Raw genomic sequence first — 53,914 nt, forward strand, 5'->3', positions numbered from 1 at the left:
AAGAGTCAGGAGCCGAGGTTCTTCGCAATCTTCGCGAGAACCTCAGACTGTGGAGGCTCAGGCTCCTTCGGCTTCGCCTTCTCCCTCAGCCTCTCCGTTTCCGTCTTCACAAGCTTATCCTCGGTCCTGGCCTCCTGGCGGGAGGTCCTTTTCTCAGCCTTATGGTCCTTCACTTCACCAGGTCCTCTCGCCTTCGCCTCCTTAGCGGCCTTCCTGTACATCCACGTCAGCATGAGAAGGCTTCCCGCTCCAATGACCAGGCCGAACTTCCCGCTCACCTGGAGGCTCTGACCCTCAACCTTCTCCATGTACCAGAGGCCAGCGTTAAAGCTCGGACGGCCGATGTCCCACCAGATGGAAAAGTCAATGTCCGCGCCAATCTCCTTCGCCTTCTTCTCCAGCATCTTCACGTAATAGTTCGCGAATATGGTTAAGCTGTGGTCCTTCTCCTGGAACTCGTCCAAGCGAGCGTTGAACTCCTCCTCGCTCATCAGGCCACCTGTCTCACTCACGCCGAGGTCCTCTTCCTCGGCCTCAACCAGCTCATCAATCTCCTCAAGGTCCTTCTCCACGTCCTCGACCAGGGAAGTGATGTCCTTCTCGTCGAGCTCGACCAGTCTCGCCTCAACCTGCTCTTCGCTCATCACTCAACCTCCTTGAAGCTCAGCGTCAAGCGAACCTTCTTCTCCTTCCCCAGCTCCAGAACCAGTGCGTTCTTCTCCTCGATGTGCTTCACCTTCGCCTTGCCGAGGAGTTTCAGTAGAACCCCCTGAAGGTCCTCGCCATTCTTTACCTCGCCAACTTCCAACCCAGTCTCGCGGACTGCTTCAACCAGGTCCTCAACCCAGCCGAAAATCTTTGAAAGTTTGAGCTGAGTGGCCGGGTTCATCATGGCCATCGCCATCTTCGCCTTCTCCATCTTGCCTCACCCCCTCAGGTTGCTCTCAATCTTTCCCAGAACAGGAGACCGCTTTCGCTCCTCGTAGGCCTTGACAGGCTCCTCCTTCCCCGTCAAGCGCTTGACTTGGCGGAACATCTCATCGAACCAGCCAACCTTGTACAGGTAGTAGATGATGACCACTCCCAAAATGAGGCTCCACGCCTTCCAGCTCAGCCTCGGCCTCGGAATACTGATTCCCCGTTTCACCCTTTCACCCTTCACCGTCTCTCCCGGTTTTTCACCCTGGTGAGCACGGGGGACTTTAGGGGATTCCTCGCGCTTCACCTCCTTCTCGCGATTTTCAACCGGCTTCACCCTCTCACTCTCCCCGCTCTTCACCTCGCTTCCGCGTTCCTCAACCTCTGCAGTGACCTCCTTGGCCTGTTCCTCTTCCTTCTTCTCGCTCCTCTTGCCTAAAATCCGCTCGCGCTCCTCCTCCGGTAGTTTTAGAAACTCCTCGTAAGGAACAACCCGCTTAGAACGGCAGACCGAACACTGAGGCTTCTTCGCGCGGCTCCAGAACTTGTTTCCACAACGCAGGCAGACATACAACCTTCTCCCGCTCGCATCTTCCACAAGTCTCACCACCCTTCATCTGATTTGAAGGTGAACTCCGGGGAAAACTCCCCCAGATTCCCCTATTTGCACCCTTGTATTTAAGCAGTGAACCAGAAATGTGCAGAATTCGGGAGAAATCTCCCGATAATTTTCAAAGCCATCTCACGAGCTCACCCTCCACTTGGAGGTAGTTCAATCTCTCACCCTTCTCAAGGAACTTTCTGATTTCGTCCTCGCTCAGGCCTTTCTCTTCCAAGGTCCTGAAAACAAGCTCAAGCGGAACGACATCACGATTTCTCGTCAGCTTCTCCATTACTCTCACGAACAGCTCGAACCTCTCGCGCTCCCTCGACGGGACACCAACCTCAAGAATGCTCGCGTCAATCTCCCCGGTTTCCGGGTCATAGGCGACATATTCCAAGCTCTCCCAAATTAACCTCACGGCTTCCTCAACGTCAATCTTCTCGACTTTCTCAGCCAGGCGAAGCTTTGCATGAGCATAAGCCAACCTCACAATAGCGTCCATTACACGCCTGCTAACTGGCGCTCCACTCTGCTTTGTCTTTCTCCTAATCTTCTTGAACTCCTCCACCATCAACCGGCCGACTTCATCGTCAATCTCAGGGAACACATTGAACCTCGCGTAAGCAAAGAGTTTCTTCAAAAGCTCAGGCTCTATGACCCTCTCGGGAGGCTTCCGGTTCTTCCTTCTCTTCACCTCACTGAGGATACTCCATCCAATCTCTTCGTCTTTCTCCTTCTCTGGCTCATCGAAGAACGCAAAGATAAGGTCAAATCTCGTCAGGACTGGAAACGGAACGTCCAGCTGGTCGATGAGTAACTGCCTCCTGTCAATTCTTCCCGCCTTCGGGTTGGCCGTGCCAATGATTGTGGCGGTGGCCCTTAGCTTCATATTGGAAATCCCCGCCTTGGCCGGCGCAACAAACCCGTGCTCCATGCACGTCTTCAACGCGTTGATATCCTCCCTCTTCAAACTGCTGAACTCATCGACCAGGACAATACCATCACTCCCAAGGACCAGCAGGCCACCCTTGACCGTGAACTTTCCAGTCAGCTCATCCTTCTCAAAGCTCGCAGTTAGGCCAGCGCGCGAGGACCCGCCACCCTCCGCCGTGAGGACCTTCGGAGCAATGTTCTCAAGGTCAAGAGCAAGCCTCGACTTACCAACGCCAGGGTCTCCCGCGAGGAGGACATGAATCGTCGTCCTCTTATCCCACAGACCCTCGGCCGAGACCACCGCCAATGCAAGAGCCTTCTTGACAGACTCGTAACCCTTAATCCAGGGAGCGATAGACCTCGCGACGGCGTCAGGTAAGTCATCCCCGTAGAGGTCCTTCAGCTGGAGGACCTTCTTCACGTCCTTCTTGCTAAGCTCTACCTGGAATCCTCTGTTCAACTGCTCAACATGAATCACCTCGAGCACGTAATCAGACTCGGCCACGCTCTTCCTCAGCGTCTCTCGTACCCGCAGAATGCCGTAGAGAACTACCTTATCTCCAACGTCCACAGCTCCAGCACCAGAGCCGAGAATGTACGCGCTCAGCTCCTTTGGGTTCTCGCCAACGTGAAGGCTCTCTGGTGCGTCCCTCACCACGAAATGCTGAATCTCCACCTTCCTTGACTTCTTCACGTCAAAATCCCAAGCTCTCTTAGCACCACAGGAAGGACACTTTGACGGCGGTGTAGCGGGTTCCCGCGTCGGCCTGTTGAACAGACCAAGCTCATAACCGCACTTGGTACAGACGTACGTTGCCACCTCAAAGAACGGGACAACCTTCGAGGCGGAGGTAATGTATCCCTCCACCGCCACGAACTTACCCACAAGGTCCGGTCTCATGTCCCTCGGCCTGAACACCCGCGGGAAGTTCCCGACCTTGACCCGGACCTCAACAGGCTCGAACTCATCATCGAACAGCTCAGGCTCAAGCCGGGCAATCTCCTCGTAAACCTCCTCTTGGAGCTCCCTAACCGCGTTCTCGAAAGCACCGAGCACAAACTCAGGCTCGTCGAAAAGAGCCTTCGCCAGCCTTGGGTCGTACCTGACCAGGTCAAGGTAGTCCACGTAAAAGTCCTTCCCGCCTTCCCTCACCAGGTCCCTGACCCTGTCAAGGTAAACCTCCTCACCGTCCCGCTTGAAGTTCCTGAGGAAATCCTTGGCGCTGTTGGTGTAGTCCAGTAAATCCTCGGCCTCCTGCTCATAGCCGAGGAGTTCAAGGATTTTCGCCTTGACGAACTTCACCACCGAATCCTTCAGCCTGAAAGCAGGCTCACCGTTCACCTCGCCAGTGGCGTCGAAAAGGACGGCCTGAAGGCTCTTGGCCGTGTTCCCGTTGCCGAAGAAATCAGACTTGACCCGGTAAACCATGTTCTTGGTAAAACCCACCTCCTCCCTGAGCTTCTGCAATATGATGTTTAGAGGAGTCAGCTCATGGCCTTCATCCCTTGCTTCCATGACGATGAGAACCACGTTAGAGTGAACAGGTCTTGGTAAGCCGTAGGTCTCCTTGATGACATTTAGTAGTCTCTCAAATTTCTCGTTACCAAGCTCTTTTTTGGCTGAACGGTATTTGAACGGTTTGAACAAGCTTTGTTCAAACTGCTCCTCTTCAGATTCTCCAAGAACACTCGTGTTCAAACCGTTCAAATCACTTTGAACAGCTCTATAATTCTCAAGCACTACCTTGTAAGCATTGAGCAGGTCCCTGGTGATTGATGTCGGCAGGAAGCCGTACTGTCCCCTTATCCATATCCTCAGCATGGGACTTAGAACAGCCGGGTCGAGGTGTTCAAGGCCTTCCTCGTCCATCTGCTTGAGGAGGTCATCTATCTCCTCGATGAGCTTGTCCTTAAGCCTGTCGCTGGCCTGTCTCACCTTCTCTGCCTCGCTCATGTCCTCACCCCCGTGAGCCAGTAGGCTATTGTGGTCGGGTCGGGTTCGACTGGTTTGACCTCTGCTGGCTTAACGGGATTTATTGACTGGTTTTCAGAAGAACGGTAGGCGAACGTCCCGAACATTTGATGTTCGTCTTTATTACCAGTCATCTCCTCACGAACGCTGTGTTCGTCTGTGTTCGTAGAATTCCGAACAGCTCTTAACCTGTCAAATACCTCTATCCCTGTGGCGCTGATGTGGTAGCCTGGCACGTATTTGGCCTTGTCAAAGAGGTTGTCGAAGTGCTTGGCGCGTATAACTGCAAGGACTCCCAGGGCCACGTGGTGAGGGTATCTCGTGCTCAGGTAGTTGTAGAGTTCGCGGGTTATCTCTGCCTTGTCCCTGATACCGAGGTGGATAAGTGTAGTGTAAAGGTCCTCCCAGTCCTGTTCCTTAAGGCCGTATTTTTGGAGAAGGTCTATTATCTGTTCGACATGGGTCTCGCTCATTTTAACCACCTCCGTCTCGCGAGAGGAAGAAAAGGGGAGAATCATCTCAATACCTCCTCAACAGTTCTCTGAGGAAGCGGTTCACCATCTGGCCGTGATTGTAAGGCCGGGCCTTTTCCAGTGGAAGCAGAACTACCGTTCTCCCGTCGGTCAGCTGGCGCCTCTGCGCGAGGCCTCTCTCGACCTTCCAGACGAGCCACTTCGTCTTGGTCTTGATGACGTAGTAAACGGGCACGCCGATGTAGTTGCCGAGGTCCTCGAGGAAGGTGTACTGTGGCTCGTCGAACATTGCGTAGCCGTCATCGTCCCTGACTTGGTACCTATTCTTGACCTCGAGGAAGGCCTTCGGCATGCCGAGCTTGAAGTCATAGAGGACGAGGTCGATGTCGAAGAGGCCGACGCGGGTGATGTTGTACTTCTTCCTTGCCTCCTCGAGGAGGTCTGAGAATTCTTCGTGTGCATCAAACCCGTGGAGCTGGTTCATTATTGCGTGGATTGTCTGGCGTCTCATTCTCCTCAGGGCGCGGTTGTCAGTGATGAGGTTCCTCCTGTCGCCTTCGGTCATGCTATCACCACCGCTTTGGGAAAGCTCTCGCGGGTGAGCCTGAGCGCGTCGGCCGGCACGTGGAGGACCAGCTTGATTTTCTCATCTTCCATCTCGATGTTGGAGACCTTGACGGGAACGAGGGTCCTCAGTTCTTCGACCTTCTCAAGAGCCTCGCGGAATTCTTTGAGCTGGCTGAGTTCAAACCAGGCGATTAGAAGGGGCATGGCTTTCACCCCACCACCTGGTCAAGGGTTATTTGCTTGGTTGGCTTCGGCTGGGGGTTCCACTCCTTGACAGGCTTTCCGAGGAGTTCTCTCAGGTACTCAATCTCCTCGCGCCAGAACTCTCTTCCCTCAGGTGGAAGCTTCTCGAGGGCCTTGAGAATGTCCTTGGCGGAGATTGGGAAGCCGTAGTTCTTCCGGGTTGGGTGCTCACCGGTGAGGAACTGAACAAGCTCCTCAAAGGTTTCAAACTTCTGGGTCTTTCCGGAGTTGGTGTAGCCTGAGAAGAGCCTCTCAACGTCTCTCGCAGAGTAGCCGGGCCTGCGCTTGTATTTTCTTATCACCCAGTAGGAGTTCCCCTTGTGAGAATACATTCCGAGTTCGGTCGCGAGAATCCAGACCTCATTTATTCTCTCCATCACAACACCCTCCCAATCTTTTTCACGGTAAATCTCGCAAAAGGAAAGCTCTGGTGAACCATGAAGCGGGCCATTTCCTCGGCCTTTTCTCGCGTCTTGGCAAAAAGGGTAAATTCAAGAGGCTCCTCGCCGGGTTGGGTTATCCTCACGCGCCAAGCCTTCATGACTGGAGGACGGCCACGCCTGCTCATGCTCTCACCACCTTGTGTTTGTGTGTCAACTTCTTATGCACTGAACCAGAATTCTCCAGAATTCGGGAGAATTCTTCAGAAGGCACCAGGGTTGCTTCCTCGTCGAGGACAAAGTCCACCCTCTTGAGGCGCTCCAGAGCGCTCCTCCGCGGAAGCCTCCGAAGCTCATAGATGGAAACCACACGCATCTCACACCACCTCAAAGCGAACACCCTTTACAACAACCTCAAGCTCCAGAACAAGCCGAACCCTCTCACCCTGCCTCAGAACAAGCTTAACCGAAGGCTCGCTGACTTCCTCCCCGTCATCTGGCTCCTCGTTTTCTTCGTCCTCTTCGTCGTCATAGTAGCCATGAGCCTCAAGCCACTCCTCGATGATATAGTCAAAACGCTCGGCGTACTCCCTAGCCTTTAGTTCGCTCTCTAGAACCTCAATTACCTTCCCGTAAACTTTAGGCCTGAGCCTCAATTTATCTCCATCAAACTCGCAAAGTTGCTGAACAACTTTGAACCCGATGTTTTCTGCAGTACTCTGAGCGTAGCCGTACTTTTCCATCAGGTATGACTTCACACCTTCCCAGTAGCTCCAGTTGTTGTCCCGCTGGACGAAGAACAGAATAATCCGCGCTCCAGGGATAGTGTATGACTCTTTGATACGTTGAAGGATATCCCTCGGCCTATAGTACGGTACATGGCGTGTTAGCTCTCTGAAAACCAAAGTTCTCAAGGCCTTGAATCTTATGTCGTCTACATCCGGAAATTCGCTCCAATCCTTCCATCTCATGGCAGAGTCACCAATGTCGAATTGTCAGAAAATTCTAATAATTCTTTCTCTCCGAAATTAGTATATATGACAATTAACAAGAAATTCTAATTGTCAAAAAGTTCGAATTTTGAATACTTTTTTAAAAGTGTGTTAAATAGAATATATTGGTGATTCCGATGGCTCAGAGAGGTAGAAAAGGTGGAATTAAGTTAGGTCCTGGCCAGTTTGTAACTCGTGTTGGTTCGAAATACATGGTAGTGATTCCAAAGGAGGTTAGGGACGAGCTAGATATTAACGTGGGGGACACAGTAATTATAACCGTCAAGAAGGCTCGGGTTGAGGTTGTACCAGTGGAGTGAGAGAAGAAATGCATCGTGTTTGATGTTGGACTCTTCTGGTTTCTGCCGTTTTCTCCCGTTTTCTGGTTCAGTGTTTTTAGGTGATGAAGTGCTATTTTCTCTGGTGAGGCTTTGTGGACGTGAGCGAGAAGCGTCGGTTGATTCTCCAGGGTTGTGAGAAGTGGAAAGGCCATTGGGTGAGGGTTTACCTCACTAATGGAGCTGACTTTCGCGTGAAGGCTGAGGAGCTCAAGGAGATGGTTGAGAAGAATCAGCTTAACCTCAACCTTGTGAAGGAGGTTGAGGTTGATGATAACTACCAGAAGTTCAAGCCGATGCCGGGGAGTGAAATCCCAAAGAGGTACCTGCCTTTGTCCGGTGATTCGGGTTCTTCTTCAGATGCGGGTAAGGACAAGAAGAGCTGGGAGGTCTTCCTTGGAGTTCTCGCTGTTCTGATAGTGCTTGGTTTTCTCTTGAGGAGGTGAGAGTGTGAGCAGGGAGGCCGATGGTGCAGTGATTGGTTTCTTGGCGGGTCTGGCCGTGGCGATGGGTGGTGCGATTAAGGACGCGCCTTATGAGGGGTTCAAGGAGAAGACGTTCTGGAGGTCGCCGTTGATTGGTGCTTTCTGGGGTTCGGTGCTGGCGAGGAAGTATGGCCTGAAGCCTGTTCCTCTGTTCCTGTCCACGATTGGGTTGGAGCGCGCGACTGTTGAGGTTTACAAGCTGTACCGTGCGATGGTGAAGAAAGACTACATTCCGGGGAAGTTCATTCACGGCGAGTGGGGAGTCCCGGTAAAATGAAGAAGGAGAGGGTTGGGGTTGTGCCGGTGGAGTGAGGGTTAGCAGTCCTGAGTTTCTTTGCAATTATTTTGTATTTTCGTCAGGTTTATAGCGTTAGGTCCATGAATTTATCTTGATGACAGGGGGTTCTGCAGTTCAGAGTAGTGGAAGATGGGGATATCCGGAAGACCCACGGGAGTGGTTTAAACAGTTAGTTGGTGCTCTTCCTGCTACTGAATTACTTGAGGAGTCAGAGATTCTTGTTGTGGACATTAACTTAATTAAAGGGATTCTTAACGAGCTTCAGCAGGAACTTGAGAAAATGTCCCTAGATGAGCTATTGGATAAGTTCTTGAGTGTGGTTCCTGATATTGCGAGCGAGGAAAGTTACAATGAGGCTATCAAAAAGCTTGAGAAGGTGTACAAAGAGATGTTTCCTGTAGAGTTCGGAATGTTGGAAAAGTTCAGGGAACACTCCACGCTTGAAGATAAAAAGAGGGTTTGGGAGGAGATTTACAGGCCTACTGCTGTTAATCTTGCAGAGGGATTTGCCAGTGAGTCCGCTAGGTTGTGGGATTATGCGTTTAGTAAAGAGGATATTTCTGATGATGAGCTTGAGGAACTGGATTTAATTAACCGTTGGCTGTTTTTGCTCACTAAAGTTTTTGCGATTTCATCTCGGCTTGAGGATATGGAGAAATCAGTTGAGTTATCAAGGTTCGGCATAGTCTTGTACCTCAGGGGTCTTAAGATACTTTACGAGACGCCTGGTATTTCCATAGGCACAGCTAAGCAGATGTTGAGACAGGATTTTGAACTTATAATTAGGAAAATCCTTGAGAGTGGCTATGACTTCCAGAAGGCTGATGACTACTTGCTATCTGAGGTCTTGGAAGAGTAGATAGGGGGACATCCCAGTGAATCAGGGGGAGGTCTGGATTGCTAAGGTGCCTTACTCGGATGTCTCTGATAGCATTGATTCAATTGCCGATGCATTGACTCACACCAATAAAAAGAAGTCTCGGAAGAGATATGTGTTAGTCCTGGGGGATATCCGGCCAGTATTAGTTATTAGCCGAGATGAGTACCACAAAGCTAGTTCTCACTCATCTATTATTGCTTGTCCAATAACAAGCAATCTCCAGCGAGTAATAAAGATGTATCGCACGCTTAAGTCTGCGGGGTTCAGTGGGGTAACCCCTGGCCTTCTAAGAATAACAGGAAGTGAACGAATCCAAGCAGGGTTAGACCGTGATTCTGCTATTGTAATACTCAAGGTGACAACGCTTAATGTAAATCAGCTAGAAAACAAAATTGGGGAACTCCCCGACACTAAAGTTTCAAGTGTTGTTAAGATTGTCAAAGAGTTCTTTTAGGAAGTTTTCTTGTCATCTGCCGTTCCTGGTCGAGGCAGCAGCTGCCGAGCTCGCGCGGGTCCTGCACAAAAAGAAGGCACGAGAAGGCCGTTTTAGTGCTCAAAAATGAGCGTTACGGCAGGCGTCGAGTTGTGGCCGTTCAATGGAAAAGGCTTTTAGCCTAAAAATTTATAAACATCATTGGGTGTTTTCGTCATGGTAAAATCGGGTGGTGTGTACGTACACTCCCAAGCGACCGGAGAGGAGCAGGCCGGAGCGCGGAAGCGGAGGCGTCCGAGGCGCCTTTCCCCGCGTCTGTACATTACGCTACCGCCAGAAATCTATCGGAAGGCCAAGGAGCGCTGGGATAACGTGAGCCGAATCATCGCAAGCCTGCTTGAGGTGGCTTTGGCTGAGGATTTAACGGTCGAGGAGGTCGTGACGGCCGTAACGCTCCTTAGGAGTGGCGCTTTGGTGGTGAATTCGCCTTCGAGCGCGGGGGTTGCCGAGCCTGGTCAAAGGCGGTGGACTCAAGATCCACTCCCGCAGGGGTTCCGGGGTTCAAATCCCCGCCCCCGCACCAGAAACTTTTCTGGCGAAAAGTTTCATCAAAGTTGGTAGCTTCTTCTGGAATACTATATTTCGGGTGATTTTCTTTTCAGTTGGTCGTTCTGAGTGTGAGAACTTTTCAAATTGCTCCTTGCTTATGGGTTTAACCTTTAAATCGACGCCCGATGGGCGTCAAAGGAAAATAAACCCTTTGAAAGGGCTGTTTTGGTTGGTTCTCTCTTGTAAGGCTCGATTTTCCCAATAAAATCCCCCCTTCCCTTGAGCCCTTGAGCGAGGAGCTACTAACTTTTGGTGAAGCTTTTTTCAAAAGCTTCCTTCACAAGCGCTGGCGGAAGATGACGTGCCTTTTTTGGAAGTGCAAGTTTTAGAGGGGGTTTCTTTTTGACCTGCTCTTTGTGACATGTTTCTCTCTTTGAAAGCGCCCGAAGGGCGCTAATGAAGGAAACACGCTTAAAACAGGCGAGTTTAAGAGCAACCCCACCCGAAAATAAACTGTTTAAAACGCATGCCTAATTTTGATGAAACTTTTCACCAGAAAAGTTTCTCCGCCAGCGCAAGTAAGGGCTGAATGGTGGGGCCGCCGGGATTTGAACCCGGGTCACGGGCTCCCAAAGCCCGCAGGATGGGCCAAGCTACCCTACGGCCCCCTGCGGTAGGTGCATCACGGGTTGCCTTATTAAATTTTTCGTCGCTGAACTGGAATGATGATTCCACGTCAACAACGCCAAAAGGAATGAGAGAGCTTCGCATTCCAAAAAGGAGTCACGAACTCTGATAAAACTTTGCAACAGCCTCGGGGATGGGCTGGCGAAAAGAGCGCCCTTCTCACCAAAGGGCAAAAAACAGTCGTGCACTTACCGAGTGCAAGTTTAGAGGGGGTTTAACACCAAAACAAGGCTTTTCAAGCAGTTCCAACTTTGTTATTGGCGTCCGAAGGACGCCGTTTAAAGAGCGGAACACTCACCAAAGAGCAAGTAGATAAAACCCGCTCAGAAATAAACACTTCAAAAAAGCACCTAATCTTCCGCCAGCGCTTGCGCAAGCAAGGGCTGTAATGGTGGGCCCGGGGGGCTTTGAACCCCCGACCACGCGGTTATGAGCCGCGCGCTCTGACCAGGCTGAGCTACGGGCCCACTGATGGCGCCGCCGCCCGGATTCGAACCGGGGACCGCCGGATTAACAGTCCGGCGCTCTACCGACTAAGCTACGGCGGCTCGACCCAATGTAGGGGATACAGGGGACGTTTATAAATTTTGCGGTTGGAAAGGGGAAAAGGTTTATAACTCTCAAAGGAGTCCCCTAAAGCGAGCCTGCCCCGGTAGCCTAGCCTGGCGGGGCGGCGGACTTGTAATCCGCCGGTCGCGGGTTCAAATCCCGCCCGGGGCTCCATTCATTTCTCGAGCAGAGCCTCAACGAGTGCAACAATCTGCCTGTGGACACCATCAACGTCCTCGAGGGCGTTGACGATTTTAATCTCAGGAAAGCGCTCCGCGAGCTTGAGGTAGTTTTCGCGAACCTTCTTCTGGAGCTCCACTATCTTGTCAAACTCGGTCTTTATGCTCCTCGTTCTTATGCGCTTCATACTCTCCTTGACGGGAAGGTCGAGAAGCAGAACGAGGTCGGGCCTTATTGCAAAGCGGTTGAGGTCTATCAGCCACTCAAGGTCAAGTCCCCTCGCCCACTGATAGGCGAGCGACGAGTAAAAGTAGCGGTCCGAAATCACGACCTTTCCCGATTCAAGCGCGGGTTTTATGAGCTTGTCAACGTGCTCGGCCCTGTCCGCCGCGAAGAGCAGAGCCTCCGCCTCGTGACTTATTTTAGCCCCGTCAATTATTCCTTCCCTTCCACCGGTCAAGACTAGTTTCCTGATGAGCTTTCCGAACGGCGTGTCCGTGGGTTCCTTTGTTAGAACGACCTCATAGCCCCTCTCCTCAAGCCACAGCTTGAGCAGCTTTGCCTGAGTTGACTTTCCAGCGCCGTCTATGCCCTCAAGCACAATGAATATCCCCAAGCCCGTCACCCCCAAAATGGAAGAACGTGTAAACCCCTCGGCGAGGGGCTTATAAAACTGCCGTTATACGGAGAGCCTCTTCATATAGTCAAAGAGCGACCACATACTCACGAACTCCTTCTGCTCGTCACCCTTGTAGAACTCGACGACACCGTCGGGCCTGAAGCGCATTCCAAAGTCGTAGTCGCCCTTGTTCAACTTGTGAAGGAAGACCTCCTTGGGCTTCGGTGGCAGGTAGCTGGTCATCATGTCGTTCATGAGTTCGACCTCAAAGCCAAAGTGCTCGTTCATCCTCGGGAAGAAGAGCACCGCAGGGGTGTTCATTGCATCAACGAGGGCTTTTCCCTCAAGCTTGAAGTTGTAGTGCTTGAAGACGTCGTGCATAAAGTCGTCAAGGGCGTTGGGGTAGTAGACCGTCGCACCGATATCGTTGGGCTGGGCCTCGATGAAGCTCCTGCTCTCGAGGATGGCGTTTATCTCGTCGACGTCGATCCCACTGACGTAAACCCTAACGCCACCGTAGTAGTAGACGTAGGCCAGCGGAAGGCCCTTCTTGTGGGCAAAGTCCTTGAGCGCTATGAGCGGAATCAGGCGGACGTCCATTATTGTTGAACCGGTGCTGACTATGCCAACAACCATCGCCCTTTTGCCGTAGCGCGAGATGGCCCTTCCATCCCTGCCGACTATTATCGTTCCGTGGGAGACCGTTCCTATGGCCCTTCCAAGGAGGGCAAGCTCCTCGGGATTAAACCTCTGCGAATAATACACTTCCACTTCCACCACCTCAATCTGGGAGTATTATACTCTCCCGACCAATCCTTGACTCGACCCAAATCTTCACGTTCGAGCCTATCTTGCTGAAGTCCTCAATGAGCGTGTTGTCGCCGATGACGCTGCCGGGCTGTATGACGACGCCCTTGCCTATGTGAACGTTTTCTCCTATTATGGCCTCCTTTATCTCGGCACCGTCCTCGATGGTCACGCCTGAAAAGATTACCGAGCGTTCAATTTTAACGTTTCTGCCTATCTCAACGTCATCACCAATGACCGCGAAGCCCCTGATTTCCGGCTTCCGCAGAACGCAGCGCCTGCCAGTGTAGAGCGCCCCACCGTACTCAAGGTTGCCCTTAAGGCTTTCGGTTTTCACCTGCGGCAGGATGAGCCGTCCGAGGAAGACATCTTCCGTCGCCTGAAGGTAGCTCGACGGCCTTCCGACGTCGTTCCAGTACTCCTTGAAGGGGAACCCGTAGAGCGGAAGGTCGTTTTCGAGCATCCTCGGGAAGAGGTCCCTGGAGAAGTCGAAGTTCTTGTTCTTGGGAACGTGGTCGAACGCTTCGGGCTCAAAGACGTAGATACCAGCGTTGACGAGGTTGCTGAAGACCTCCTCCGGCCTGGGCTTTTCCTTGAACTGCTGAATCCTGCCGTCCTCGTCTATTATCGCTATCCCGTACTGCGTCGGGTCGTCAACCTCGGAAAGCGCTATCGTGGCGAGGGCCTTTTTCTTTTTGTGATACTCGTAGAGCGCCCGCAGGTCGAGGTTTGTCAGCACATCGCTTGAAACGACCAGAAAGGTGTCGTCCATGTGCTTGACGACCTTCTTGGTGGCCCCGGCGGTTCCGAGCTTCACGTTGTCCTTGTTGGAGTAGTGAATCTCTATCCCCCACTCGCTCCCGTCGCCGAAGTAGTCGATTATGCGCTCCTTAAGGTAGCCGACAAGAACGTAAACCTCATCGACCCCGGCCTCGATGAGGCTCTGGAGGGCGTACTCCATCAGGGGTCTGTTGAAGAAGGGTATCATTGGCTTGGGCCTGTACACGGTCAGGGGAAGAAGCCTCGTTCCCTTGCCTCCGGCCAAAATCACTGCCTTCATCTTGCACCGCACCGCTTTATTGTATCACTCTCAGTTAAAATACTTTGCGCCCTTCGTCGTTCATTCACATGGATGCGTCCATGAGCCCATTGATGACCATTACTCGGTTTAGTAGTTGACAACTCTGCCCAAAAAATTCGACGTTATATCAGACGATGACCCTTTAATCGCCCAGTTGATGGTCACAACGACGAAGGAACTTTAAATAGGTAAGATGCACACATCCGATGGAGGCGACAAAAATGGACGCCCTTGAAAAGCTTAGGGAACTCCTCCCCGAAGAACAGTTCGAGAAGGTTAAGGCGATAGACAACCCCGAGCTTCACGCTTTTTTGGCGGAGTGGATTGAGTGGCTCGAGCCGAGCAAGGTTTTCGTCTGCACCGACAGCGAAGAGGACGAGCAGTACGTCCGCTGGAAGGCCCTCTACTATGGAGAAGAGAAGATGCTCGAAACGCCGAACCACACCGTCCACTACGACAACTACTACGACCAGGCCAGGGACAAGGCCAACACCAAGCTCCTCGTCCCCGGCGGAAAGGAGATTCCCTTCCTCAACACCAAGGACCGCGACGAGGGTTTGAAGGAGATTAGGGAGCTCATGAAGGGCGTCATGAAAGGCAAGGAACTCTTCATATGCTTCTTCGTTCTCGGGCCCAAGAACTCGATATTCACCATTCCGGCCGTCCAGCTCACCGACTCTGCCTACGTCGCCCACTCCGAGTTCATACTCTACAGAAAGGGCTACGAGGAGTTCAAGCGCCTCGGAAGGAACGCGAAGTTCTTCCGCTTCGTCCACTCGGCAGGAGAGCTCGACGAGAGGAAGACCAGCAAGAATCTGGACAAGAGGAGGATTTACATCGACCTCGTGGATGACACCGTTTACTCCGTCAACACCCAGTACGGTGGCAACACCATCGGTTTGAAGAAGCTCGCCTTCAGGCTCACCATTCAGAAGGCGGTCAAAGAGGGCTGGCTCAGCGAGCACATGTTCCTAATGAGGGTCAACGGCCCGAACGGCAGGAAGACCTACTTCACCGGTGCATATCCAAGCATGTGCGGTAAGACCTCCACCGCCATGATTCCCTGGGAGAACATCGTTGGAGACGACCTTACGTTTATCCTCCCGGTCAACGGCGTCGCCCGCGGTGCCAACGTCGAGAAGGGCGTTTTCGGCATAATCCAGGGCGTCAACCCCGAGGACGACCCGATAATCTGGAAGGTCCTGCACTCACCGGTCGAGATAATCTTCTCGAACGTCCTCGTCAAGGACGGAAAGCCCTACTGGAACGAGATGGGCGTCGAGATTCCGGAGGAGGGAGAGAACCACAGCGGGAAGTGGTGGAAGGGCAAGAAGGATAAAGAAGGCAACGAGATACCGCCGAGTCACAAGAACGCGCGCTTCACGGTTTCTCTCGAGCACTTCCCGAACGTGGATTTGGAAGCCCTTGAGAACCCGTGCGGTGTGGAAGTCGGCGGAATGATTTTCGGCGGCCGCGATAAGGACACCTGGCCCCCGGTGAGGGAAGCCTTTGACTGGAAGCACGGTGTTATAACTATGGGCGCCTCGCTTGAGAGCGAGACGACGGCGGCGACCCTTGGGAAGGAAGGCGTTAGGGCCTTTAACCCGATGGCCATACTCGACTTCATGAGCGTCCCGCTCGGCGAGTACATCGAGAACTACCTGAGGTTCGGCGAGAAGCTGAGGAAAGCGCCGAAGATATTCGCCGTCAACTACTTCCTCCGCGACGAGAACGGCAACTGGCTCAACCACAAGCTCGACAAAGCGGTGTGGCTCAAGTGGATGGAGTTAAGAGTTCACGGCGACGTTGATGCAATCGAGACGCCGATAGGCTACATTCCCAAGTACGAGGACTTGGCAAGGCTCTTCAAGGAGGTTCTCAACAAGGACTACAGCAGGGAAGCCTACGAGAAGCAGTTCACGATAAGGGTTCCAGAACTGCTCGCCAAGATTGAGCGCATAGAGAAAATCTACCGCGAGAAGGTCAAGGAAGTTCCCGAGGAGCTCTTCCGGGTTCTCGAGGAGGAGAGGAAGAGGCTCCTTGAGGCAAGGGAGAAGTACGGCGACTACATAAGCCCGTTCGTTTTGGAGCGGGCATGACAAGCTTTTTATTTGGCCCCATTTTCATATTTTTCCGATGAGGGTTGGGGAGCTCCATGGATACCCGATTTCGGTTGAGGTTTTCCTGAGAGACGGAGAGCTCACCATGATGCCCTCAGTTTACACTCATGAAAGGGGCTGGATGAAGTTCGGGGAGGCCCCGGGAACGGCACTCCTTGAGTGGCTCCTCCTCCTGCCGGTCGGGCATCATGAAGGTAGCTACGTCCCACCGGTTCCGCTGAGATGGAAGTTTCGAACGGCCAGGGACTACGTTTGCATAGCCGGGGCGTGCATGGGCTGGGATAAGCTCCTTAAAGAATCGCTCACCATGGCATACCGGTTCCTCCGGGACTATGCAGGGAAAATAAACCGGCTCCTACTGAAAAGCGGCCATAGACCCATTGACTACCGGGAACTGGGAAACGCGTACAGGATGGCGAGGGAGGTTTACAGGAAGAGATACGGGGAGCCGTGGTTCCTGCTGAGACCGAAGTTTCGGGGCAGGGTACTCGAGTTCTGGATTGACTTTTCAACCCACGATTCCTGCGACCTCGAATATGCGTGGGGCGAGCTCAGGGTCACGGGAATCCCCCTCGGGAGCTGGCACATAGATGTGCAGGAAGGTGCGTGTGTGGACTTCTACGGCTTCGTTCAGGAGCTCCTCGACGTGGCGTGTTCGATTGTTCGGGGACACCGTGAACTCCACGTTTACAACCTTGAAGACGCCCTGGACGAAAATCTGCCCGTGAGAGAGGATTCGCTAATCATTAGAACCTCCCTTTTCTTCCAGTTCCTCGACTTCTACTTCGAGGTGCCGCGGGAGAGGAATGTTGTAAGGATACACCTCGTGAACAATATGGGTGACTGGTTTCCGAGGGCCAAGACGGTTGAGGTGCCCCTGAGCGATTTTATTCGCGACGTTATCGAGCTTGGTAGGTGGTACTTTGAGAACTTCGAGGTCTTCTGGAAGGTTGAGGAGACAATCTCCAAGTCCACAAAGGTGGACTACTACACGACTCTAATGAACGTGTACCTCTCAACACTTGGAACCATGAAGAAGAGGAGGGGAAAGGAGCGCGTTCCGGGCCCCCTCACGAAGAGGTACCGCGCATGGACAATTTGGTGCAGGGACGACGAACTGCCCGTTGAAGTCGGGGGTCGCACTTTCAAGCTCCGGGAACTGACTTCAGAGCCATTCAAGCTGGTGGATGAAATAAAGGCCGAGCTAACAAAGATATACGGTAGGTACCGGAACCCCTTCTTGGAAAGGGGCGACACGTTTGAAATCCGGCTAAAAGCCTCCCTGAAAGACCTCCCCGGTTCGGAACTCGTCCTGACATTAGAGAGATACCATAAGGGGACGTATCAGCTCGTAAAAATCCGGGTCCTTTGAACTTCGTCGAACGCCGAGCGACAGAGTTTTTAAGGTTCGCGAGAAATTAGTATCACCCATGATGATACGCGGTGGTTTCTATGGCGAGGGTTGACGAGTGCACTTATGAAACAATTCGTGAGAGACTTCCGAGTCCGCTCAGGGGGCTCGCTGATTTAGCTTACAACTACTGGTGGAGCTGGAACAGAAGGGCTACGAAGCTCTGGGAAAAGATAGACCCCGAGCACTGGGCCGAGTACAAGAACCCTGTGAAGCTTCTCCTCGACACGCCCCCCCACAGGTTCCGCGAGCTCCTTCGTGATGACGACTTCATGAACCTCTACGAGCTCGTCATGGAGCAGTTTGAGGACTACATGAACCCGGACTCAACTTGGTTTTCGACCAACTATCCAAACTGGGACAAGCCGATTGTGTACCTGTGCATGGAGTACGGCATAAGCAAGAGCCTCCCCATTTACTCCGGCGGGCTCGGCATCTTGGCCGGCGACCACGTCAAGACCGCGAGCGACCTCGGGCTTCCCTTCATAGCCGTCGGCCTGCTCTACAAGCACGGCTACTTCCGTCAGGAGATAGACGAAAACGGAAACCAGATTGAGGTTTTCCCGGAGTACAGACCTGAAGAGATGCCGATAAAGCCCGTCCTCGACAGGAACGGGGAGAGGCTCCTAATTGAGGTGCCGATTGAGGACAGGACGGTCTACGCGAGGGCCTTCGAGGTTCAGGTCGGCAGGGTGAGGATTTACCTCCTCGACACCGACGTCCCCGAGAACGGCGAGGACGACAGGAAGATATGCGACTACCTCTACAACGCCGAGATGGACAAGAGGATAAAGCAGGAAATCCTCCTCGGCATCGGTGGAATGAGACTGTTAAAGGCCCTGGGAATAGAGCCCGGCGTCGTCCACCTCAACGAGGGGCATCCGGCCTTCGCGAACCTCCAGAGGATTGCATGGCTCATGGACGAGGGCCTCACGTTCACCGAGGCGCTGAGCGTCGTCAGGGGAACGACGGTCTTTACGACTCACACGCCCGTTCCGGCCGGCCACGACAGGTTTCCGATTGAGGAGGTTCGGAAAAGACTCGCCAAGTTCCTCGAAGGCAGGGAAGAGCTCCTCGAACTCGGCAGGGAGGGGGACCACCTCAACATGACCCTTCTAGCGATTAGAACGTCGAGCTACGTTAACGGTGTCAGCAGACTGCACGCAGAAGTGAGCAGAAGGATGTGGCAGGACCTCTGGCCTGGAGTTCCGCTCGACGAGATACCCATCGAACCAATAACCAACGGCGTCCACACGATGACGTGGGTTCACAACGAGATGAGGAAGCTCTTCGACCGCTACATCGGCAAGGTCTGGCGCGAGCACACGAACCTTGAAGGTATCTGGTACGCCGTCGAGAGGATTCCCGATGAAGAGCTCTGGGAAGCCCACCTCGAGGCTAAGAGGCAGTTCATTGAGCTCCTCAGGAGGAAGGCGATGGAGCGGAACGAGCGTCTCGGAACCGACGACCCGATTCCGGCCATAGACGAGAACGCGCTCATAATAGGCTTCGCGAGGCGCTTTGCAACATACAAGCGCGCGGTTCTTCTTCTCACGGACCTCGACAGGCTCAGAAAGCTCCTGAACGACCCGACGAGGCCCGTCTATATCGTCTTCGGCGGAAAGGCCCACCCCAACGACTGGGGAGGCAAGGAGTTCCTGAGGAGGATTTACGAGGTCAGCAAGATGCCCGAGTTCAGGGGCAAGATATTCGTCATGGAAAACTACGACATGGGAAGCGCGAGGCTCATGGTTGCAGGTGTCGACGTCTGGCTGAACACGCCGAGGCGACCCCTCGAAGCTAGCGGGACGAGCGGAATGAAGGCTGGATTGAACGGGGTTTTGAACGCGAGCATCTTTGACGGCTGGTGGGTCGAGGGCTACAACGGAAAGAACGGCTGGGTCATAGGCGAGGAGAGCACAGAGCCCGAGAGCGAGGCCGACGACGTTAAAGATGCCCAGGCCCTCTACGACCTCCTTGAGAGGGAGATAATCCCGACCTACTACGGCAACAGGCCGAAGTGGATTTACATGATGAAGGAGAGCATAAAGAGCATCGCCCCGAGGTTCAGTACGCACAGAATGGTCAAGGAGTACATGGACAAGTTCTACTCAAAGGCCATGAGCAACCACATATGGCTCACGAGGGAGAACTACCGGGGCGCGAGGGAGATAGCCGAGTGGAAGGACCGCGTAACCGAGTCGTGGCCGAAGGTGGGCTTCGTTGACGTTAAGGTCTTCGACGACCGCTCAGGCCTTGAGGTGACGGTTGACCTCGACGGGCTGAAGCCTGAAGACGTTCGCGTCGAGCTCTACTATGGAGTCAGGGCGGAGGGGTACCACATAGAGAGGCCGCACATCGTCGAGCTCAGGCATCCGAAGCGGCTCGAAGGTGGAAAGTGGCTCTACACCTACCGCGGAAGCGCGCTGAGGCACCTCGGAGACCCCTGCTGGCACTACGCGTTGCGCGTTTACCCGCACCACGAGAAGCTTCCCCACAAGTTCCTGCTCGGCCTCGTGAAGTGGGTTGGCCTGGACTGAATGTTCCAAAGCCACGCTCCAATTCGAATAAAGATTTCAAATTTCTAAATTTTTAAGGGGAATCGCACGGTAAAGCTTTTAATTTTCAGGTTTCCATTCGAAAGGAAAGCTCTTAGGGGTGGTTGGGATGGATGAAATAAGGAAGTGGACGCTGTACCTGATGTTCCTCGTTGCCGGATTTGCAACGGGGATAGGAACAATTGGGCTGTTTCCCCAGTTCTGGATGGAATATGGACTAACGGGGCTTGTAGTGCATCTGCTGTTCCTGGCCGTGTTTACGTACGTTGCTATAACAGAGGCAGAGAAGGTCATAAAATCGGGCTACTACTTCGTTGAGCTCTACAACAAAGTTCTAAGAAAACCCGCCATGATGCTCGCAGTGCTGGCGATGATAGTCGTGTTCCTCTCATACTATACCGCCAACACCATGCTCGTTCTCCTGTCTCCAATCGTTGGAACAGGGACCATCGGAAGGCTCATAGCTAAGGTCCTGATGGTGGCGATAGTCTTCATCGTCCTGACGAGGGCCAAGGAGAAGACGTTCACGATAATGGCAGCGGGTTCAATGGTACTCGTTATCTCAGTCGTCGTTACGACTGTGGCATTCGTGTCGAAGATTCCGCCGACCGCGGCGTTTCTGGGTATGGCAAAGCACATGATAATGAGCAGACACCCGATAACTGTAGACCTTGTAATGGCCGCCATTGAGAAGGCCATCTACGGTGTCGGCCTTGGATTTGCCTTCTACCTGATGCTCGGCAGTTTCATGAACGAGCGCTTCAACGCCAAGCTCATCATTGGGGCGGGTGTTATTATACAAACCATCATCGGCCTCCTCGCCACAATTACGATGGTCTACGCCATAGCCCCCTCTACCCCGGAGGAGCTCTTGAAGTACGTGTACGGTGGAGAGGAAGGAGCAATTCACCTCATGGGACAGCTCCCAACGATTCTCGCCGACTACAAAGGTCTTCTGCTGCTGATAGCGGTTTCAATATTCCTCGCTGGAATCACCAGCATACTTCCGATATCGGAAGTTGGACTCCAGATAATAGAGTTCAACACCAGAGTTGGAAGGAACAGGGCAGCCATGTATCTGATGGGACTGGTGCTGCTGGTGGGCGTTCCAGATTCAGTACCCAGCTTGGCCCAAGCACTGTTGCTCGGGGTCTCTACCGCAGTGTTCTTCACGGCAGTTTTTGAGTACATCCCTGTGATTTCAAATAACGTTGAGCGGGTTACCGGAATTCAGCCAAGCACCACTCAGAAGGTAGCGGGGACCATTCTCTTCGTCGCCCTCATACCAATGGGGCTCTACTCCCTCTACACAACGGTCAAATCTGGAGGGGTTAACTGGATTGGTGCCCTGCTCGCAGTAGTGCTTGTTGGATTCGGTGCGCTGGGCAACGAAATATTTGGAAAGAAAGAATGAATCACTTGTGGGCGAAAATCGCCCTGACTTTTCCATCTTTTACCTCGTCTATTCTCACGAAGCCGAAGCGCTCGAACTGGACGACGTCATCGACCTTAACGTCGGCGTCGCTTTCAAGGAGCCCCTCCCTGATGATGAGCTCCTCGCCCTCGGGAACCCAGACTTCACAGGGCTTGCCCTCGGTGACCCAGTGAACCATCCTCCACCTGTTCTTTCTGGCCACTTCGTAGTCCACACTGTGGAACCTCGCCTTAATGCCGTCCTCGTTCACCTCAAGGATTTCGACGTTGAAGAGGTCCTTAAGGCGGACGAAGTTGCCGGGCTTGAAGAGCTCCATGTCGTCCCTGGAGACGTAAACCGGCTTTCCGGGGACGAATTTGAGCCTCCTAACGCCCCTCTCCGGGTGGTCTGGATGGAGCGGAATCTCGGCTGTGAATTCCTCGTCGTAGCCCTCTATGTACATCGGAACCGGGTCGGCGACGAAGAAGTAGCGGTTCGCTATCGGCTCGATTATGCGCCTGTTTATGGCGGCGAGGTTGTCCCAGCTAACTGTGGTGTCGCTTCTCTTCAGACCGACCTCGATTATTAGCTCCCTTATCGCCTCGGGCCTTATTCCGCGCCTCCTCAGGGCCCTAATCGTTCCGAGCCTCGGGTCGTCCCAGCCGAGGTATTTACCTTCCTCGATGCCCTTCCTCGTCTTGGACTTGCTGAGGATAACGCCCTCGATGCTCAGCCTGCCGTGGTGCACCGTGACCGGATACTCCCAGCCGAGGTACTCGTAAACGTACCTCTGCCTCGTCTCGTTCTCAGCGTGCTCCTGCCCGCGGAAGATGTGTGTAACGCCAAGCTCGTGGTCGTCTATCGCTGATGCGAAGTTGTAGAGGGGCCAGACGCGGTACTTGTTGCCGGTTCTCGGGTGGTTGGGGTTGTCTATTATCCTGAGCGCCGGCCAGTCCCTAACGGCGGGATTCGGATGCTTGAGGTCGGTCTTTATTCTGACAACCGCTTCGCCCTCCCTGTACTCTCCGTTGAGCATCTTCCTCCAGCGTTCGAGCTGAACCTCAACCGGCTCGTCCCTGTGGGGGCAGGCTATTCCCTTGTCGCGGAGCTCGCGGAACTTCTCCGGCGGGCAGGTGCAGACGTAGGCCTTGCCCATCTTTATCAGCTTCTCAGCGTAGTCGTAGTATATCTCGAGCCTGTCGCTCGCTATGTGTATCTCATCAATCTTGAAGCCGAGCCACTCCAAGTCTTCTTTAATCCACTCATAGAAAATCGGTTCCGGCCTCTTGACCTTCGGGTCGGTGTCGTCGAAGCGTAGTATGAACTTGCCGTCGTACATCCTCGCGTACTCGTGGCTCAGAATAGCTGCCCTCGCGTTTCCAAGGTGGAAGGCACCGTCGGGGTTGGGCGCGAAGCGGGTGACGACCTTTCCCTTCTCCGCCTTGGGAAGCGGGGGAAGGCCCTTCTTCTCCTCCTTCTTGGCCTTTTTCTCCTCGAAGAACTCGGGGTAAAGTTCTCTCAGCTTCGCCTCCTGCTCCTCAACGGAGAGGTTATTCACCTTCTCGACTATCTCGTTCACGAGCGGGATTATCTCCTTGGCTTTTGGCCTCAGCTCGGGGTTCTCACCGAGGACCTTCCCTATGACCGCCTTCGGGTTCGCCCTGCCCTTGTGGGTGTAGGCGTTGATGAGCGCGTACTTCCAAATTAGCTCCTCCACCATCTTTAACCACCTGTGGGGGAATGGGGAAAGCGGTTATAAAGGTTAGTCCGAAATTCCAAAAGAGAGATAAACCTAAACGTTAAAATCTAATTTACGAACGTTACGGTGGGGTGACCATGGAGCTACTGAGCACTGGAATCAGGAAACTCGACCGTGCAATAGGGGGAGGCCTGATTCCAAACGGCAACCTCCTGATAATTCACAACACCTATTCAACCGGCTGGACAATAGCCTTTGAGATTATGAGAAATCGAGTTGAGATGGGAGACTTCGGAGTTGTAACGAACACCGTTTTGCCCCTCTCCACGCTGGAAATTGAACTCGTTCCCTCCGGCGTTGACCTCCGTGCCCTTGGTGAAAGCGGGAACCTGGCGGTCATAGACGTCTTCGGCTCCCTTCACGGTATCAAATACAATGAAGACTTCGTTTACTCCGGGGAGAACCTCTCAGCAGACACGTTCGTTCCCAAGTATTCAATGCTGTTCAGAACAATTGAGCAGGAAAAAATGGGCGACCAGCGGGTTGTTCGCGTGGATTTCACACTCGATGGCTTTGCGTTTTTCCTGGGGGAGAGGAACACACTGAGAATATTTCAGAGGTTCATGGCACTTAGCGAAGCAGACGGTAGGGAGTCCATAAACCTGTGGGTTCTCAACAGGGACAGAACATCGGGGAAGTTCCTCTCGTGGTTCTCACTCTACGCCCACTACGTTATTGAAGTCGTGTCACGGGAAGGCATGGGAGAAAGGCTTTACGTGAGGAAAAGCCCCCTCCTGTACACCCCAAGAGAGAAGGGAATGTCAATAGAAAGGGGGAGGAGCGGAGTAATCCTCCGCTAATCACTCGGCGAAGGTTATTATCTTGAGCTGGACAGGCCTTCTAACGACGTTGTACTTCCTCGCGCCGATTAGGTAGCGAACGCCGGTTTCGCTGACGGTATCTATGAGCCTCTGGGTGATGACGCCGTTGAAGACGACCGCGTAAACGTCCTTGCGCTCCTTGAGCTGGTTCGTGAGCTCCCTGACCGGTATCTCGGCTATGACGTTCTTGTTCTCGTCGAGGAGGAGTGCTATTCCGTCCTTCTTAACGCGCTCGATGAACTCGCCGAACTCCTCAAGCTCTGGAACGCGGGCCTTCTCGATGGGCTTGACTATCTTCTCCTCCTTGGGCTCTGGCCTCTCGACTTTCTCAACCTTCTCCGGCTTCTTTTCCTCGACTTTAACCGGGACGACCCTCGGCTCTCTCGGCTCGACCTTCCTAGGCTCGGGCTTCCTCTCTTCCCTTTCCCTTATCAGCTCGTAGAAGCTCTTGCCCTTGTTGAACATCTCGTTGATGACCTGCTCGGCCGGAACCTTGCTCCTCAGGGCCTTGACTATCTCTTTCTTGGTGAGTTCCTCGACTTCCTTGCCCTCCGGGGCACGGGCAACGTAGTCAACGTCGGCAACCTGGAGGAGCTCCTTGAGTATGAGCTCTCCACCGCGGTCGCCGTCGGTGAAGGCGGTAACTATTCTCTCCTTGCTGAGCTTGATTATGGTTTCCGGAATCGAGGTTCCCTCTACCGCTATCGCGTTCTTTATGCCGTGCTTGAGCAGGTTGAGAACGTCGGCCCTTCCCTCAACGACGATGATTGAGTCGGAGAACGGAACGTGAGGCCCTGCGGGAAGCTTCTCCGGCCCGTACTCGATGAGCTCTTTCGCCCTGACGGCCTTCTTGACCTCCTCGGTGAGCTCCTGAGTCTCGGGAATCTCCTGCTCCATGAGGGTTTCAAGTATCTCCTTGGCCCTCTCGATGATGTACTTCCTCTTGGTCGCCCTGACGTCCTCTATGCGGAGGACCCTTATCTTGGCCTCTGCCGGACCAACGCGGTCGATGGTTTCGAGCGCCGCGGCGAGGATTGCAGTCTCGACCCTGTCGAGGCTCGACGGGACGGTAATGGTTCCGTAGGTCTTACCGGCCTTGTTGTGAACCTCGACGCGAATCCTGCCAATCCTTCCGGTCTTCTGGAGCTCCCTCAGGTCAAGGTCGTCTCCGAGAAGACCTTCAGTCTGTCCGAAAATAGCACCAACAACGTCGGGCCTTTCGACGATGCCGTTAGCCTCAAACTCGGCGTAGATGACGTATTTGGTCGTTCCGAACTCGTCTTTTCCTGACATGAAACCACCCTCTTTAGCCTTTTTTCGTTTTTCAGCCAAAACCTGCTGGAGTATCGTCTTCTTTCTCTTCATCGAATCCCCTCCAGCCGGGGGTCAGAAACGGAGATTACCTTCAGGTAGAGGCCGTAGAGGTCTTCAATGCCCTTGATGTCCTTCTTGACCAGCTTCTTGAGCTCCTTCCGGGTTTCCACGTCCACCCTGCAGGGGTAGCCGGCCAGGTAGCGGAGGAGCTTTTTGGCCAGCTCCTCCCCCTTTCTGTCAAAGTCCGTGAGTATCTTGACTTCGCCGTAGGATGAGGCGATGAGCGCGACCTCTGGTAGAGGCAGGCGGGAGAGCCTGATTATCTCCGCTCTGACCCCCAGATTCCTCAGAGCCACCTCGTCTCGCATGCCCTCAACGATGAGGGCGCCTTCAAACTCTCGCAGTTCGTCTATAAGCTCCAGGAATCTTTTATAGTTTTCGGCGTACATAACGCCCTCGCCCTTCAGTACTCCGTGAAGTTAAAAGCTTTTGGGTCAGGGACTCAGCAAGAACCAGAGGCGGTAGTTGCTTCTCCTGCCTAGTAAAATCGCAATCACTGGACCGATTACGAGCAACGAAATCAGCGCATCGCTTCCAATCTTGGAGTTCTTGAATACAGTTACGCCAAGAACGATGGCCAGCACAAAGCCCGCCAAGAACCCGATGAGGCCGTACAGGAGTGGACCGCCCAGGGTTGGTTTGATGGAAATCACGTAAAGAAACCCCGCCATTAACAGGATTATTCCGGGCAACGTGAGGTCACCGGTAATTGCATAGATGAAGATGGCAGACACCACAACGGCCAAGGCAGGACCCACGTTTCTCATACCCATCATACAGAGAATCGGCGTTAGGTTACAAAACCCTTTCGTCAGCAGACTGAGTTTATACTTCCGTGGTAGCTCATCGGCTCCTCGTAGAACTCCTCTATCAGCTTCTGGAGTCTTTTTGAAAGCTCTATCTGAATCCCCCACGAGCCCTCTATTTTTCCCCTGGCGGCCATTCTACCGAGGAACTTCTTCATCTCCTCGCTCAGCGGACTCGGCTTGCACCGCGCCCAGGGAGTTCCAGGAAGGGGCATGAAGTAGTGCGCCCTAACCTTCCCGCCCTTCCTCATAATCCACTTCATCAGCTCGATGCTCCTCCTCTGGCTCTCCGCGCTCTCGTTCGGCAGGCCGACGATGAAGTCAACCACCGGCTCGAAGCCGTACTCGAGCATGTACTCAACGGCCCGCTGAACGTGCTCGACCCTGTGGAGCCTGTGCATGGCTTTGAGCATGGCATCATCTCCACTCTGGGCCCCAATAGCTAGCCTCCTGTTGTCGGCGTAGTCAATGAGCAACTCTAGCGTCTCAGGAAGGACGAACTCCGGCCGAACCTCGCTTGGAAAGGTTCCATAGAATAGCCTCCTGCCCTCTTTCCTGAGGGGCTGGAGGGCCTTGAGAAGGGCCTCAAGCTTGTTGAGCTTCAGTATCGCACCCGGACTCCCGTAGGCGAAGGCGTTCGGCGTTATGTAGCGCATGTCCTTCATTCTCCGTGAGTACTTCACAATCTGGTCTATGGGCCTGTGCCTCATGCGGAAGCCCTTGATGTAGGGAGTTTGACAGTAGTAACAGCGGAAGGGACAGCCTCTGCTTATTTCTATCGGCGAAATCAGGCGGACGCTCTCCGGATACGGTGGAAAGCGCCAGAAGTCCTCGACCTTCGCGAAGCCGGTAAAGGTAAACTCCCCGTTGAGGTAGAAGGCGAGACCCTTCACCTTGGCGAGCTCGGGGGTTATTCTGTAGTTTGTTCTCTTCAGGGTCGTTAAAAGCTGGTATATTACCTCCTCACCCTCCCCGATGACGGCTACGTCAAAGCCGAGGACGTTGAGCGTGTGCTTTGGCATCGCTATCGCATGATAGCCTCCCGCCACGAGAAGCGCGCCGTTCTCCTTCAATAGCCGGACTTCCCTCGGGAGGTCGCCCCAGATTTCCTCCGTGAAGAAGGAGTAGAGGACGACTTTGGGTTTTGCCTTCAGAATCTCATTGAAGTCCTTAGTTATTAGGAGCTCGCCCAAATCGAAGCCCTGGCTCTCAAGGGCTCCAAGGAGGTGGACGAAGGCGTTGTGGTTGCGCCTGGTCATTCGAACGGCTATTTCCGGCATGGTCGAAAGCGCGAGAAGAGGCTTAAAACGCTAACGGTTTGAAATGGGTAGAAAAGCCAAAAAGGCCATCAGGCCTTGATGGCGAGCTTGATGTCCTCGGCCTTGACGGTCTTCCTGCCGGCGTGCCTGGCGAACTCGTTGGCCTTCTTGGCGAGCTCGATGGCGTACTCCTCGAGGTACTCGGCGAGGACCTTGGCGGCCTCCTCGCTGACCCTCTCGGCACCGGCCTTCCTAATAAGCCTGTCAATCGGGGCAATTGGAAGCTCGGCCATTCACAACACCTCCGTAAAAGCTTTTTCGGTATCCTCTAAGCAATCGGAGGTATATAAACCTTTCGGAAAAGGAGCCCAGTTCTGCCCTTAAATCGGCAGTGAACCTAAATATACATGTCATTTTGATGTGAAAAATTGGGAAATGGCCATAATGGCTCGAAAGTTTGTGACAATTGTCGAAAAGGGGGAAGAAGACGTTACCTGGGTAGGGGCATTAAAACATCATTGGAACCCGACCACAGGGGGAGATTATGGAAAGAAATGTTACAGCAGAGACTAGCTCTTTTTCACTCCCTTCCTCTTAGAGAGAGCGATTCCAGCGCTTCCCTGATACCTTCCGCGATAGGGATTCCTCGCAGGCCCTTCAAGGCGGATGAAGGCAATCTGAACGAACCGCTCCCCGTAGGAGAGCTCAACCGGCTCCTCCGAGGCGTTGTAGATGCCGAGGGTCAGCTTTCCGTCCCAGCCCGGGTCAACCCAGGCAAAAGACCCAATCAGCCCTTCCCTCGCGAGACTGCTCCTCAGCTTCATGTCTCCCATGACGTCGTCCGGAAGCTTGATCCTCTCAAGAGTCAAAACGAGGGCGTACGTTTTGGGGGGAATCACGAAGGTCCCGAGCTCTTTAACGTTCAGAATTTCACCGTTGAGGTAAGCCTCATCGCCAACGCGAAGGTCGTAGCCAGCAGGTTGCAGGGACTCCTCAGAGAAGGGCTCGATTAAAATCTCCTTTCTTATCTTCCAATCGGGGAGCATCATACCAACCACCGCTGGGGATTTAAGGCGGTGGTATAAAAATAATCCGGCCGATGATGAGCGGTTGGCCCGGCACCGAGGGGTGCGGAGGGCCACCACTCCTGAGGCCGACAAGCTTTGCTTGCGCAAAGCTTGACCAAAATGGTTTAACTGTCCAAAAGGGCAAAAGGAAAGTTGTATGCGTTATCAAGCAGTCCACTGGTTCGGGGTTTACACTTACAATATCTCCTGGAGAAGGTGTTTAACTTAAAAGGGTGCTCGGAGGGCGCTAATGTGAGAAAAACACGCTTAAAACTGGCGAGTTTGGAAGTAAACTCCCCTGAGAACAAACCATTCAAAAGGCATGCCGGCTTTGATGAAACTTTGCTGGGCAAAGTTTCTTAACGTGGGGCGAAGCCCCACTCGGGGGTTTGAGAGTACAGGAAGCTTTGGAAAAAGCTTCACCAAAAGTTAGTAGCTCCTATGCAAGGACTTGAATGGAGGAGATTTTGCTCGCAAAATTGCACATTTTCAAAGGAGAACACACCAAAACCGCCCTTACAAAAGGGTTTACTCTCTCTTGACGCCCTTCGGGCGTCGATTCTAAAAGATAAACCATTTATCCCAAGAAGCAATGTCAGATGGTTCTCACACTCAAAACGGCCTATCAATAAGGAAAATCTCTCAAAAGTTAACTCTGAAGAAGGAGCTACGAACCTTGGTCAAACTTCGCGCAGGCGAAGTTTGTAACTGGCGGGCCGGGCGGGATTCGAACCCGCGACCTTCGGCTCCGAAGGCCGACGCCCCATCCAGGCTAGGCCACCGGCCCACCCCTGATGGTTCCGATGGGCTAAACATAAACCTTGCGGTTCGCGAAAACCTTTTAGGTTACCTCGGCCAATGTTAATTGGGGAAAAGGAATGAGAAGAAGCACAAAAGTGCTCATCGTAAGTGGGGTCACCATCGCAGGCTTTTTCGCACTGGCACCGGCGCTTCCCCTTTATTCCCTGCTGGTGCGGAGATATGGAGCAAGTGCAGTGGATACAACAACTGTGGTTTTAGGACTTATCGGCCTAATCACTTTAGTTGTTGGAGTAACACTCAGAAAGTTTGAGAGCCTTCCGAGAAACGTTGCCCTGTACGAGACCGCAGGATTCTTGATGCTTGGAACCTTCGGTGTGGCTTGGATAAACGCACTCAACGGCCTCAAGAACACGGTTGAAAAGGTTGTCGTTTCCGTCCTCTTCTTTGTAGCTTACGTGGTCTTTATGGAGTTGCTGAAGAGAAGGCTCAACCCAGACAGATACAGAAGGATGTGGAAGACGATTGTTGTCTTCAGGAAGCGCTGAGAAAAGTTTTGAAAAGCCCGCCCGAAGGCGGACAAAAGGGAAGAGGAGTTCAGCCGAAGAGGGCGCCGAGACCAGCGAGGGCCTCCTCCTCGCTGACCTCTTCCTCTTCCTCCTCTTCCTCCTCCTGGGCCTGCTCGGCACCGCCCTCGGCGGGAGCCGGAGCGGCGGCGACCGCGACCGGAGCGGCGACCGGCATGGCGGCCTTCTCGATGACCTCGTCGATGTTGACGCCCTCGAGCGCTGCAACGAGGGCCTTTATCCTGGCCTCATCCGGGGTGACTCCAGCGGCCTCAAGGACGGCCTTGAGGTTCTCCTCGTTTATCTCCTTACCAGCGGCGTGGAGCAGCAGAGCGGCATACACGTACTCCATCTTTTCACACCTCCAATCATCTTCATTCCTTTATTCACACGTGTGCGAGGGAAAGTAATTCAGCCGAAGAGGGCGCCCAGTCCGGCGAGCGCATCCTCCTCGGATGCCTCCTCTTCTTCCTCTTCCTCCTCGGCCTCCTCAACCTTCTCCTCGGTTGGCTGAGGAGCCGCGGCAACGGCCACTTGGGCCTGAGCGTTTAAAAGCTCTTTGGTCTTCTCGTCAAGCAACTCCTCGGGCAGGTTCTGCGCTATGAGCAGGACGGCACGGAGAGCCCTGCCAAAGATGTCCTCGATGGTCTCAGGCGTGATGTAGCCAGCTTCGACTGCAACGTTCTTGGCTCCAAGGTAGGCCTTCTGGATGATGGCTTCGATGGTCTGCTTGGTCGGATAGGCGGTGTTAACCGACAGGTTGAAGGCGTGCATGTACGCCTGCTGGAGCATGTTGATGTACTCCTGCTCGTCTATCGCGAGGACGTCCGGGGTGTAGACAATGCCGTCCTCGTAAGCGGCGAGCAAGTTGAGACCGACCTCGAGGGGCTCGATACCAAGGGCGTTGAGGATTCTCGCGAGCTGTTCGGTTATAACCTCTCCCGCCTTGAGGACGGTGTGGTCCTTCTGAATGCTAACCTTACCCTTCTCAATCCTCGCGGGGATTCCAAGGGCCTGCATCTCACCGACGAGCGGGCCCGGTGGAATCGAGGTCGGTCCGGCTGGAATGACGACGTCCTTGGGAACGACCGCTCCGGGCTTGGCCGGGGCGGGGGTTTTGCTCTCCTCGAGGAGCTTGTAGAGCTTGAAGGGGTTCATCTCGGTGGCGAGTATCGCCGCTCCTCCCTCGATGTAGTCGGCGAGCTTCTCGAGGTCCGGCTTGTTGAGCTCCTGGGCGGCCCTCTTTATGGCCAGCTCGATGAGGGTGTTCCTGCTGACCCTGAGAAGGGCCTTCCCGCGAAGCTTGTCACGCATCTTGCTGAGCGGGTAAGCGGGGACACCGGCCACGTCAACGAGGGCAATCACTGGGTGGCTCTTGATAATCTTGGTGAGTTCTTCAACTTCCTTCTTCTTCCACTCGGCTACGTGGGCCATCTCCCTCACCTCTCAACCTTAACGGCCGGGCCCATTGTGGTCTTCACGTACACTGACTTCACCTGGTTCTCTCCGCGCTCGAGCTTGTTGATGATGGCGTTGAGAACCGCCTCGGCGTTCTCAGCGAGCTTCTCGTCGTCCATGTCCTCGGTGCCTATCGGGGCGTGGACAACCGGGTTGTTCTTGAGCTGTATCCTGACGGTCTTCTTGAGCCTTGCAACTATCGGCTCGAGGTTGGTCATGGTCGGCGGAACGACCTGCGGCATCTTGTTCCTCGGACCGAGGTACCTACCGAGGTACTTACCTATCTTGGGCATCAGCGGAGCTGCGGCAATGAAGAAGTCGTAGCGCTTCGCTAATTTCCTCGCTTCCCTCGGGCTCTTCGCTATCTCCTCAAGCTGCTCTCCACTAATCACATCAAGCCCGAGCTTTTTAGCCGCCTCAGCCACGGCACCATCAGCGATGACCGCGATTTTTGGCTCCTTCCCACGACCGTGGGGCAGTACAACCTCAAGCTTAAACCTGTTCTCCGGCTTGCGGAGGTCGATATCCTTGAGGTTGACTGCTATCTCGACGGTCTGTGTGAAGTTGCGCGGCTTAGCCCGGGCCTTCGCCTCCTTCACCGCTTCCACGAGTTTCTGCCTGTCGAAGGCCATTTACAGCCCTCCCTTTCGTTTTCGATTTGAGCCGAAAAAGTCAAAGATGCCTAAAAGGAGGGATTTTTAAAGTTTTCCCTCACTCCTCGGCTTTCTCAAAAATCTCGTCGTAGAGTCCTTCGTCAATCTCCCTCTGAACTTCCCTTGGGTCCTTGCCTTCAACCGTAACGCCCATGCTGAGGGCGGTTCCTATGACTTCCTTGGCCGCAGCCTTGAGGTTCGGTGCGAGCATCTGGTCAATCTTCATCTTGGCTATCTTGACGACCTGCTCCATGGTGAGGTTCCCGACCGGAGTGTGGCCGGCCTCGCTTGAGCCCTTCGGAATGCCGAGCTCTTTCTTGATGAGCTGGCTGGTCGGGGGAATACCGACCTCAATCCTGAAGGTCTTCTTCTTGGGGTCCTCAACGATAATCTTGACGGGAACCTGCATTCCCTCGAATTCCTTGGTGGCCTTGTTTATCTCGTCAACGACCTGCTTAACGTTCAGTCCGAGGGGACCGATGGCCGGACCGAGCGGGGGTCCGGGTGTGGCCTTTCCACCTTCAACGAGGACTTCGACAACCTGTGGCATTCATCTCACCACCTTTACTTTTGTCTCGGGCCTGTCACTCCTTCTGGCGTTTGCTTATAAGTCTAACGTATTCGCCCCTCACCGTGACCGGTATCGGGACGATTGAGCCTATGAGCTCGACGACAATTTCGTCCTTGCTCTCGTCAACCCTGACGACCTTGGCCTTCTCACCCTTGAACGGGCCGGCTATGAGTTCGACGATGTCGCCGGGCTCGAAGCCGCTGACGGCAGGTTTCTCCTCGAGGAAGTGCTCTATCTCGTGGAAGGGAATCTCGCCGGGGAGAACGCGCTTCGCGTGGCGGATTCCCCTTATGGCCTCGTCAACGGCGCTCTTGTTTGGGGCCTCCACGAATATGTACCCCTTAACCTTGCTTGGCGCAAGGATGGCCTGAATAGGGATGTTGTAGGTCTTAGCCTTGCTGTAAACGAGGTTCGCGGTCGTGGTTTCCTGGCCCACGGTAACGCTGACGGTGAATATCTTTCCCTCGCTCATGGCGCAACCCTCACGAGCCCGTGATGAAGTAACCGACCATCCTGATGAGCATGCCTATGAGGCCTATGAGAATCATTCCAATGCCGGTAATCTTGACGGCTAGCTTAAACTCCTTCATTCCCGGCTTTCTCGTAACGAGGAGTACCCTCTTGGACTCTGAGAGGAACGTTTTAATCTTCTCGATGGTGCTCGTCACTTCCTTCACCCCTCTAAAAGTTTAAAGGATTCAAAGCTCGTCGAGGTCGAGCTTGATGGTTCTCTTCTCTTCTTCACCGAAGTAGGACTTCTCCTCTTCCTCGGCGACGGCGTACGGCGAGCTAACGCCGGTGACAACGAGGAGGATTCTAATCATCTTGCCGAGCTCCTCGTCGAGCTGGATACCCCAGATGACCTGCGCCTCGGGGTCGAGCTTGCTGGTGACGAGTTCGATAATCTGCTGTGCCTCCTCGAGCTTGACGTCGCTTCCGCTGATGCTTATCAGAGCGCCCTTGGCACCGCTTATGTCCACGTCGAGAAGCGGGCTGTTGAGTGCCTGCTGTGCCGCTTCGAGGGCCCTCTTCTCGCTGTCGCTCTCGCCGATGCCTATCATCGCAACACCGCCGTCCTTCATGACGGCCCTTACGTCGTTGAAGTCGAGGTTGACAAGGCCAGGCTTGGTGATGAGCTCGGTGATGCCCTTGACGGCCTGGACGAGTATCTCGTCGGCGACCTTGAAGGCCATGTGAATTGGAAGGTTCGGGGCAACCTCCATGAGCTTGTCGTTCGGTATGACGATGACGGTGTCGGTGTTCTTCCTGAGCCTCTCGAGACCGTACTCAGCGTTCTTTATGCGCCTTATGCCCTCAACGGTGAACGGAAGGGTAACCACCGCAACGGTGAGTGCACCCATCTTCTTGGCTATCTCGGCAACGACCGGCGCGGCGCCGGTTCCGGTTCCTCCACCGAGACCGCAGGTGATGAAGACCATGTCCGCGCCTTCAAGGGCCTCCCTGATTTCCCTCTCGCTCTCCTTCGCGGCTTCCTCACCCATCTTGGGGTTGTTGCCTGCACCAAGGCCCCTGGTAAGCTCTTTTCCGATGAGTATCTTCTTGTGGGCCCTAATCTTGAGAAGGTCCTGTGCATCGGTGTTGATTGCGATTATCTTAGCGCCCTCGATTCCAACCTGCATCATCCTGTTAACGGTGTTACAACCGGCACCGCCGACACCGACGACGTATATCTTGGCCTGAATCTGCTCAAGGAGCTTCTTAAGCTCCTCATCTATGTCCGACTGGGGCTGAACCTCCGGAACGGCCTTGGGCTGGGCCGCCGAGGTTCTCTCAATGGCGTCCTCAATCAGCTTCAGCATCTTTTCACCCTCCGAAGAGTTTAACACCCTTTGGAGTTTGTATGGGAGTGGTATATAAACTTAGCTAACCCGAAACTGAACTTAACTGGCCCGTAGTCTCTTTAAAGGTTTCGGCTCAGTCCCTGATGAACTCAAGGCCGAGCTCCTCCGCCAGCGACCTTGCGAGTTGCCTCGTCTCACCCTTGCTTCCCTTCCAGTCAACGTATATCGCCTCAACTTTTTCGGCGGTTCTCTCAATGGCCTTCAGGAACATCTCCCGGGAGAGGGGATGCGCGTACTTCGGGGCTATGTGGCCGAAGGCTATGTCGGTCTCAAGGGCGCGCTTCGTCTGCTTCGGCGCGTAGTGACCGCCGCCTATTCCGATGGCAACCTTGAACTTGGCTTTTTCGTAGTTCTCAAGGACGTAGACAATTGTTTCGGCTATTATCTCGCCCGCCCTGTCGTTGGCCCACTCCTCCTCGCTCGAACCAATCTCTATGAAGAAGCTCGGAACCTCGAGCTCGCTCGGCCCGTGGTGTGTTGCTTCGTAGCAGACGGTCCAGCCGAGGTCGTTCAGCTCGTTCATCTTGAGGAGGGCAAGCTTCATGGCGCTCGGCAACGCTATCGCTAGGCTCTCGTCCTTCCCGCCGTACATGGCCTTTCCCCAGTTGCCCGTCACGTGGGTCGTCAGGGCAGGCAACTTCTGCTTGCTTGAATGCCTGGAGGCGAAGGCTATCACCTCGGGCATAAAACCGAGCTGAGCCTCTATGGCCTTGTCGAGGTTGTCGTAGTAAATCATCTCGTCGTTGGTCGTGAGTATTAGCGTCTCACCGCTCCTGTAAACGGGGTTACCGTCGAAGACCATGTCGGTTTCCTTGAACCTGAAGTTCTCAATGAGCTTCTCCATTATGTTCATTGAAGCCCTGTCGATTTTCGTGGTCATGATGACCTTCATGGCTTCCACCGGGGCCAGGTTAGTGGGGAGGTTATAAAACGTTATGGCGATAGCCGCGGGAATGTGCAAAATATATCCATTCACCTTCGAAAATTGAGTAATAACAATAAACCATGGGCCGCAGGTTTTTCGAAGTTGTAACGCAAACTATTTAAAAAGGGAAAGTACACTAATAGACTAATATGGCCATATAGCCATATTGTGCACATTGATGTGGAGGTGGGTGGTTTGAAGAAGTTAACAACCCTGGCCCTTGTGGCCGTTTTGGTTCTCTCAATGGTCGTCGCCGGCTGTATTGGCGGGCAGAGCTCGACAGAAACCCAGACCGGAACCTCGGGAACGTCCGGGGAAACGACCTACACAGGAACTATAACAATCTACACTGGAGGAACCAGTGGAGTCTACTACCCGTTGGGCTCCAAATACGCGGAGCTCCTTAACAAGGCTGGAATAAATGCCAAGGCCGTCACGAGCGGTGCAAGCGTTTCTAACGCCAAGGCAATCGGCGACGGCAACGCCCAGGCCGCGATTATGCAGAACGACGTGGCTTACTACGCCTACAACGGCCTTTACATGTTTGAGGGAAGCGCGATAAAGAAGCTTCGCGGTGTCGCGGCACTCTATCCTGAGACAGTTCAGTTCGTCGTTAGGGCGGACAGCGACATAAAGAGCCTTCAGGACTTGGCCGGAAAGAAAGTCGCAATAGGTGCCCCGGGAAGCGGAACGGCCGTTGCAGCCGAACAGATTCTTAAGGCGGCCGGCGTCTGGGACAAGATTCAGAAGGTCAACCAGAAGTTCAGCCAGGCCGCCCAGGCCCTCAAGCTCGGCCAGATTGACGCGGCAGTTATAGTTTCCGGAGCTCCGACTCCGGCCATAACCCAGATAGCCGTTACAACGCCCGTTAGGGTCATCCCGATATCAGACGATATCCTCAACAAGCTCAAGAGTGAGGGCTACATCTTCTACGTCAGGCAGGTTCTCCCGAAGGACACCTACAAGGGAATGACCGAGGATACTCCAACCCTCGCCGTCAAGGCGATTCTCGTCGTCAGCGCCGACCTTCCGGAGAGCGTCGTCTACGAGATGACCAAGGTGCTCTTCGACAACGTTGACCAGCTCCGCGCAGTCCACCAGAAGGCCAAGTACATAAGCCTCGATACGGCCCTCGACGGTATGAGCATACCGCTCCACCCAGGTGCCTACAAGTACTATGAGGAGAAGGGCCTCAACGTCCCTGACAACATCAAGCCACCGAGCGGGTGAGGGTCTTGAAAAGGGCCCTTTTCTTTTTTGCCATCATACTCCTCGTCACAGCCGTTTTTCCTGTTAATTCCCTGGTGATAACGACTAAATCATCCTCGTACGTTTATCACCTCGGTGAGGTCTGGCTCAGGATTGAGTACAACCACAGTGTGGAGCACAGCGAGGTAATCGAGGTAATCGAGGTCAACTCAAGCGGGATGTTCGTCAGGAAGATGCTCTGGAAGGACTTTGGGGCCGGCCTTCCGGAGGACATCCAGGGGAGGGAGGGCGACTATTACTACAAGGTCATCGACCAGCCACTCGGGAAGAGCCTCGACTACTGGTTCATACCCTTCAACCGGCCTCAAATCGTCGTGAACAACGCGTCTGTAATCAGGCCACCGACCCCGGGGCTCGTCCATTTCCGGGTTGAGAGGTGCCCCCTGATTCTCACAGCCTTAGGGAGGTGTTAACTTTGGAAGAGAAGCATGTGGAAGTTGAGGAACTTGAGGAGGTAATAAGCAGGACGAGAAAACTGCCCCCAAAGCTTGAAATGGTCGTGACGGTATCGGCGGTGCTCATTGGAATATACGAGATTCTCTTCATCTTCAACTTCAACGGAGCCCTCTACGACATGCTTTCCCGCGTTGGAATAAAGCTCAACTTCCTGCTCTACACGCTCCAGAGCCAGCAGGGAGAGGCCTTCGTTCTGGCGATGATTCTCATCATAGCCTATCTCCTCTACCCGTTCCGGCGCTCTGAGAGGTTCAAAAACGTTGGACTGATTGACTACGTTTTCATAGCCCTGAGTTTGATAACGATGTTTTACCTGTTCTTCAGGTATCCGAGCTACGCTGAAACAGCAACGGTCTACAAGAAGGACGTAATCTTCGCGCTCCTTGCGATACTCGTCGTCCTCGAAGCCACGAGGAGGGTGATAGGCTGGGTTCTCCCCCTGGTAGTCATAGTGTTCCTTGGCTATGCCATCCAGAACATCAACTTCAACTGGATGGTCTTCACGGAACACATGTACCTCGCCAGCGAGGGAATCTTCGCGACACCGCTCTACGTCATGACGATTTACGTCTTCGCCTTCATATTCTTCGGAGCATTCCTGCTCAAAATAGGCATAAGCGACTATATAACGGAGTTCATGATAAGCCTCTTCGGTTCCCGCCCCGGAGGCCCGGCCAAAGCCGCCGTCATAGCGAGCGGTCTCATGGGAACCGTCAGCGGTTCGAGCGTCGCCAACGTCCTTACCACTGGAACCTTCACGATACCGCTCATGAAAAAGGCCGGCTATCCGCCAGAAATAGCGGGAGCCGTTGAGCCGGTGGCATCTACCGGTGGCCAGCTGATGCCCCCGATAATGGGTGCGGCGGCGTTTATAATGGCGGAGTTCCTTGGAGTGCCCTACAACAAGATAATCATCGCCGCGGTCATTCCTGCCCTCGTCTACTACTCGGGCGTTTACCTCTTCATAGACAGGGAAACCAAGAGGCTCGGCCTTAAGGGTATGCCCAAGGAGCACTTCAAGCCGATACGCTACTTCCTGAGGAAGAGCTACATCCTCCTGCCGATAGCCGTCATAACGGTCGCCCTCGTCTGGGGAATCCCTGCTCACATCGCGGCAATATCATCCCTAGGAATAGCAATCTGGGTCGCATGGATTTCCAAGGACGAGATTAGAGGTAACGAGGCGCTTTACGTGGCAATAGTCCTCATCGGAACGTTCATAATGTTCGCAGGCAAGGGTTACCCCATCCTCGTCGCCCTAACGGCCCTCCTCTTCGTCCTCGGCGCGCTGAAGAAGGAAGTGGAGTTCAACGAGAAGTTCTACATAACGGCGCTGTTCCTGCTCTTCATAGCCTTCAACCAGGCAATCGGCATGAGCAAGGAGAACCTTCTCTTCCTCACGGGAATCTTCGGAATAATCTTCTCGCTAATCGTTGGAGCAATATCGAAGACGCGCGACGGAAAGGAGATGTTCTCGGCGACCTACGAGTCAATGATAGAGGCCGGAAAAACGAGCACAGCGGTCATGCTCGCGGCCGCGAGCGCTGGACTTATACAGGGCTCCCTAACGATAACCGGCCTTGCCAACTCCCTCGGTTACCGTCTGGCGGACCTCACGGGCGGAAACCTCTGGCTCCTGCTTATAGTCACGATGATTTTCAGCCTGATACTCGGAATGGGCGTCCCGACAACGGCGAACTACATCATAACCTCACTCGTCATGGCGCCGGCAATATATCAGGCCGTCAGCTCGGTTTACCCATACAACCAGCCGGTTCCGGGCTTTGGAACAGCCATAGCCCTCCTCGCGGCGCACTTCTTCGTGTTCTACTTCGGAATACTCGCGGACATAACGCCGCCGGTGGCGCTCGCCAGCTACGCGGGTTCGGCCTTAGCAGGCGGTGACTTCTGGAAAACAGCCCTCAACGCCGTTCGCTACGCGGTTGCAGGATACATCGGTCCCTACATCTACTTCACGCACCCGGAGATGTTCATAATAACAGTCAAGGACTGGACACCGACGATGGTTGGAACAGTGGTCTACGACCTGTTCGCCACGATACTCGTGCTATACATGCTGTCGGTCGGCTTTACAGGCTGGCTCAAGGGACACCTTAAGACGTACTACAGAATAGCGATAGTTGTGGTGGCATTTATCGCGGCCTCACTCCACCCAATACCGGTGGCGGTTGGACTCGGACTGCTCGCGCTGGGAATGCTTGGAAAGGTTCAGGGCTGACTGTTCGTCATGTTCTGGAGTATCTCCACTATTTCTTTATTTGCCCGGTTCATGTTCTCAGCTGCTGTTTGGGCGGTTCTGTGCATGAGCCTGACGGCTATAAGGACCATCGTGAGCGCGAGTGCAATCATGAAAAGGTACTCTATCGCGGCCTGGGCTGGCCTCATAGCTCTCACCCCCTAAAACTTAGAACGTTTGTGGCTATAACCTTTTGGTATATGAATCGAAGGAGAAAATCAGTAAAGCATAACCTCAAAGCCCAACTCGCTGAGTAAATCGGCAAGCTCTTCGCTATCAACGTAGGCCAGCAGGTGGTGGTTTCCGAGCGTTCCGTCGAGGAACTCGGAGGCATCCTCAATCCTGAGCTTCACCTGCGTTCTGCATCTGTTCTCTAGGTGCTCGTTGCCGACAACATCAACACCGGCAACAACCGCGCGCCTTCCGCGAACCTTGAAGAGGCTCGCCTTTTCCTTTGGGAACTCGACGTCAACGCCAACGCCGATACCGCTCTCGAAATGGCTCCTCAGGCGGTAGCGCCAGAGCAGGGGCGCGGTGCAGTGGGCGAGTATGATGTAGTTCTCCCCGAAGTCCGCAACGTTGCCCATGAAGGCGGGCTTATCGAAGTACTTCCTCACAATGTACATCCCTAGGAGCGAGTTCAGCTCGCCCTCACAGCCGGCCGGAATCCCCTCGGCGTTGAACATTGCGAGGGCCAGACATGGCGTGGCGTTGAGCTTGCCTATGAGGTCGAAACAGCCTATCGTGAAGCCATCGAGCCTGTAATCGCGTAGGATTTCCTTGATTGCAAGGTATATCCTTCCGGCCTTCGCTAAGGCATCTTTTCCGGGTTCCTTCACCTCGCTTGCCCGCTCAAAGATTTCCTCAACGACCTTCCAGCCGTCCTCATCGCTCACCTTATCGTAGTACTCGTAGAACTTCTTGAGGCTAATCCTCGTGTAGGGGAGCTCAAACTTCTCGTTGACGAGCCAGGGGGAAACTCTGCCGATGAGGCCGAGCCTGGCCCGGAGGAATGGTTCGAGGGTTTCGAGGGAGTCTTCGTATGCGAGCAGAGCGGCCTTGAGCTCGTTCATGTCCTTGACAAGAGTCGAGGGAACGAGCCTCTCGCGCAGGAACTCCCTGATTTCGATTCCAGCGGCGAGGGAGTTGTTGAAGGGGTCGCCGAAGATTACGGTGGGCCTTCTGAAGACGAAGAACTCTTTGAGGAACCCTTCAGTCCCACCCGTTAAGGGGTAGAGGATTATGGCATCAGCCTCGTTGAAGTTGAGCTCCTCCTTGGCCTCCCGAAAGTCCGCCTTTGAGCTCAGCATAAAACCGCCGACGACGTCGAAGTCCCCGGCAAGGGCGGTGAGGAACTCGGAGGCCTTCTTCTCAAACGACTTCGGATTCGCGAGTTCGCTAACCCCGAAGGCAACGCCAACCTTCATGCTTCCACCCAACCTTTTAAAGCTCCGACCCTAAATAACCTTGTGGTGGCCGATGACGCTGAGGTTCGTCCTCGACACGAGCATATTCGTCAACCCCGAAATCCGAAAGGACTTCGGCGATAACCCAACCGAGGCCATGAAGACCTTTCTGGGCTACGCCGAGAAGCTCTTCGGGAAGGTGGAGTTCTACATGCCGCCGGGCATCTACCGCGAGGTCATGCACTTCGTTGACGAGGAGCTGAAGCCGGAGATAGAGCTCTACATCATCAAGAAGCCTCCAAACCTGCACGACCTCAAGATTCCGGCCTTCGTCGTTTACGAGCTCATAGACGACATAAGGAGGCGGGTTGACAAGGGGCTTAGGGTTGCAGAGAAGGCCGTTCGAGAGAGCGTCGTCGAGACGGACAACGTGGACAAGATAATCCAGAAGCTCCGGAGGAACTACCGCAAGGCCCTTCGAGAGGGAATCGTTGACAGCAAGGAGGACTTTGAGCTAATTCTTCTCGCCAAGGAGCTGGACGCGACGATAGTTTCTGCGGACGTTGGAATCCTGACGTGGGCGCAGAAGATGGGCATCAAGTGGATTGACGCTTCAGCGTTCAAGGATGTCCTTGAGGGTCTCGTCGAGAAGCTTGGAGGGAAAAATTTATAAAGGCTCCCTCCATCGTATCAACGTCAACAGCGCCCCGGTGGCTCAGCCTGGTGGAGCGGCCGCTTGGTAAGCGGCAGGTCGCGGGTTCAAACCCCGCCCGGGGCTCCATCGAAACTTTGCTGGGCAAAGTTTGACCAAGGTTCGTGATTCTCCTCTAAGAATGCAATTCTAAGAAGTTTGCACTCTCAAGTGCCAGTACTCTCAAAGAATTCTCTTCAAGGAGCCCTCTGAGGGCTTCTCTAAGAAGCGCTGAACGCCAAAGAATTCTTTAAGTTGCCGTCGTTCAGGCGTGCTGACCTCAAATTGGTCTCCAAATGATATCAAGAGGAAAGCATTGCCCACTGTGGTGTTGTTCAAATGCTCCCCTTTTGAGAATGCAGTTCTAGGTAAACTTCTTGCAGTGAACTCTATCGAGGTGGTTATGCCTCAGCTCGTCGTGAAGACGGTCCAGCTCTGGTAGTCTGCCTCTATGAGAACCTCAAGAACGTCTTCCTCTCCGTACCGTATCTCCCTTACGGTTATCTCCTTCTTCACGCGCCCCTTCACTACTGCCTTGTGGACCTCTTTTGGGAGCTCTTCCGTGACCGGGATTATTCCGTCCTTCACGTATATCCCGGTTAGCTTGCCTCTCTGAAGCAGAAAGCCCCTCACTGGGACCACGTATTCATCAAACCCCACATCATATCCGGTGTTTTCAACACGTCCGACCCCAACTGTCATACGAATCACCCATGTGTAAGTTTTCTATTACATATTTCCTCTTTAACTTTAAAAACCTTTCTGGGCAAAAATGGGTAGAAAAGGGCAGTTCAGTAGTCCACTTCGCCCTTCTCCTTCAGCTCGAGGTACATCCTCCAGCTGAGGACGGGCTTTTTAGCGGCAAGAACGTCGTCAACGCGCCTCACGGCGGTGTTGTGGGGAGCGCCCTTGACGACCTCGGGGTTGGTGTAGGCTTCCTCGCTTATCCTCTTCAGCGCCTCGACGTACGCGTCAATCTCCTCCCTGCTGACCGTCTCGGTCGGCTCAATCATAAGCGCCTCGTGCACAATCAGCGGGAAGTAAACCGTCGGCGCGTGCAGTCCGAAGTCGAGCAACCTCTTCGCCACATCCATCGCGGTAACTCCGGTCTCTTTCTTCATTGGTTCGGCTGAGAATACCGTCTCGTGTTTCCTCAGGGTCTTGCCGGGCAACTCGTAGCCCTTCGTTCCCAAAAGCTTCCTCGTCAGGTAGTTGGCGTTGAGAACAGCTATCTCGCTCGCGTTCTTCAGTCCGTCCCTGCCCATGACCTTGAGGTAAACGAGAGCCCTCACCATGACCGCGAAGTTGCCGTAGAGCTCCTTCACCTTCCCTATGCTCTTGGGCACGTCGTAGTCGAGGTAGTAGCGCTCCCCATCGTAACCCACCAGCGGAACGGGCAGGTAGTCCTTGAGGAAGTCCTTAACTCCGACTGGTCCGCTTCCCGGCCCTCCTCCACCGTGCGGTGTCGAGAACGTCTTGTGCAGGTTGAGGTGAACGACGTCGAAGCCCATGTCTCCAGGTCTGACCTTTCCGAGGACGGCGTTTAAGTTGGCACCATCGTAGTAGAGAAGTCCACCGGCCTTGTGGACTATCTTCGCTATCTCGAGTATCTCGTCCTCGAAGATGCCGAGGGTGTTGGGGTTAGTGAGCATCAATCCAGCCGTCCTCTCGCCCACGGCGTTCTCAAGGGCCTCCAGGTCCATCGTCCCCTCTTCCGTCGAGGGAATCTCGATGACCTTGAAGCCGGCCATCGCCGCGCTGGCCGGATTCGTTCCATGGGCGGAATCGGCAACGAGCATCTCGTCCCTCTGCGGTTCGCCGTTGTCAAGGTGGTAGGCCCTTATTATTGAAACACCTGTAAACTCGCCGTTCGCTCCCGCTGCCGGCTGTAAAGTAAAGCGGTCCATGCCGGTTATCTCTTTGAGCCACTGCTCCAGCTCCCACATTATCCTAAGCGCGCCCTGAACTGTTCTCTCATCCTGGTAGGGGTGAACGTAGGCGACCCCGGGGTGACCGGCTATCTCCTCGTTTATCTTGGGGTTGTACTTCATGGTGCACGAGCCGAGCGGGTAGATACCGGAATCGACGCCGTAGTTCATCTCGCTTAAGCGGGTGTAGTGCTTCACTATCTCTGGCTCGCTCAGCTCGGGAAGGTTGAGAGTGCTCTTCCTTTTGAGCTTCTCCGGGATTTCGACATCAACGTCCTCAATCGGCTTCGGCAACGTATAGCCGACCCTTCCCTCGCGGGAAAGCTCGAAGATGAGGGGTTCGTCCCACTTAGCCTGGCGGAACATTCAGGCCACCTCCTTGAGGGCCTCGATTAGGGCATCAACCCATTCCTTCCTCGTCGTCTCGGTCGCCGAGAAGAGCGCGGTTTCGCCAAGCTCAGGGAAGTGCTCCCCGATGTAGTAGCCACCGTGGATTCCCCTCGCGAGAAGGACCTCGTGTATCTCGCCGTAGGGCCTTCCGAAGCGAGCCGGCACGTCCTTGAAGTAGAGGCCCTCAAAGGGAATCTCGGCAACCTCGCTCAGCCTCCTCTTTAAGTAGGCGGTGTTCTTGAGTATGACCTCGCCGAGCTCCTTCAGGCCCTTCGGCCCGAGGCTGGCCAGGTGTATGGCGGAAGCAACGGCAACGAGTGCCTCGTTGGAGCAGATGTTCGACGTAGCTTTAGCGCGCCTGATGTGCTGTTCCCTCGTCTGGAGCGTCATGACGAAGGCCCTCTTTCCGTCAGCATCTTTCGTCATTCCGATTATCCTGCCCGGCATCTGGCGGATGAGCTTCTTGTCGTCCCTGACTGCAAAAACACCGGCCCTTGGCCCGCCGAAGTTCATGGGGTTGCCGAGGTAAGATGCCTCGCCGACCGCTATGTCCGCCCCAAGCTCGCCCGGCGCCTCAAAGATTCCGAGCATCGTCGGGTCGGCCCCAACGACGAAGTAGGCACCGGCTTCCTTGGCTATCTCGCCTATCTCCTTAACGTTTTCCTCAACGAGACCGAAGAAGTTGGCCATCTCGACGTAAACTCCGGCCGCGTTTTCAACGGCTTCCTTGAGATTCTCGATGTCGAGCTGGCCGTTCTCGTCCCAGGGAACCTCGACTATCTCAAGGTTCGCACCGCGGGTGTAGGTTTCTATGACGGCCCTCTTCTCCGGGCTTATCGCCTTGGGAATCACGAAGCGCTTCCTCTTGCCCCTGTGGAGTCTAACTGTCATCAAAGCGGCCTCCGCTATCGCCGTCCCCCAGTCGTACATCGAGGAGTTGACTACCGGCAGGCCGTAGAGCTCGGCCATCATGCTCTGGTACTCGAAGAGCGCCTGGAGCATCCCCTGGCTTATCTCGGGCTGGTAGGGGGTGTAGGCGGTCAGGAACTCGCTCCTCTCGATGAGGTACTTAACGTGAGCCGGGACGTAGTGGAAGTAGGTTCCAGCTCCGAGAAAGCTCGGCATCTCGAGGACGGTTTTGTTCTTTGAGAGGACCTCGTTGAGCTCAAGGAAGACCTCGTACTCGCTCTTTCCCTCCGGGAGGTTGAACTCTTTGACCATTCCTTCGGGAACGTCGGAGAAGAGCTCGTCAATTGAACTGAAGCCGATTTCCTTCAGCATTTCATCCCTCTGGGCGAGGTTGGGAAGGTAGTGCTTTCCCATGGCAACCACCTCGAAAGGTTAAGACGGTCGTTTGAAGTACTCCCCTGAGATTATATGCCTTGTGCTCCTGTACATTAGTACAGCCATGTACATCGAAAGCCTTAAAGCCGGCCCGATAACTTCGTGGGGGATGGGCATGATAATCGGCTTCGACTTCGACGGAACGCTCGTGGACAGCTACTCCTGCATAGAGGAGGCCTTTAAGCGGGCACTTGAGAAGCGCTACCGCTGGCTCCCTGGAAAGGGGCTGTGGGCGAAGCTCCTGACGAGAATCGAGCTCCAGTTCGAGAGACCGAGCCTTGGTGGCCATAAAAAGACCCACAAACCGCCGTTCTTCCTCCGGACGAAGTTCTTCGAGACGTGGTTCATCGAGAGGGCGAAGCTTAGTCAGCCCATAGACGACGCCCCGGAGTTACTTAAAAAGCTCAAGGAGGAGGGCCACACGGTCATCTCCTTCTCGGCAGAGGACTTCATAGACGGCATGAAGGTCAAACGGCTGAAGATGGCCGGCCTCTACGACCTCTTCGACGACGTCATCGTCTTTGGCAGGGAGATGACGCTCGACGAGGCCTTTCAGCTCGTCCGCGAAAAGTACGGGAACGAGACCTTCATCTGGGTGGACGACAAGCCCTGGCGCTTCATCGGCAGAGGCGACGAGAACACGGAGTTCGTGTGGTACTACTTCCCGTTCACCGCTCGCTTCGTCGAGAAGAACCGCGAGAAGCTCGCCCTAATCCCGCACCTTCACGTCATAAGGGACCTGTGGAGCCTGTTCGATGTGATTGAGAACGTCCGAAAGAGAAAACATCCAGAATGATAAACTATTTTTAGGATGTTCTCCAACTACCTTTGGAGGATGCCCATGAAGAGCCCCTTCAAGAGCAGGGTAGTGATACTCTCACTGGTCGCGTTTGTTGCGATACTAGTCCTCTCCATAGGCCCTTGGTGGAAGGACCTCATGGGTGGTATAACTCCTGCACCCCCTAACGTTACGGCGATTTACCTCGGCCCTTCACCTCCAGAGGGAAAGTGGCAGTTCACCATCGGGGACAGGCTCCTCGATGACTGCTCCGTTGCGTACGTTTACAACTTTACACCAACTGGAGTGCTCACCGTTTATGAAATAGATGCTGGAACGTTGAAAGCCCTTGGCTTCGAAACGAACGATACCGAATGCGAGGGGAACCTTGGCTACGGCTACCTTGCAGTTAACTTCAGTCAGGAAATTGACACGCTCTCAATAGTCGTTTGGACGAGCAAGAGCTCCTCAACCGGCGATGAGGTTTACTTCGTCGAGCTTGGTAGCTGGAAGTTCGTGAACGGCTCCTACATCGGCTACATAGCGCCGCCTATGGACAAAAACTACATGCTCCTGGGCCTTGAGGCGGTCAAAGAAATGGTGAACGAAACCGGAATCCACTACATCAATCGCCGCTGAGGTACTCCAGGGTGTCCTCCACAAACTCATCCCAGTCCTCGTCGCTTACCTCTTCGATTTTGAGGCTGAATTCCCGCCCAAGGTTCCACCTGACCGCTATTTTCCCGTTATCCGTTTCCGCGATGACGAGCCCGAATGGAACGTCCCCCATCCAGTGGTGCTTTGAGAAATCAACGCGGAACCCCCTTTTCCTTAGCTCCTCAAGAATCAGTTCGTATGTCCTCGCGGGCCCGTGCGGACTCCTCGCAAACCCAATGTAGGCCATTTTTACTCACCATTGTTACCTTGGTGGACGGACTTAAAACCTTTTCGGTTTCCCTAACAAAGTTTAAAAGCATTTAAACGAACCTAAAACCATGGAACCAAAGCCCCTTCCTGAGAAGGCACTGCTCCTCGGGAAAAACCTCATCATAGCCGACCTGCACCTCGGCTACGAGATAGCGATGGCCAGGGAGGGGTTCTACCTCCCCAGGGTCTTCCACGAGGTCGTCGGAGATTTAAAGGGTCTAATAAGGCGCGAAAGGCCGAAGAGGCTAATCATAAACGGCGACCTGAAGCATTCCTTCATCCCTGAGTGGCGCGAGAGGGCGGAGCTCAAGGCGTTTTTCGAAGAGATTAATCCGCTCGTTGAAGAGATAGTCCTCGTCAGGGGGAACCACGACGTTGGAACGCTCTGGCTTAGAGAACTCGGCGTTGAGGTCGTTGATGAACTTGAGCTCGGAAGGTGGAAGCTCGTTCACGGCCACAAGGTCGTTGAAGGCGAGCGCTTCATAATCGGCCACGAGCACCCGGCGATAAGGCTCAGGGACGAGGTTGGGGCCATCGTTAAGGTTCCGGCCTTTCTCCTCGGCGAGAAACTCATAGTCCTGCCCGCGTTCAGCCCCTGGGCCTACGGCAACGATGTCCTCAGGGAGATTGTATCGCCGTTCCTCAGGTTTTATAGTGAGGACTTCAGGGTTCTTGTACCCGTTGGTAATGAACTCCTGGATTTTGGACGGCTCTCCAGCCTTAGGACAGCCCTCTCACGGCTGTGACGAAAAGTTTAAACCCCTCAAAGATTACCCTCATGGGTGATAGCGATGGACGTGCTGACAACGCTTTTGTTCTTCGCCTACGCTCCGGCACTCGCGATACTCTGGTACTTCTATCACAAGGATAAGTACGAGCCAGAACCGAAGCGCTACGTCATAACGACGTTTCTTCTTGGGGCAACGCTCTCGGTTGGCATCGCATACATCCTCGAGAGCATTCTCACCATCGGCGGGCTCATACAGCCAATCCTGCCCACGACGGCCTTTTACGTTGCCCTCGTCGCCGGTCTCGTTGAGGAGCCGGCTAAGGCCCTCGCGGTCAGGTTCCCCTACAAGGCCGGTCAGATGGACGGCATAATGGACGGTCTCGTCTACGGAGTCGCAGCGGGTCTCGGCTTCGCCGCCACTGAAAACTTCCTCTACGGCCTTGGCTGGGGCGTCGCGGTAACGCTGACGAGAGCATTCCTGACGCCCTTCGCCCACGGCACCTGGACTGCCATAATCGGCGTCGGCTACGGCCTAAAAGCTGAGGGAAAGGTTGATTCCCTTGCTCAGTTCTACGCCCTTGCGATACTCCTTCACTTCACCTGGGACTACTTTGCATTCCTGAGCGCGACTGTTCCGGCCTACAACATAATGCTGATATTCCTCCTCCTCGTGAACCTCTCAATCCTCCGCTACTTCCTCATCCTGGGAGAGGAAGAAGACAGGCAGAGGTTCTGGTATTACCTCGTCAGGAGGGGATGGCGGTGAAGAACGACGAAAAGCTTGAAAGGGCCCTCTTTGAAGCCCGCCCCTACGTGGAGTACTGGGACAGGCTGGAGAACCTTGTTAGGAGACTCTGGGAGGAGGCGACCGACGAGGAGAACTTCCTCCAGCTTCTGAATGAGGAAATTCAGCGCGCCGAGGAGCCCTTCAAAACAGATTTGAAGATTTTCCTCCAGAAATTCGGGGGGTAACTGATGAAACGCGTTCTCCTGGCGGTTTTTGTTGTTTTTCTCCTTACGTTTCTTACCTCCTCGTTCGTGCCGTTCCAGCCATCTTCCAGCACTCGAACCCTCACTTCTGGGGAGGTTATTGAAGCACTCACCAGCTACAGTCCCGATTCCATCTGCTGGACTGCAAACGTTACCAACGGGCTTTCAGAGAAATCGGTTTACGCCTGTATGAACTTTCAGAACTCCAGCGCGTCCTGGAGGATAACCAGGGATGGAAGGGAGTACGCCGTTGTTTTGAACCCCGAGACCAACGATACTTTTCTCAGAGATTTAGCCTTCAACAGTGCGTGGATTGAGTGGAACGTTTTGAACTTCATCAGATACGTCGCCCAGAACGGGAAGCTTGTAAACATCACGCGTTCAGATGGGATTTATCACTTAACGTTCCAGCTCAACAGAACGGAGACCGTGAACGCCGGCCCGCTCGAAAACCCCTATATTATAACCACAAAGCTCAGTATGAGGCTTGTTCTTAGTGTGGATTCCAACGGGAGACCTCTTGGGGGTGTTTTCGAGCAGAGAACTTACACCTCTGCTGGGGGAAGTGAGGGCCTGTTGACGGGCAACTTTACGGTTCTCGGGGAGTGGCATTAACCTCTTTCTTCTCTCTCATGAACGATATTCCCCTGGTTGTAATCACTTACAATGACGGTGTTTTATCCAGTACGATTTTCAATTTTTCCTCAATCGAAAAGTATTTAAACTCGATTCTCCTTTCCCATCTGAAAACGAGTGGGGGTAGTAGTGATGAGGAAGGTTGCCCTCTCGCTGTTCCTCGTTGCGATTGTTGTCCTCGCCGCTGGATGTGTTGGTAAAAGCACCGGCCTAACCGAGGAGAAGGTCATCAATGCCATAAAGAACATAAAAACGGCCCATTATGATGAGAACTTCACGATGGCCATGGACTTCACGATACCTGACGACAATACCACCATCAACATGACCATGCACTTCAGGATAAACGCTATGATGGACCGCGTGAAGAAAAGGGCCCTCGGCAACTACACCGGTTGGGTTTACTATAGTGGTCTTAACATGACGTTCAACTGGCCCGTTTATATTGAAGGCAACGACACCTACCTAAAAGTTGACGGCAAGTGGTACAACGCCACCGATAATCAGGAAACCGGCGCCGGCTCTTACAACCTCGACGCGATACGGGCAATCCTCAACTCGACCAACGTGAGCATAATGCCCGTTGATGGCGGTTACCAGTTCAAACTCAACGTTACTTTTGAGCAGTTCGCCAACGCCACGGGAAGAACTTATGCCTTGGACAGGCTCTTCCAGATAAACGGCACCGTCGAGACCCACGCGGGATGGGTTCTCGTGAAGCTCAAGAAGGATGGCACTCCCTACTACATAGAGACATACTTTGACCTCACCCTCAATATCCCCCATCCACTCACCAACGACACGATTCCAGTGCACGTGATAGTTCACGACAGCGAGGCCCTCAACAAGATTAACGAGCCCGTGGTAATAGAAAAGCCGAAAGGGGTGGAAAACGCCCCACGTTTTGATGGACTCTGGGACTAAGCTCCCCTCGTCGCCACTATTTTTATTCCCTCCCACTCCGCAACAGTTTCTCCGACCTTCACCGGCGCTTTGAGCCTGAGCTTCGCTAGAAACTTCATGAGCTCCGGTATCTTCTCCTTCGGCACCGGCTCGGCCGTCTTGACGCTCACCGTGGGCAAGGCTCCCCCTTCAACCGGCACGACGCTCATCACGACCCTCTTTGGGTTGGTGACTTCCTGAATCGCCCACTCCTCACCGCGCGGGCAGGTGCATCCTCTGACCTCTTTGACCTTTCCGTCCTCCACCTCGACCTCGATTGAACATCCAAGGGGGCAGACGATGCATGTGAAGCGGTATATCATGCCTTCACCACCTCCACGGTGAGCTTCTCGGCCTTCCTGATTTCCCCTGCCTTCAGTTTTATCCTCAGCATCTCGGCAGGCTTGACCACCGGGAGCTTCATCCTCTTGCCTATCTCCGGAATTCTAAGCTCAACGTCCTCCATCGGCTTAGATACTCGCAGATAGAGGTAGACGTCTCTGTCTCCACTGAGGTAGTGCGGGACCAGCAGACGGACGTTTTCGCCCTTCTCCACCTTAACCCACTTCCTGCTCTCGATTCCCCCGTTCTCGATGAACTCTTTGGCTCCCTCCGCCGCCAGCTCGCCCTGCTCCGCGACGTAGTCAACGAGGTCGTTTATCAGGAGCGAGTTCCCGGCAACGAATATTCCCGGGACGCTGGTTTCCAGCCTGTCGTTCACGACCGGCCCGCCAGTTGAGGGGTCAATCTCAACGCCTATCTTCTTCAATTTTTTAACGCTCGGGACGAGGCCGGCCGATATTATCAACGTATCCGCCTCAATCCAGAACTCGCTCCCGGAGATTTCGTTGAGGTTCTCATCAACCCTGACAACCTTTACCCTCTCAACGCGGCCCTTTCCACGGACTTCCACGACTTTGTGACTGAGGTAGAGGGGTATGTTAAAGTCCCTGAGAATCATCACGTTTCTCGCCAGTCCTCCGGGATAGGGCATCAGCTCGACAACGGCCTTAACCTTCGCGCCTTCGAGAGCAAAGCGACGCGCCATTATCAGCCCAACGTCGCCGGAACCCACGATGACTATCTCCTTGCCGGGCATTATTCCGTAGATATCCATCAGCGTCTGGGCCTCTCCGGCCGTGTAGATTCCCGAAACCCTGTCGCCGACGATTCCAATCTCGAAGGCGTGCCTTTCCCTCGCTCCCGCGGCGTAGATTACGGCCTTCGCCCAAGCCTGATAAGCCCCGCTCGGCGACGTGAAGATTACGACCTTCTCGAGGTCGGAGTAGTTTTTAATCTCGAGAACCCTTGCCGCCGTTCTGTACTCCACCCCAAGCTCGACCAGCCTCTTTGCGAGGCGCGAGGCGAACTCGGGCCCTGTCAGCTCTTCTTTATAGTAGTGCAGGCCGAAGCCGGGGTGAATGCACTGGGGGAGTATTCCTCCAAGGTAGTCGTTCTCGTCAAGGAGCAAAACCTTCAGTCCGAGTTCTTTGGCTTTAATAGCGGCCGCCATTCCCGCAGGACCGCCACCGATGACAACGACGTCGTAGCTCAGCATCGGAATCCTCGGGAACATCAGGCATCCCCCCTGAGGAGAACCTTGACGTCTCCTATTCCAATCTCGCTTCCCTTACCCTTCAGCGTAACTTCCCACGGCTCGACTCCGTATTCCTTCGCCAAAAGCTGGACAATCTTCGGCCTGCAGAAGCTTCCCTGGCAGGTTCCCGTTGTAGCTTTGGTTCTGAACTTGACGGAATCAACGCTCGGCGTTTTAACGCCTATGAACTTCATTCTCTCTATGGCCTCAAGGATGTCGCCCTCGCTGACGTTGTTGCACCTGCAGACTATCTTTCCATAGGATGGATTCTTCTTTACGGCTTCGTTCACCTGCTCGGGCGTCATCATGAAGAAGTGGCTGATTTCCTTCCTGTAGGGGTTCCACTTCTCCTTTTCCTTCAGCTCGATTCCAAGGTCGCGCTCGATTATCTCGGCAACCTCGTAGGCTATCGCCGGGGCGCTCGTCAGGCCAGGTGAGCGTATTCCAGCGACGTTGATGAAGCCCCAGACCTCTTCCTCCGCCTTGATTATGAAGTCCCCTCCCGTCGGCTCGGGCCTTAGACCTGCAAAGGTCCTGATTACCTTGCTCCTCGGGGGCAGCTGCGGCCAGAGCTTCTTGGCCCCTTCCCAGACCTGCTCAAGGCCCTCCTTGGTCGTGGCGAGGTTTTCTTTCTCCTCCGGCGGTAAGTCCTGGGCGTTCGGCCCTATCATCAGATGGCCGGAAATCTCGGTGGTTACAACTATTCCCTTGCTTATCGGCGTCGGCGTCGGGAAGAGGACGCGCTTCGGCCCGGGAACGTCGTCGTCAAAAATCCAGTACTCACCTTTCCTCGGGTGGATTTCGAAGTAGTCTATACCCACCATTCTCGCTATTTTGTCCGCGTAAAGACCCGCTGCATTGATAACGATGTCCGCCTCGATGAAGCCGTCCTTCGTCTCAACGCCCCTGACCTCACCGTTCTCGACCTTTATTCCAGTGACCTCCGTCTCGAGGTGCGTTTTCACGCCATTCGCAACGGCGTTCTCGGTTATCGCGATAACGGCCGGAATCGGCCCAATCTGGCCCACTATTGGAACCCATAAAGCTCCAATCGCTTCCCTCGTGAGGTTGGGTTCAAGGTGGAAGAGCTCTTCCTTATCAACGAGCCTCATCTCCGGAACGCCGTTCTTCCTTCCGCGCTCCAAAAGCCTCTCGAGCTCGTCGAAGTCCTCATCCTTCGTCGCGACTATCAATGTCCCGTTCCAGACGTGCGGAATCTCAAGCTCCTTGACCCACTGGTGCCAGAGCCTGTTTCCCCTTATGCACAGCCTGGCCCTCGTCGGGTACTTCTCGGGGTCGTCGTCGTAGCCGCCGTGAATCAGAGCCGTGTTGGCCTTGCTCACTCCCCAGCCAACATCAGGAGCTTTTTCTATCAGGTGGACTTCGAGGTTCTCGTACCTGCTGAGAACCCTCGCTATGCTCGCCCCGCTAATTCCTGCCCCTATTATAGCGACTTTCGTCTTCATAACCTTCACCTCGATTTAACGTGAGAAAGGGTTTTGGATGTTTTAAAGCTTTCCTTAACCTTTAGTTTGGCGAAAAGGCGAGGAAAGAACTCTTAAGCGCATTAGAAAAAAGGACAGGGCAGGACAGGGTTCGGATGGACGGAGATGTTCATTTATCATGGCAGGGTTTCAATGTTTGGAACATTCTTAAAATCAGAGTCAAAGGTGGCAATCATCTTAATCCCGTACTGAATACATGAGGCGAGAATCATAGCGTCGTTGGGAAGCAGGTTGTGTTCCTCAATTAGTCTCCGTGCAATTTCCACGGTTCTCTCCGTTATCTCAACTACCTCAAGCTCGGGAAGTGCACTAAAGAACTCATCGGCCACGTTGATGGCTTCTTTAATTTCTCCGACTTTTTCTCTTATGCCGTAGGTTGAGTACCTTCCATGCTTTTTCACGTACTCGTTAGCCATGAGCTGAAACCAGACCTCACCAATGACTGTTGGGTTGATGTAGAACCTCGTTCCTTCGTCAATCATTTTTTCAAGTGCAATCACTGCCCTCTCGTCTCCGAAAAGGAAATTCAAGATGAAAGAGGTATCAAGGAAGACCCTTTCCCCTGTGGAGAACGTACTCATGGTAAGCCTCCTCCAGCTCCTCAACGCTAACAGCTCTCTTAACACTTCCCGCAAGCTTCAGGACGTCCCGCTTTATGACAACGGTTACTTTCTCACCTTCCTTGAGATTCACCCGT

The 53,914-nt window shown here is 54.1% G+C and carries 62 protein-coding genes and 7 tRNA genes (1 of these 69 cut by a window edge); 25 read left to right on the forward strand and 44 right to left on the reverse strand.

Annotation, left to right across the window (positions count from 1 at the left end; translation table 11 throughout):
* Positions 1-5 precede the first annotated feature (5 nt).
* The 11 genes from BD01_RS00005 to BD01_RS00055 form a co-directional block, all read right to left on the reverse strand.
* Positions 6-644: a hypothetical protein gene (locus BD01_RS00005; protein ID WP_042688651.1), complete on the reverse strand. Its 639-nt coding sequence runs from the start codon at positions 642-644 to the stop codon at positions 6-8.
* Positions 644-919, reverse strand: a complete 276-nt coding sequence (locus BD01_RS00010) for a hypothetical protein (protein WP_022546992.1) — start codon at positions 917-919, stop codon at positions 644-646. The genes BD01_RS00005 and BD01_RS00010 overlap by 1 nt, the downstream gene beginning before the upstream one ends.
* Before the next feature lie 6 nt (positions 920-925).
* On the reverse strand, positions 926-1,525 hold the full coding sequence (locus BD01_RS00015) for a hypothetical protein (RefSeq protein ID WP_042688653.1): 600 nt from the start codon (positions 1,523-1,525) through the stop codon (positions 926-928).
* Positions 1,526-1,649: 124 nt separating this feature from the next.
* Complete coding sequence (locus BD01_RS00020) at positions 1,650-4,409, reverse strand: minichromosome maintenance protein MCM (protein WP_022546994.1); 2,760 nt, start codon at positions 4,407-4,409, stop codon at positions 1,650-1,652.
* Positions 4,406-4,945, reverse strand: a complete 540-nt coding sequence (locus BD01_RS00025; RefSeq protein WP_042688657.1) for a hypothetical protein — start codon at positions 4,943-4,945, stop codon at positions 4,406-4,408. The genes BD01_RS00020 and BD01_RS00025 overlap by 4 nt, the downstream gene beginning before the upstream one ends.
* Position 4,946: 1 nt before the next feature.
* Complete coding sequence (locus BD01_RS00030) at positions 4,947-5,465, reverse strand: hypothetical protein (RefSeq protein WP_022546996.1); 519 nt, start codon at positions 5,463-5,465, stop codon at positions 4,947-4,949.
* Entirely contained in the window at positions 5,462-5,671 is a 210-nt protein-coding gene (locus BD01_RS00035) for a hypothetical protein (RefSeq protein ID WP_022546997.1), read from the reverse strand. Before BD01_RS00035 ends, BD01_RS00030 begins: the two co-directional genes overlap by 4 nt.
* 5 nt (positions 5,672-5,676) lie before the next feature.
* Positions 5,677-6,087 (reverse strand): hypothetical protein, encoded by a 411-nt coding sequence (locus tag BD01_RS00040; RefSeq protein ID WP_022546998.1) that lies wholly within the window; start codon positions 6,085-6,087, stop codon positions 5,677-5,679.
* On the reverse strand, positions 6,087-6,278 hold the full coding sequence (locus BD01_RS00045) for a hypothetical protein (protein WP_022546999.1): 192 nt from the start codon (positions 6,276-6,278) through the stop codon (positions 6,087-6,089). Before BD01_RS00045 ends, BD01_RS00040 begins: the two co-directional genes overlap by 1 nt.
* Positions 6,275-6,466 carry a hypothetical protein gene (locus BD01_RS00050; protein ID WP_022547000.1) on the reverse strand — a complete coding sequence of 64 codons (192 nt, stop codon included), beginning with the start codon at positions 6,464-6,466 and terminating at the stop codon, positions 6,275-6,277. Before BD01_RS00050 ends, BD01_RS00045 begins: the two co-directional genes overlap by 4 nt.
* Before the next feature lies 1 nt (position 6,467).
* Positions 6,468-7,061 carry a hypothetical protein gene (locus BD01_RS00055; protein WP_022547001.1) on the reverse strand — a complete coding sequence of 198 codons (594 nt, stop codon included), beginning with the start codon at positions 7,059-7,061 and terminating at the stop codon, positions 6,468-6,470.
* 158 nt (positions 7,062-7,219) lie between these two features.
* Here BD01_RS00055 and BD01_RS00060 point away from each other — a divergent pair, with 158 nt between their 5' ends.
* The 6 genes from BD01_RS00060 (at position 7,220) to BD01_RS00085 (ending at position 10,099) form a co-directional block, all read left to right on the forward strand.
* Complete coding sequence (locus BD01_RS00060) at positions 7,220-7,402, forward strand: AbrB/MazE/SpoVT family DNA-binding domain-containing protein (RefSeq protein WP_022547002.1); 183 nt, start codon at positions 7,220-7,222, stop codon at positions 7,400-7,402.
* A 212-nt stretch (positions 7,403-7,614) separates the two neighbouring features.
* Positions 7,615-7,866 carry a hypothetical protein gene (locus BD01_RS00065; protein ID WP_156927367.1) on the forward strand — a complete coding sequence of 84 codons (252 nt, stop codon included), beginning with the start codon at positions 7,615-7,617 and terminating at the stop codon, positions 7,864-7,866.
* Positions 7,867-7,870: 4 nt separating this feature from the next.
* Positions 7,871-8,182, forward strand: a complete 312-nt coding sequence (locus BD01_RS00070; RefSeq protein ID WP_022547004.1) for a hypothetical protein — start codon at positions 7,871-7,873, stop codon at positions 8,180-8,182.
* A gap of 115 nt (positions 8,183-8,297) precedes the next feature.
* The gene (locus BD01_RS00075) at positions 8,298-9,062 is read left to right on the forward strand and encodes a hypothetical protein (RefSeq protein WP_022547005.1); all 765 of its coding nucleotides are present in this window, start codon (positions 8,298-8,300) and stop codon (positions 9,060-9,062) included.
* Between the two features lie 16 nt (positions 9,063-9,078).
* The gene (locus BD01_RS00080; RefSeq protein ID WP_022547006.1) at positions 9,079-9,537 is read left to right on the forward strand and encodes a type II toxin-antitoxin system PemK/MazF family toxin; all 459 of its coding nucleotides are present in this window, start codon (positions 9,079-9,081) and stop codon (positions 9,535-9,537) included.
* Between the two features lie 474 nt (positions 9,538-10,011).
* A tRNA-Leu gene (locus BD01_RS00085) sits at positions 10,012-10,099 on the forward strand.
* Positions 10,100-10,655: 556 nt separating this feature from the next.
* Here the strand turns inward: BD01_RS00085 and BD01_RS00090 are convergent.
* From BD01_RS00090 to BD01_RS00100, 3 genes are all read right to left on the reverse strand, one after another.
* Positions 10,656-10,733, reverse strand: a tRNA-Pro gene (locus tag BD01_RS00090).
* A gap of 408 nt (positions 10,734-11,141) precedes the next feature.
* Positions 11,142-11,219 (reverse strand) — tRNA-Ile (locus tag BD01_RS00095).
* A 5-nt stretch (positions 11,220-11,224) separates the two neighbouring features.
* A tRNA-Asn gene (locus BD01_RS00100) sits at positions 11,225-11,300 on the reverse strand.
* A gap of 98 nt (positions 11,301-11,398) precedes the next feature.
* Between BD01_RS00100 and BD01_RS00105 the strand changes: the two genes are divergently transcribed.
* Positions 11,399-11,475, forward strand: a tRNA-Thr gene (locus tag BD01_RS00105).
* Between the two features lies 1 nt (position 11,476).
* On the opposite strand, the gene tmk is transcribed toward BD01_RS00105, so the two are convergent.
* The 3 genes from tmk to BD01_RS00120 all read right to left on the reverse strand — a co-directional run bounded on the left by tmk (position 11,477) and on the right by BD01_RS00120 (position 13,967).
* Positions 11,477-12,097 (reverse strand): dTMP kinase, encoded by a 621-nt coding sequence (tmk, locus tag BD01_RS00110; RefSeq protein WP_042688665.1) that lies wholly within the window; start codon positions 12,095-12,097, stop codon positions 11,477-11,479.
* A gap of 63 nt (positions 12,098-12,160) precedes the next feature.
* Entirely contained in the window at positions 12,161-12,871 is a 711-nt protein-coding gene (locus BD01_RS00115) for a phosphohexomutase domain-containing protein (protein ID WP_042688667.1), read from the reverse strand.
* Between the two features lie 10 nt (positions 12,872-12,881).
* Entirely contained in the window at positions 12,882-13,967 is a 1,086-nt protein-coding gene (locus BD01_RS00120; protein ID WP_042688669.1) for a nucleotidyltransferase family protein, read from the reverse strand.
* Positions 13,968-14,209: 242 nt separating this feature from the next.
* On the opposite strand from BD01_RS00120, the gene BD01_RS00125 reads away from it, so the two are divergent.
* The 4 genes from BD01_RS00125 (at position 14,210) to BD01_RS00140 (ending at position 21,491) form a co-directional block, all read left to right on the forward strand.
* On the forward strand, positions 14,210-16,087 hold the full coding sequence (locus BD01_RS00125) for a phosphoenolpyruvate carboxykinase (GTP) (protein ID WP_042688670.1): 1,878 nt from the start codon (positions 14,210-14,212) through the stop codon (positions 16,085-16,087).
* Positions 16,088-16,124: 37 nt separating this feature from the next.
* On the forward strand, positions 16,125-17,480 hold the full coding sequence (locus tag BD01_RS00130; protein WP_042688673.1) for a hypothetical protein: 1,356 nt from the start codon (positions 16,125-16,127) through the stop codon (positions 17,478-17,480).
* A gap of 80 nt (positions 17,481-17,560) precedes the next feature.
* Positions 17,561-20,059 (forward strand): maltodextrin phosphorylase, encoded by a 2,499-nt coding sequence (gene malP, locus BD01_RS00135; RefSeq protein WP_042688677.1) that lies wholly within the window; start codon positions 17,561-17,563, stop codon positions 20,057-20,059.
* 127 nt (positions 20,060-20,186) lie between these two features.
* On the forward strand, positions 20,187-21,491 hold the full coding sequence (locus BD01_RS00140; protein ID WP_042688678.1) for a sodium-dependent transporter: 1,305 nt from the start codon (positions 20,187-20,189) through the stop codon (positions 21,489-21,491).
* Between the two features lies 1 nt (position 21,492).
* Here the strand turns inward: BD01_RS00140 and BD01_RS00145 are convergent, their stop codons facing one another.
* Positions 21,493-23,211, reverse strand: a complete 1,719-nt coding sequence (locus BD01_RS00145; protein WP_042688680.1) for a glutamate--tRNA ligase — start codon at positions 23,209-23,211, stop codon at positions 21,493-21,495.
* 116 nt (positions 23,212-23,327) lie between these two features.
* Between BD01_RS00145 and BD01_RS00150 the strand changes: the two genes are divergently transcribed.
* Entirely contained in the window at positions 23,328-24,050 is a 723-nt protein-coding gene (locus BD01_RS00150) for a hypothetical protein (protein ID WP_042688681.1), read from the forward strand.
* Here BD01_RS00150 and dnaG read toward each other — a convergent pair whose 3' ends face one another.
* The 7 genes from dnaG to BD01_RS00185 all read right to left on the reverse strand — a co-directional run bounded on the left by dnaG (position 24,051) and on the right by BD01_RS00185 (position 29,364).
* Positions 24,051-25,436, reverse strand: coding sequence for a DNA primase DnaG (gene dnaG, locus BD01_RS00155; protein ID WP_042688685.1), 1,386 nt, complete (start codon positions 25,434-25,436; stop codon positions 24,051-24,053).
* Entirely contained in the window at positions 25,433-25,834 is a 402-nt protein-coding gene (locus BD01_RS00160; protein ID WP_042688686.1) for a toprim domain-containing protein, read from the reverse strand. Before BD01_RS00160 ends, dnaG begins: the two co-directional genes overlap by 4 nt.
* A gap of 45 nt (positions 25,835-25,879) precedes the next feature.
* Entirely contained in the window at positions 25,880-26,221 is a 342-nt protein-coding gene (locus tag BD01_RS00165; protein WP_156927368.1) for a hypothetical protein, read from the reverse strand.
* 35 nt (positions 26,222-26,256) lie between these two features.
* A complete protein-coding gene (locus BD01_RS00170; RefSeq protein WP_042688690.1) occupies positions 26,257-27,531 on the reverse strand; it encodes a TIGR04013 family B12-binding domain/radical SAM domain-containing protein in 1,275 nt (424 codons plus the stop codon).
* Positions 27,532-27,599: 68 nt separating this feature from the next.
* Positions 27,600-27,803, reverse strand: a complete 204-nt coding sequence (gene hpkA / locus BD01_RS00175; RefSeq protein ID WP_042688694.1) for an archaeal histone HpkA — start codon at positions 27,801-27,803, stop codon at positions 27,600-27,602.
* Between the two features lie 276 nt (positions 27,804-28,079).
* Complete coding sequence (gene dcd / locus BD01_RS00180) at positions 28,080-28,559, reverse strand: dCTP deaminase (protein WP_042688697.1); 480 nt, start codon at positions 28,557-28,559, stop codon at positions 28,080-28,082.
* A gap of 727 nt (positions 28,560-29,286) precedes the next feature.
* Positions 29,287-29,364, reverse strand: a tRNA-Arg gene (locus BD01_RS00185).
* Between the two features lie 91 nt (positions 29,365-29,455).
* Here BD01_RS00185 and BD01_RS00190 point away from each other — a divergent pair.
* On the forward strand, positions 29,456-29,884 hold the full coding sequence (locus BD01_RS00190; RefSeq protein ID WP_042688700.1) for a hypothetical protein: 429 nt from the start codon (positions 29,456-29,458) through the stop codon (positions 29,882-29,884).
* Between the two features lie 49 nt (positions 29,885-29,933).
* On the opposite strand, the gene rpl12p is transcribed toward BD01_RS00190, so the two are convergent.
* From rpl12p to BD01_RS00230, 8 genes are all read right to left on the reverse strand, one after another.
* Entirely contained in the window at positions 29,934-30,254 is a 321-nt protein-coding gene (gene rpl12p / locus BD01_RS00195; protein ID WP_042688703.1) for a 50S ribosomal protein P1, read from the reverse strand.
* Positions 30,255-30,313: 59 nt separating this feature from the next.
* Positions 30,314-31,336, reverse strand: a complete 1,023-nt coding sequence (locus BD01_RS00200; RefSeq protein WP_042688704.1) for a 50S ribosomal protein L10 — start codon at positions 31,334-31,336, stop codon at positions 30,314-30,316.
* A gap of 5 nt (positions 31,337-31,341) precedes the next feature.
* Entirely contained in the window at positions 31,342-31,992 is a 651-nt protein-coding gene (locus BD01_RS00205) for a 50S ribosomal protein L1 (protein ID WP_042688706.1), read from the reverse strand.
* Positions 31,993-32,071: 79 nt separating this feature from the next.
* Entirely contained in the window at positions 32,072-32,563 is a 492-nt protein-coding gene (locus BD01_RS00210; RefSeq protein WP_042688709.1) for a 50S ribosomal protein L11, read from the reverse strand.
* A 34-nt stretch (positions 32,564-32,597) separates the two neighbouring features.
* Positions 32,598-33,056: a transcription elongation factor Spt5 gene (locus tag BD01_RS00215; RefSeq protein WP_042688711.1), complete on the reverse strand. Its 459-nt coding sequence runs from the start codon at positions 33,054-33,056 to the stop codon at positions 32,598-32,600.
* Between the two features lie 10 nt (positions 33,057-33,066).
* Positions 33,067-33,252, reverse strand: coding sequence for a protein translocase SEC61 complex subunit gamma (locus BD01_RS00220; RefSeq protein ID WP_042688714.1), 186 nt, complete (start codon positions 33,250-33,252; stop codon positions 33,067-33,069).
* A gap of 30 nt (positions 33,253-33,282) precedes the next feature.
* Entirely contained in the window at positions 33,283-34,404 is a 1,122-nt protein-coding gene (gene ftsZ, locus BD01_RS00225) for a cell division protein FtsZ (RefSeq protein ID WP_042688716.1), read from the reverse strand.
* A gap of 115 nt (positions 34,405-34,519) precedes the next feature.
* On the reverse strand, positions 34,520-35,338 hold the full coding sequence (locus BD01_RS00230) for a D-aminoacyl-tRNA deacylase (protein ID WP_042688718.1): 819 nt from the start codon (positions 35,336-35,338) through the stop codon (positions 34,520-34,522).
* A gap of 228 nt (positions 35,339-35,566) precedes the next feature.
* Here BD01_RS00230 and BD01_RS00235 point away from each other — a divergent pair, with 228 nt between their 5' ends.
* From BD01_RS00235 to BD01_RS00245, 3 genes are read left to right on the forward strand one after another with little or no spacing between them, the layout of a single operon-like run.
* Positions 35,567-36,601, forward strand: a complete 1,035-nt coding sequence (locus BD01_RS00235) for a TAXI family TRAP transporter solute-binding subunit (protein ID WP_042688721.1) — start codon at positions 35,567-35,569, stop codon at positions 36,599-36,601.
* Entirely contained in the window at positions 36,598-37,053 is a 456-nt protein-coding gene (locus BD01_RS00240; RefSeq protein WP_245599248.1) for a DUF1850 domain-containing protein, read from the forward strand. The genes BD01_RS00235 and BD01_RS00240 overlap by 4 nt, the downstream gene beginning before the upstream one ends.
* Before the next feature lie 2 nt (positions 37,054-37,055).
* Positions 37,056-39,335: a TRAP transporter permease gene (locus BD01_RS00245; protein ID WP_051482135.1), complete on the forward strand. Its 2,280-nt coding sequence runs from the start codon at positions 37,056-37,058 to the stop codon at positions 39,333-39,335.
* On the opposite strand, the gene BD01_RS11120 is transcribed toward BD01_RS00245, so the two are convergent.
* The gene (locus tag BD01_RS11120) at positions 39,326-39,502 is read right to left on the reverse strand and encodes a class III signal peptide (RefSeq protein WP_084606304.1); all 177 of its coding nucleotides are present in this window, start codon (positions 39,500-39,502) and stop codon (positions 39,326-39,328) included. The genes BD01_RS00245 and BD01_RS11120 overlap by 10 nt on opposite strands.
* Positions 39,503-39,571: 69 nt before the next feature.
* Positions 39,572-40,780: a hypothetical protein gene (locus tag BD01_RS00250; protein ID WP_042688726.1), complete on the reverse strand. Its 1,209-nt coding sequence runs from the start codon at positions 40,778-40,780 to the stop codon at positions 39,572-39,574.
* A gap of 58 nt (positions 40,781-40,838) precedes the next feature.
* On the opposite strand from BD01_RS00250, the gene BD01_RS00255 reads away from it, so the two are divergent.
* The gene (locus tag BD01_RS00255; RefSeq protein WP_042693053.1) at positions 40,839-41,432 is read left to right on the forward strand and encodes an RNA ligase partner protein; all 594 of its coding nucleotides are present in this window, start codon (positions 40,839-40,841) and stop codon (positions 41,430-41,432) included.
* A gap of 31 nt (positions 41,433-41,463) precedes the next feature.
* A tRNA-Thr gene (locus BD01_RS00260) sits at positions 41,464-41,540 on the forward strand.
* A gap of 318 nt (positions 41,541-41,858) precedes the next feature.
* Here BD01_RS00260 and BD01_RS00265 read toward each other — a convergent pair.
* The 3 genes from BD01_RS00265 to gcvPA all read right to left on the reverse strand — a co-directional run bounded on the left by BD01_RS00265 (position 41,859) and on the right by gcvPA (position 45,091).
* Positions 41,859-42,152, reverse strand: a complete 294-nt coding sequence (locus BD01_RS00265; RefSeq protein ID WP_042688729.1) for a hypothetical protein — start codon at positions 42,150-42,152, stop codon at positions 41,859-41,861.
* Positions 42,153-42,241: 89 nt separating this feature from the next.
* Positions 42,242-43,744 carry an aminomethyl-transferring glycine dehydrogenase subunit GcvPB gene (gcvPB, locus tag BD01_RS00270; protein ID WP_042688731.1) on the reverse strand — a complete coding sequence of 501 codons (1,503 nt, stop codon included), beginning with the start codon at positions 43,742-43,744 and terminating at the stop codon, positions 42,242-42,244.
* Positions 43,745-45,091, reverse strand: a complete 1,347-nt coding sequence (gene gcvPA / locus BD01_RS00275; RefSeq protein WP_042688734.1) for an aminomethyl-transferring glycine dehydrogenase subunit GcvPA — start codon at positions 45,089-45,091, stop codon at positions 43,745-43,747.
* A 136-nt stretch (positions 45,092-45,227) separates the two neighbouring features.
* Here gcvPA and BD01_RS00280 point away from each other — a divergent pair, with 136 nt between their 5' ends.
* Both BD01_RS00280 and BD01_RS00285 read left to right on the forward strand, forming a co-directional pair.
* Positions 45,228-45,908, forward strand: a complete 681-nt coding sequence (locus BD01_RS00280) for an HAD family hydrolase (protein WP_042688737.1) — start codon at positions 45,228-45,230, stop codon at positions 45,906-45,908.
* A 39-nt stretch (positions 45,909-45,947) separates the two neighbouring features.
* Complete coding sequence (locus BD01_RS00285) at positions 45,948-46,529, forward strand: hypothetical protein (RefSeq protein WP_156927369.1); 582 nt, start codon at positions 45,948-45,950, stop codon at positions 46,527-46,529.
* Here the strand turns inward: BD01_RS00285 and BD01_RS00290 are convergent.
* The gene (locus BD01_RS00290) at positions 46,516-46,794 is read right to left on the reverse strand and encodes a hypothetical protein (protein WP_042688742.1); all 279 of its coding nucleotides are present in this window, start codon (positions 46,792-46,794) and stop codon (positions 46,516-46,518) included. The genes BD01_RS00285 and BD01_RS00290 overlap by 14 nt on opposite strands.
* 91 nt (positions 46,795-46,885) lie before the next feature.
* Between BD01_RS00290 and BD01_RS00295 the strand changes: the two genes are divergently transcribed.
* The 5 genes from BD01_RS00295 (at position 46,886) to BD01_RS00315 (ending at position 50,097) form a co-directional block, all read left to right on the forward strand.
* Complete coding sequence (locus BD01_RS00295) at positions 46,886-47,563, forward strand: metallophosphoesterase (RefSeq protein WP_042688745.1); 678 nt, start codon at positions 46,886-46,888, stop codon at positions 47,561-47,563.
* Positions 47,564-47,608: 45 nt separating this feature from the next.
* Positions 47,609-48,313, forward strand: a complete 705-nt coding sequence (locus tag BD01_RS00300; protein ID WP_042688747.1) for a PrsW family intramembrane metalloprotease — start codon at positions 47,609-47,611, stop codon at positions 48,311-48,313.
* Entirely contained in the window at positions 48,304-48,519 is a 216-nt protein-coding gene (locus tag BD01_RS00305) for a hypothetical protein (protein ID WP_042688750.1), read from the forward strand. Before BD01_RS00300 ends, BD01_RS00305 begins: the two co-directional genes overlap by 10 nt.
* Positions 48,520-48,522: 3 nt before the next feature.
* Positions 48,523-49,152, forward strand: coding sequence for a hypothetical protein (locus BD01_RS00310; protein ID WP_042688752.1), 630 nt, complete (start codon positions 48,523-48,525; stop codon positions 49,150-49,152).
* Positions 49,153-49,305: 153 nt separating this feature from the next.
* Positions 49,306-50,097, forward strand: coding sequence for a hypothetical protein (locus BD01_RS00315; RefSeq protein WP_042688754.1), 792 nt, complete (start codon positions 49,306-49,308; stop codon positions 50,095-50,097).
* Here the strand turns inward: BD01_RS00315 and BD01_RS00320 are convergent.
* The 5 genes from BD01_RS00320 to BD01_RS00340 form a co-directional block, all read right to left on the reverse strand.
* Positions 50,094-50,438: a DUF1667 domain-containing protein gene (locus tag BD01_RS00320; protein WP_042688756.1), complete on the reverse strand. Its 345-nt coding sequence runs from the start codon at positions 50,436-50,438 to the stop codon at positions 50,094-50,096. The two genes, BD01_RS00315 and BD01_RS00320, sit on opposite strands and share 4 nt — an antisense overlap.
* Entirely contained in the window at positions 50,435-51,691 is a 1,257-nt protein-coding gene (locus BD01_RS00325; protein ID WP_042688758.1) for an NAD(P)/FAD-dependent oxidoreductase, read from the reverse strand. Before BD01_RS00325 ends, BD01_RS00320 begins: the two co-directional genes overlap by 4 nt.
* Positions 51,691-53,178: an NAD(P)/FAD-dependent oxidoreductase gene (locus BD01_RS00330; RefSeq protein WP_042688759.1), complete on the reverse strand. Its 1,488-nt coding sequence runs from the start codon at positions 53,176-53,178 to the stop codon at positions 51,691-51,693. Before BD01_RS00330 ends, BD01_RS00325 begins: the two co-directional genes overlap by 1 nt.
* 155 nt (positions 53,179-53,333) lie before the next feature.
* Positions 53,334-53,798, reverse strand: coding sequence for a type II toxin-antitoxin system VapC family toxin (locus BD01_RS00335; RefSeq protein WP_084606305.1), 465 nt, complete (start codon positions 53,796-53,798; stop codon positions 53,334-53,336).
* Positions 53,761-53,914, reverse strand: partial view of an antitoxin family protein gene (locus BD01_RS00340; protein WP_014122534.1) — the 3' portion only. 50 nt of this gene lie beyond the right edge of the window; only the last 154 of its 204 coding nucleotides appear in the window; the start codon falls outside the window, past its right edge — the gene reads right to left on this strand; its stop codon occupies positions 53,761-53,763. The genes BD01_RS00335 and BD01_RS00340 overlap by 38 nt, the downstream gene beginning before the upstream one ends.

The sequence above is a fragment of the Thermococcus nautili genome (assembly GCF_000585495.1).
Taxonomy (GTDB): domain Archaea; phylum Methanobacteriota_B; class Thermococci; order Thermococcales; family Thermococcaceae; genus Thermococcus; species Thermococcus nautili.

Bases quoted from the DNA above. Each gene is read 5' to 3' on its own strand.
- BD01_RS00005 (WP_042688651.1), bottom strand. From the start codon at position 644: ATGAGCGAAGAGCAGGTTGAGGCGAGACTGGTCGAGCTCGACGAGAAG.
- BD01_RS00010 (WP_022546992.1), bottom strand. From the start codon at position 919: ATGGAGAAGGCGAAGATGGCGATGGCCATGATGAACCCGGCCACTCAG.
- BD01_RS00020 (WP_022546994.1), bottom strand. From the start codon at position 4,409: ATGAGCGAGGCAGAGAAGGTGAGACAGGCCAGCGACAGGCTTAAGGAC.
- BD01_RS00025 (WP_042688657.1), bottom strand. From the start codon at position 4,945: ATGATTCTCCCCTTTTCTTCCTCTCGCGAGACGGAGGTGGTTAAAATG.
- BD01_RS00030 (WP_022546996.1), bottom strand. From the start codon at position 5,465: ATGACCGAAGGCGACAGGAGGAACCTCATCACTGACAACCGCGCCCTG.
- BD01_RS00035 (WP_022546997.1), bottom strand. From the start codon at position 5,671: ATGCCCCTTCTAATCGCCTGGTTTGAACTCAGCCAGCTCAAAGAATTC.
- BD01_RS00040 (WP_022546998.1), bottom strand. From the start codon at position 6,087: ATGGAGAGAATAAATGAGGTCTGGATTCTCGCGACCGAACTCGGAATG.
- BD01_RS00045 (WP_022546999.1), bottom strand. From the start codon at position 6,278: ATGAGCAGGCGTGGCCGTCCTCCAGTCATGAAGGCTTGGCGCGTGAGG.
- BD01_RS00050 (WP_022547000.1), bottom strand. From the start codon at position 6,466: ATGCGTGTGGTTTCCATCTATGAGCTTCGGAGGCTTCCGCGGAGGAGC.
- BD01_RS00055 (WP_022547001.1), bottom strand. From the start codon at position 7,061: ATGAGATGGAAGGATTGGAGCGAATTTCCGGATGTAGACGACATAAGA.
- BD01_RS00060 (WP_022547002.1), top strand. From the start codon at position 7,220: ATGGCTCAGAGAGGTAGAAAAGGTGGAATTAAGTTAGGTCCTGGCCAG.
- BD01_RS00075 (WP_022547005.1), top strand. From the start codon at position 8,298: ATGACAGGGGGTTCTGCAGTTCAGAGTAGTGGAAGATGGGGATATCCG.
- BD01_RS00120 (WP_042688669.1), bottom strand. From the start codon at position 13,967: ATGAAGGCAGTGATTTTGGCCGGAGGCAAGGGAACGAGGCTTCTTCCC.
- BD01_RS00125 (WP_042688670.1), top strand. From the start codon at position 14,210: ATGGACGCCCTTGAAAAGCTTAGGGAACTCCTCCCCGAAGAACAGTTC.
- BD01_RS00130 (WP_042688673.1), top strand. From the start codon at position 16,125: ATGAGGGTTGGGGAGCTCCATGGATACCCGATTTCGGTTGAGGTTTTC.
- malP (WP_042688677.1), top strand. From the start codon at position 17,561: ATGGCGAGGGTTGACGAGTGCACTTATGAAACAATTCGTGAGAGACTT.
- BD01_RS00140 (WP_042688678.1), top strand. From the start codon at position 20,187: ATGGATGAAATAAGGAAGTGGACGCTGTACCTGATGTTCCTCGTTGCC.
- BD01_RS00145 (WP_042688680.1), bottom strand. From the start codon at position 23,211: ATGGTGGAGGAGCTAATTTGGAAGTACGCGCTCATCAACGCCTACACC.
- BD01_RS00150 (WP_042688681.1), top strand. From the start codon at position 23,328: ATGGAGCTACTGAGCACTGGAATCAGGAAACTCGACCGTGCAATAGGG.
- dnaG (WP_042688685.1), bottom strand. From the start codon at position 25,436: ATGAAGAGAAAGAAGACGATACTCCAGCAGGTTTTGGCTGAAAAACGA.
- BD01_RS00160 (WP_042688686.1), bottom strand. From the start codon at position 25,834: ATGTACGCCGAAAACTATAAAAGATTCCTGGAGCTTATAGACGAACTG.
- BD01_RS00165 (WP_156927368.1), bottom strand. From the start codon at position 26,221: ATGATGGGTATGAGAAACGTGGGTCCTGCCTTGGCCGTTGTGGTGTCT.
- BD01_RS00170 (WP_042688690.1), bottom strand. From the start codon at position 27,531: ATGCCGGAAATAGCCGTTCGAATGACCAGGCGCAACCACAACGCCTTC.
- hpkA (WP_042688694.1), bottom strand. From the start codon at position 27,803: ATGGCCGAGCTTCCAATTGCCCCGATTGACAGGCTTATTAGGAAGGCC.
- dcd (WP_042688697.1), bottom strand. From the start codon at position 28,559: ATGATGCTCCCCGATTGGAAGATAAGAAAGGAGATTTTAATCGAGCCC.
- BD01_RS00190 (WP_042688700.1), top strand. From the start codon at position 29,456: ATGAGAAGAAGCACAAAAGTGCTCATCGTAAGTGGGGTCACCATCGCA.
- rpl12p (WP_042688703.1), bottom strand. From the start codon at position 30,254: ATGGAGTACGTGTATGCCGCTCTGCTGCTCCACGCCGCTGGTAAGGAG.
- BD01_RS00200 (WP_042688704.1), bottom strand. From the start codon at position 31,336: ATGGCCCACGTAGCCGAGTGGAAGAAGAAGGAAGTTGAAGAACTCACC.
- BD01_RS00205 (WP_042688706.1), bottom strand. From the start codon at position 31,992: ATGGCCTTCGACAGGCAGAAACTCGTGGAAGCGGTGAAGGAGGCGAAG.
- BD01_RS00210 (WP_042688709.1), bottom strand. From the start codon at position 32,563: ATGCCACAGGTTGTCGAAGTCCTCGTTGAAGGTGGAAAGGCCACACCC.
- BD01_RS00215 (WP_042688711.1), bottom strand. From the start codon at position 33,056: ATGAGCGAGGGAAAGATATTCACCGTCAGCGTTACCGTGGGCCAGGAA.
- ftsZ (WP_042688716.1), bottom strand. From the start codon at position 34,404: ATGCTGAAGCTGATTGAGGACGCCATTGAGAGAACCTCGGCGGCCCAG.
- BD01_RS00230 (WP_042688718.1), bottom strand. From the start codon at position 35,338: ATGAAGGTCATCATGACCACGAAAATCGACAGGGCTTCAATGAACATA.
- BD01_RS11120 (WP_084606304.1), bottom strand. From the start codon at position 39,502: ATGAGGCCAGCCCAGGCCGCGATAGAGTACCTTTTCATGATTGCACTC.
- BD01_RS00250 (WP_042688726.1), bottom strand. From the start codon at position 40,780: ATGAAGGTTGGCGTTGCCTTCGGGGTTAGCGAACTCGCGAATCCGAAG.
- BD01_RS00265 (WP_042688729.1), bottom strand. From the start codon at position 42,152: ATGACAGTTGGGGTCGGACGTGTTGAAAACACCGGATATGATGTGGGG.
- gcvPB (WP_042688731.1), bottom strand. From the start codon at position 43,744: ATGTTCCGCCAGGCTAAGTGGGACGAACCCCTCATCTTCGAGCTTTCC.
- gcvPA (WP_042688734.1), bottom strand. From the start codon at position 45,091: ATGGGAAAGCACTACCTTCCCAACCTCGCCCAGAGGGATGAAATGCTG.
- BD01_RS00280 (WP_042688737.1), top strand. From the start codon at position 45,228: ATGATAATCGGCTTCGACTTCGACGGAACGCTCGTGGACAGCTACTCC.
- BD01_RS00285 (WP_156927369.1), top strand. From the start codon at position 45,948: ATGCCCATGAAGAGCCCCTTCAAGAGCAGGGTAGTGATACTCTCACTG.
- BD01_RS00290 (WP_042688742.1), bottom strand. From the start codon at position 46,794: ATGGCCTACATTGGGTTTGCGAGGAGTCCGCACGGGCCCGCGAGGACA.
- BD01_RS00295 (WP_042688745.1), top strand. From the start codon at position 46,886: ATGGAACCAAAGCCCCTTCCTGAGAAGGCACTGCTCCTCGGGAAAAAC.
- BD01_RS00300 (WP_042688747.1), top strand. From the start codon at position 47,609: ATGGACGTGCTGACAACGCTTTTGTTCTTCGCCTACGCTCCGGCACTC.
- BD01_RS00305 (WP_042688750.1), top strand. From the start codon at position 48,304: ATGGCGGTGAAGAACGACGAAAAGCTTGAAAGGGCCCTCTTTGAAGCC.
- BD01_RS00310 (WP_042688752.1), top strand. From the start codon at position 48,523: ATGAAACGCGTTCTCCTGGCGGTTTTTGTTGTTTTTCTCCTTACGTTT.
- BD01_RS00315 (WP_042688754.1), top strand. From the start codon at position 49,306: ATGAGGAAGGTTGCCCTCTCGCTGTTCCTCGTTGCGATTGTTGTCCTC.
- BD01_RS00320 (WP_042688756.1), bottom strand. From the start codon at position 50,438: ATGATATACCGCTTCACATGCATCGTCTGCCCCCTTGGATGTTCAATC.
- BD01_RS00325 (WP_042688758.1), bottom strand. From the start codon at position 51,691: ATGTTCCCGAGGATTCCGATGCTGAGCTACGACGTCGTTGTCATCGGT.
- BD01_RS00330 (WP_042688759.1), bottom strand. From the start codon at position 53,178: ATGAAGACGAAAGTCGCTATAATAGGGGCAGGAATTAGCGGGGCGAGC.
- BD01_RS00335 (WP_084606305.1), bottom strand. From the start codon at position 53,798: ATGAGTACGTTCTCCACAGGGGAAAGGGTCTTCCTTGATACCTCTTTC.